Raw genomic sequence first — 57,254 nt, forward strand, 5'->3', positions numbered from 1 at the left:
ACGGCTGGGACGATCTGCTCAAGCCGGGTGTGCAGGTGGTCACCCCGAACCCGGGCAGCTCCGGGTCGGCGAAATGGAACCTGTTGGCGCCGTACGCGGTGAAGAGCGACGGCGGCCACGACAATCAGGCGGGGCTCGATTACATCGCCGAGCTGATCCGCGACCACGTCAGCGTCATCCCGAAATCGGGACGGGAAGCAACCACCGCATTCGAGCAGGGCCAGGGCGACGTCCTGATCAGCTATGAGAACGAGGCGATCATGCTCGAGCGGGCCAACGCGGACGCTACTGCCGAGGATCAGGTGGAGTACATCGTGCCCCGGCAGACGTTCAAGATCGAGAATCCGGTCGCCGTGGTCAACACCAGTACGCAGCCCGCCGCCGCCAGGGCCTTCGTCGAGTTCCTCTTCACCGACCGGGCGCAACGACTGTGGGCCGAGGAGGGCTTCCGTCCGGTCGTACCCTCCGTCGTCGCGTCGACGGCAGCGCTTTTCCCGGGACGGATCGACACACTGTGGACCATCGACGAACTCGGTGCGATCCTCGGTCGGGGTACGGCGGCCCAGAACGACGGCACCGACCTGACTGGGTGGCCGGCCGTGGACAACGCCCTGTTCGGATCCGACGGCGCCATCACGGAGATCTACGACTCGCGGGGGCGCCGGTGAGTACCGGGGTCACAGACAAGAGGGCCTCCGGTGGCTTCCTGGGGCGCGGGCGCACGTTCTCCGGCGTGAGTCCGCTCGGTATCGGGGTCGCTGCGCTGTGGCTCACCGTCATCGTGCTCCTGCCGCTGGCAGCGATCACCGTGGCATCGTTCGACGACGGCTGGAGCGGGTTCTGGGATGCGGTCACCGACCAGAATGCGGTCGACGCGTTGGCGATCACCGTCGCGGTGTCGGTCGTCGTCGCCCTGATCAACGTCATGTTCGGCACGATCATCGCCTGGGTGCTTGTCCGGGACGACTTCTGGGGCAAGGGTTTTGTCAACTCGATCATCGACCTTCCGTTCGCGTTGCCGACCATCGTCGCGAGCCTCGTGCTGTTGTCGCTGTACGGACCGAACAGTCCGATCGACATCCACCTGAACGCGACCAGACCGGCGTTGGTCATCGCACTGACGTTCGTGACGTTGCCGTTCGTGGTCCGCCAGGTGCAGCCGGTGCTCCTCGAACTCGACACCGACGTCGAGGAGGCGGCGACAGTCCTCGGCGCGAGCAACCTGACCACGTGGCGCAAGATCGTGTTGCCCGCGCTGCTCCCGGCGATCTTGACCGGGGCCGGGCTCGCGTTCACCCGAGCGATCGGCGAGTTCGGCTCGGTGGTCCTCATCGGCGGCAACATCCCCGGCGAGACGCAGGTCGCCTCGCAGTACATCCAGCAACAGATCGAGGTCGATGAGCCGGCGAGCGCGGCGGCCGTGTCGGTCGTGTTGTTGCTCATCGCATTCGTGGTGCTGCTCGTCCTGCGCGTCGTGGGCCGTCGTCAGAGCGCCCGAGAGGAGCAGGACCGGTGAAGGTCTCGCCGTGGACCCGCTACGGGTTGCGCGTCGTCGCGCTCGGCTATCTGTTCGTGCTGCTGGTCGTGCCGGTGACGCTGATCTTCTGGCGTTCGTTCGAGCACGGTCTCGGACAGTTCTGGGAATGGATCACCACGCCCGCCGCGATCGCGGCGCTGCAGCTGAGCCTCGTCATCGTCGCGATCGTGGTGCCGCTCAACGTCGTCTTCGGCATCGTGACCGCCCTGGCACTGGCGCGCGGCCGGTTCCCGGGCAAGGGAATCCTGCAGGCCGTCGTGGACCTGCCGTTCGCCGTGTCACCCGTCGTCGCGGGCGTGGCGCTGATCCTGTTGTGGGGTTACGGCGGGTGGTTCGGCGGTATCGAGGGCCTGGGTTTCAAGATCATCTTCGGTTTTCCGGGTCTCGTGCTGGCGACCCTGTTCGTCACGTTGCCCTTCGTCGTCCGCGAGGTCGAGCCGGTGCTCCGCGAGATCGGTACAGAACAGGAGCAGGCGGCGGCCACCCTCGGGGCGAACGGTTGGCAGATCTTTTCGCGGATCACGCTGCCGGCCATCCGGTGGGGGCTCACATATGGCATCGTGCTGACGGTCGCGCGTGCCCTCGGTGAGTACGGAGCCGTGACGATGGTGTCGTCGAACTTCCCCGGCATCTCGCAGACGCTGACCCTCCTGGTGAACTCCCGCTACACCGACGACTACAACGAGTTCGGCGCCTATGCGGCCGCGACCCTGCTGATGCTGGTGGCCATCGTGGTGCTGATCGCGATGTCACTGATCGAACGCCGGGCCCGCAACCGGTTGGCCGACGCGAGCGAAGAGGTCGGTACCGACACCGGTACCGACGAGCCCGCGCTCGCCGTGCCGCGCGGACCGGAGTCGATCGATCACGCACAGCAGATCCACATTCCGCACCACCGGCCAACGGGCAACCAGGAAGGCGCGTGACATGTCCATCTCGGTCATCGACGCGAACAAGCGCTACGGGGATTTCGCCGCCCTCGACAACGTCTCGATCGACATCCCGGAGGGGTCGCTGACGTCGTTGCTCGGGCCGTCGGGGTCGGGTAAATCCACGTTGCTGCGGGCCATCGCGGGGCTCGACACCCTCGATTCCGGGACGGTCATCATCAGCGGAAACGATGTCTCGCGTGCGTCACCGCAGAAGCGCGACATCGGGTTCGTCTTCCAGCACTACGCCGCCTTCAAACATCTGAATGTGCGCGACAACATCGCGTTCGGGCTCAAGATCCGCAAGCGTTCCAAGGCCGAGATCAATGCCAAGGTCGACGAACTGCTCGACGTCGTCGGGCTCACCGTGTTCCAGAAGCGGTTCCCGGCGCAGTTGTCCGGCGGACAGCGGCAGCGTATGGCACTGGCCCGGGCGTTGGCCGTCGACCCGCAGGTGTTGCTGCTCGACGAGCCGTTCGGCGCACTGGACGCGAAGGTGCGTGAAGACCTGCGTAAGTGGCTGCGTCGCCTGCACGACGAGGTGCACGTGACCACTGTTCTGGTCACCCACGACCAGCAGGAGGCGCTCGACGTCAGCGACCGGATCGCCGTGCTGAACAAGGGGCGCATCGAGCAGGTCGGTACCCCGGGCGATCTGTACGACCGACCGGCCAACGAGTTCGTGGCATCCTTCCTCGGCTCCACCGTCCGGCTGAACGGGGAGCTGGTCCGCCCGCACGACATCCGCATCGGCCGTAATCCCGAACTCGCGCTGCCGGCCGCGGATCAGTCGCTCGACACCGGCGTCATCAAGGCCACAGTCACGCGCGTGGTCCACCTCGGATTCGAGGTGCGGGTGGAGCTCGTCGCCGCGACCACCGGGGACGAGTTCCAGGCACAGATCACCCGTGGTGACGCCAACGCGCTCAATCTGCAACCGGGCGAGGCGATCTATGCCCGAGCGACCAAGGTTGCGGCGCTCAGCGACACCTGAGCTGAGCACGGCGGCGGCGCTGTCCCCGTCGAGTGGTGCACGCCGGGGCGTCGATCGTGCACGTCGGAGCGTTGAGTGTGCATGCCCGAGTGTTGAGTGTGCAAGGCCGGAATTGAACTGCGCACGGTGGACGGGATTTCGTCCACGGTGGACGGGCGAGTGCGCACGGTCGACGCGAAAGTGCGCACGGTCGACGGGGTTTCGTGCATGCTCGACGGGAAGGGAACAGGGGGACGGTGCGGTGGTGTGGCGGGACGGGGCGAGAGGCGCAGGTCAGCGGCTGGAGATCGACTGAGCGAAAGCGGTGGATCCAGCGGTCCGGCAATAGGAGTCGACGACGGCGTCGATCAAGGTGGGATGGGTTCCGATCGGGCCGGCGACGAGAGAGCCGGGCGCCAAACGGTCGAGGGCTGATTCGACGACCTCGGTCAACCGTCCGGCGGACAGGAAGTAGGGGCTCAGCGCGATGCGGTCGGCTCCTGCCTTGCGCAACCGGCGGATCGCGGCGTGCAGCGCGCTGCCGTCGGTACCCAGCCTGGTTGCGAAGACCACCTCGACGGGACGGTGCAGCAGCGTCGACAACTCGATGGCCCGCCGTCGAACCACCTTCTCCGCGACGGGATTCGACGACCCCACCGCGGTGACGACGGTGCCGTCATCGGGCCGGAGACCTGCTTCCCGCAACCGGTCGGCGAGCGCCTCGACGAGGCTGTGGCGGCCGACAACGTGGCCGGACCGCACCGGGTGACGGGCGTGTTCGGCGACGATGGCCGGCAGGTCGACGTCGCTGTGGTAACCCGGCGCGAGCAACAACGGCACGATGACGCACTCGCCGGCCATGGCGTCCAGGGCGTCACCGACCAACGGTTCGTCGAGATCGAGGAACGACAACCCGACGTCGACGCGGGGCAGCCGCGCCGACACCGCGGCGCGAACCCGGCGCGCGGTGTCGGCGAAGCGGGGATCACGACTGCCGTGGCCGACCAGCAGGAGTGGGGGAGTCACACCAGCTCTTTGAGATGCAACGGCGACACGGCGTCGCCGACCAGCCCGGCGCCCAACGTGTTACCGCCCTGCGGGTCGATGAGCAGGAAGCTGCCCGACTCCCGGTTCACCTGATAGTCGTCGGCCGCGATGGGCTCGGCGGTCTGGATGGAGATCCGACCGATCTGGTTGAGCTCCACCGTCTCCGGGGTATCGATCACCGACAGGTTCTGCTCATCGAACAGCACCTCGAGACCACCGACGATGGCCTGGGTGGTCTTGGTGCCGTGCTTGAGGAGTAGCCGGGCACCGGGACGCAGTGGCTTCTCGGCGAGCCAGCACACGGTCGCACTGAACTGCTGCACCGGCTCGGGGGCATCGGCGGCCGATGCGATGATGTCGCCGCGGGACACGTCGACATCCTCGGCGAGCAGCAGCGTCACGCTGCGTCCGGTGTGGGCGGTGGCGAGCTGACCATCGGCGGTGTCGATCTGACTGATCGTCGTGCGTGTACCCGAGGGCAGGATCACCACCTCGTCGCCCACCGACACGCGGCCGGCCGCGATCTGCCCGGCGTAGCCGCGGTAGTCGGGGAACTCCGTTGTGCGGGGCCGGATCACGTACTGCACCGGGAACCGCAGGCCCACCTCGCGGCGGTCGGTGACGTTCGGCACGGACTCGAGATGCTCGATGAGCGTAGGGCCGTCGTAGAACGGGGTCTTCTCGGAGCGGGTCGCGACGTTGTCGCCGTGCAGCGCCGACACCGGGATCGACGTCACCTGCTCGGCCGACCAGCCGAGAGTCCTTGTGATGTCTGCGAACTCGGCGGAGATCTCCGCGAAAACGGTGGCCGGGTCGTCGACGAGGTCGATCTTGTTGACGGCCAGCACGAGTTGCGGCACACCCAGCAGCGCCATCACCGCGGCGTGCCGCCGGGTCTGCGCCACGACGCCGTTGCGGGCGTCGACCAGCAGGATCACGAGCTGGGCGGTGGACGCACCCGAGACGGTGTTGCGGGTGTACTGCACGTGCCCGGGGGTGTCGGCGAGCACGAATGACCGTGCGGGCGTGGCGAAGTAGCGGTAGGCAACATCGATGGTGATGCCCTGTTCGCGCTCCGCGCGCAGGCCGTCGACGAGCAGCGACAGGTCGGGCCCCTGCAGGCCGCGATCCACCGATGCCTTCGTCACGGCGTCGATCTGGTCGGCGAGAACCGATTTCGTGTCGTAGAGCAGCCGGCCGACGAGGGTGGACTTGCCGTCGTCGACGCTGCCCGCGGTGGCGATGCGGAGCAGATCGGGGACGTGGGTCAGTGTTGCCATCAGAAATATCCTTCGCGCTTGCGGTCTTCCATCGCGGCCTCGGAGACTCGGTCGTCACCGCGGGTGGCGCCGCGCTCGGTCAGTCGGGATGCGGCGACCTCGGCGAGGACCGCCTCGTTGTCGGCGGCCTCGGACAGCACCGCGCCCGTCGACGACCCGTCGCCGACCGTGCGGTACCGGACCGAGAGTCGCTGCAGTTCTTCGCCGTCGCGGGGCCCACCCCAGACGCCGGGCGTCATCCACATGCCGTCGCGCTGGAACACGTCGCGTTCGTGCGCGTAGTAGATCGACGGCAGCAGTACCTGTTCGCGGGTGATGTAGCGCCACACGTCGAGTTCGGTCCAGTTCGACAGCGGGAACACGCGGACATGTTCGCCCGGGGCGTGGCGGCCGTTGTAAAGATTCCACAGTTCCGGCCGCTGTCGCTTCGGGTCCCATTGGCCGAAAGCATTGCGCAGCGAGAAGATCCGCTCCTTGGCGCGCGACCGCTCCTCGTCGCGGCGTCCACCGCCGAAGACCGCGTCGAAACGGTTCTCCGTGATCGCGTCGAGCAGCGGGATGGTCTGCAGCGGGTTGCGAACGCCGTCGGGGCGTTCGGTGAGCCGCCCGTCGGCGAGGTAGTCCTCGACCTTGGCGACATGCAGGCGCAGGTTGTACCGCTCGACGACCTGATCGCGGAACTCGAGGACCTCGGGCAGGTTGTGGCCGGTGTCCACATGCAACAGCGCGAACGGCAGGGGAGCAGGCCAGAAGGCCTTGAGCGCCACATGCAGCAGCAGGGTGGAGTCCTTGCCGCCAGAGAAGAGGATGACGGGACGTTCGAACTCGCCGGCGACCTCACGGAAGATGTGGATCGCCTCGGATTCGAGGGCGTCGAGGGTGGTGAAGTCGTCGACGGTCTCGAGGACGGCGTTGGCGGGGGTGTCGGCGATGGTCATGCGTGGAGCCCACATTCTGTCTTGGTGCGGCCGACCCAGCGGCCGCTGCGCGGATCGGATCCGGGTTCGGGTTTGGCGGTGCACGGTGCGCAGCCGATCGACGGGTAGCCCTCATCGACCAGTGGATTGACCAGCACACCGTTTGCGTCGATGTAGTCCTGCATCGTCTCGTCCGACCAGGCGGCGATCGGGTTGATCTTCACCAGCCCGAAACCCTCGTCGAAGGAGATGAGCGGCGCGTTGGCGCGCGTCGGTGCCTCCACACGGCGGATACCGGTCACCCAGGCGTCGTAGGACGCCAGACCGGCCTTGAGCGGGACGACCTTGCGCAGCCGACAGCATTCGCCGGGGTCGCGTGCGAAGAGGTTGCGGCCCAACAACTCGTCCTGTTCGGCGACGGTGTGCTCGGGCGTCAGATTCACGAGGTCGACCCCGTAGACCTGCTCGACGGCGTCGCGGGTGCCGATGGTCTCGGCGAAGTGATATCCGGTGTCGAGGAACAGGACCTTGACCGCGCCACCACCGAGCAGCTCACGGTAGACATGCTTGACCGCGAGATCCACCAGCGTGGCGTCTTGCATATTCGACGCGACGACGAAGTTGTCGCCGAAGGTTTCCGCGGTCCAGCGCAGCAGCTGCTCCGGGGTCGCGTCGGGTCCGAGATCGCGTGCGCCCTGCTCGGCGATCGCACGCAGTTCGTCGGTGCTGAAACGACGACCCGTCGCAGCGCCGGTGTCAGTGGACGCGCTCATCGCAGTGCCTCCTCGTCCGCACGAACGGCCCACTGCGCGAACCGTTCTCCTTCTTCCCGCTGATCCACGAAGTTGCGCACCACGCGGTCGATGTAGTCACCCAGTTCGGTCGAGGTGACCTTGTGCTGACGCAGCTTCCGGCCGAAGGCGGAGTCCTGGCCGAGGCTTCCGCCGAGGTGGACCTGGAAACCCTCGGTCTGACCGCCGTTGCCGTCCTCCACGAGCTGTCCCTTGAACCCGATGTCGGCGATCTGCGATCGTGCGCACGAGTTGGGGCAGCCGTTGATGTTGACGGTGATCGGCACGTCGAGGCGCGAGTTGATGTCGGCCAACCGCTCCTCGAGTTCGGGCACCAGCCGCTGTGACCGCTTGCGGGTTTCGGTGAACGAGAGCTTGCAGAACTCGATGCCGCTGCACGCCATCAGGTTCCGACGCCAGTTGGATGCGCGGGCACTCAGACCCAGCTTCGCGAGTTCGCCGATCAGCTGCTCGATCTTGTCGTCGGCCACGTCGAGTACGACCAGCTTCTGATACGGCGTGAACCGGATTCGGTCCGATCCCGCGCGTTCGGCGGCATCGGCGACCGCGGTCAGGATGGTGCCGGAGACGCGGCCGGCGATCGCGGCGAAACCTACCGAGTTCAACCCGTTCTTCAGTTTCTGCACGCCGACGTGGTCGCGCGGCGCGGTGAGCGGCTCGGGGGCCGGACCGTCGATGAGCTTGCGTTCGAGATACTCGTCCTCGAGGACCTGGCGGAACTTCTCGATGCCCCAGTCCTTGACGAGAAACTTGAGACGGGCCTTGGTGCGCAGTCGGCGGTAGCCGTAGTCGCGAAAGATGGCGAGCACGCCCTCCCACACGTCGGGCACCTCGTGCAGCGGGACCCACACACCGACGCGTTGGGCCAGCATCGGGTTCGTGGACAGGCCGCCGCCGACCCACAGGTCGAGGCCGGGCCCGTACTCGGGGTGGTTGACCCCGATGAACGCCACGTCGTTGATCTCGTGGGCGACATCCTGCAGACCCGAGATCGCGGTCTTGAACTTCCGCGGCAGGTTCGAGTATTTCGGATCACCGATGTAGCGGCGCACGATCTCGTCGATCGCGGGAGTCGGATCGAGCACCTCGTCGACGGCTTCACCGGCGAGCGGGGAACCGAGGACGACGCGGGGGCAGTCACCGCACGCCTCGGTGGTGTGCAGACCCACTCCTTCGAGACGATCCCAGATGGTGGGGACGTCCTCGATGCGAATCCAGTGGTACTGGACGTTCTCCCGGTCCGAGAGGTCGGCGGTGTCGCGGGCGAACTCGGTGGAGATCTCACCGATGGTGCGGAGCTGCGCGACGTTCAGTGCGCCGGCGTCGCAGCGCACCCGCATCATGAAGTGACTGTCCTCGAGGATGTCGATGTTCTCATCCCCGGTCCAGGTGCCGTCAAAGCCCTCTTTGCGCTGGGTGTAGAGGCCCCACCAGCGCATCCGGCCACGCAGATCCTGCTTGTCGATGGAATCGAACCCCTGCTTGGCGTAGATGTTCTCGATGCGGGCCCGAACGTTGAGGGGGTTGTCGTCCTTCTTGATCTGCTCGTTGGCGTTGAGCGGCTCGCGATAGCCGAGCTTCCACTGGCCCTCGGCCCGGCGCTTGGCGGGGCGAGCCTTGCGGGCGGGTCGCTCGCTACCACCCGCCGCCCGACGGCCCGGAGTGGCGGGTCGGTCGGAATCGGACGAGGGCACGGAAAGGTCGTCGGTGATTGACGTCATGAAGTCTCCTGAGCCGACGCGGGCGCGCGTCAGCGATCACGGTGCAGTGGGCTGGAAACGTGCCGGCATACCCGCCGGGGGCGGGAACTCCTCAGGGCCAAACCGTCATCTGGGGACGGCGGAGCACGTCGTCAGAGACGACAGAATGCGCTGCAGACGCGCTTGAAATCGATGTGGCGTCGCGCGGCGAGCCACACCCCTGGGGAAGTCACGCGGTACATAGTGCCATGCTTACCGTCGCCGCGTCTACTTGCGAATACTTTAATTCACGATGAGGCAAACTCGCCGGAAGGTTCCATCTGCCGCGGATATCGGCGCTCGTGCAGGCCGGGGAGGTGATGGTGTCCCATTCGTCCGGGCGCATGATGGAGGCGTGACATCGGTATCACCGGAGCAGGCCTCCGAGGCGCCCGAACCCGCCGTGCCCACCGATGTGCCGATCGGTGAGCAGATCCGGCAGGCGGCGCAGAGGTCTGCGACGAGCGCCTTCGGCCTGTACATCCACGTGCCGTTCTGCGCGACCCGCTGCGGTTACTGCGACTTCAACACCTACACGGCCGGTGAACTCGGGTCGGCGGCGTCGCCGCAGTCCTGGCATGTCGCGGTGGGTCGCGAACTCGATCGCGCGGCCGAGCTGGTGGGGCCGCGTGCCGTGTCCACGATCTTCGTCGGCGGCGGCACACCGTCGTTGCTCGGCGCCGACGGTCTCGGTCGGGTGCTCGACGACGTGCGGGCGCGGTTCGCGCTCGCCGACGATGCGGAGGTGACGACCGAGTCCAATCCGGAGTCGACATCGCCGGAATTCTTCGCCGGGATCCGGGAGGCGGGCTACACCCGGGTCTCGCTCGGGATGCAGTCGGCGGCGCCGCATGTGCTGGCGACTCTGGACCGCACGCACACCCCGGGCCGGGCCAAAGCGGCGGCGCGGGAGGCGTCGGAGGCGGGGTTCGACCACATCAACCTCGACCTCATCTACGGCACGCCGGGAGAGAGCGACGACGATCTGCACCGTTCCCTCGATGCCGTCCTCGACACGCCCGTCGATCATGTGTCGGCGTATGCGCTCATCGTCGAGGACGGGACGGCACTCGCGCGCCGCATCCGCCGTGGCGAGCTACCGGCCCCCGACGACGACGTACTCGCACGGCGCTATCAGATCCTCGACGCGCGGCTCCGCGCCGCCGGCCTCGAGTGGTACGAGGTGTCCAACTGGGCGCGCTCACCGGCCGCGCAGTGTCGGCACAACCTCGCCTACTGGTATTCCACCGACTGGTGGGGGATCGGGCCGGGTGCACACTCCCACGTGCACGGGGTGCGTTGGTGGAACGTGAAACACCCGGCCCGCCATGCCAACTCGTTGGAGGCCGGAGATCTGCCGATCGCCGGACACGAGATTCTCACCGACGTCGACCGGCACACCGAGACGGTGATGCTGCGACTGCGGTGCCGCGACGGACTGCCGGAGACCGAACTCGACGACGCCGAACGCGCGACCGCCGCGCGGTTCGTCGTCGATGGATTGCTGGCGGCGTCCGACGGCCGACTGGTCTTGACCGACCGGGGACGGCTCCTCGCCGACGGTGTCGTCCGCGACATCCTCACCGCGAGCTGACTTTCGCGGAGGTCGTGCCGGCCACGGTTCGTCGGAGGTCGTTGCCTGAACGCGTGCCGCAACTGCGAAACTGACACCTATGACTGCGCGGCGCAACGACGACCCGGCCGACGAACTCCCTTCGTTGGCCGGTGTCCCGGCGGACAAGTTCAAGCCACTGACGGCCCGGGGCGAACGCACCCGCGCGGCCCTGGTCACGGCAGCCCGCACGGTGTTCGAGCGCGACGGATTCGCCGACTCCCGGCTGACCGACATCACCGCCGAGGCGGCCTGCTCAATCGGCACCTTCTACACCTACTTCCAGAGCAAGGAAGAGATCCTCGATGCGGTGTTCGCACAGGCGCACGAGGACATGCTGCATCCGGGTTTCCCGCATGTCGCCTCCGACGACGACCCGGTCGCGGTACTCGAGGCCGCCAACCGCGCCTACTTCGAGGCCTACAAACGCAACGCGCGGCTGCGGCTGGTGCTCGAGCAGGTGACGGGAAACAGCCGCGAGTTCCGCGAGAGGCGCCGGCAGCGCAGCCTTGCCTTCGCCGAACGCAACGCCCGCCAGATCAGACGGTTGCAGGAGCGCGGGCTGGCCGACACCGACCTCGACGCCATGCAGGCGGCGCGAGCGCTCTCGGGAATGGTGTCACGGATGGCCTACCAGGCCTTCGCGCTCGGCGACGATGCCGACATGGATGAGCTGGTGTTCACCGCAACCAGGTTGTGGGCCAACGCCATCGGGTTACTTCCGAACACGGCGGTCACCCGCGGCCAGGGGTGACCCCCGACCGCGGGTGAGTCCGCTCGCCGGCTTCGCCGACGCCTCGTCGCGGCGAGCTTAGTTGAGGGTGCGTTCAAGTTCAAGGGTGTGGCCGACTGGCTCGACGCGCCGGGTGTGGCGGGATCTGAGAATATGCGCCGAAGTGATTGACATCACGAGGAATGTCCGGCCATAGTGGCTCCAGAACATGAACGTGAGCTCAAGTTCGGTCGGGACCCCTTTCCCAGAACACACCCCAGGAGTGATCCGTGGCCACACCTTCCGTGCGTTCCGCGCGAGACCGAAACCAACTCGACGAAGGGCAACGCACACATCGGCGCGCCCATCGCAAATTGCAGGCGGCCGGGCTGATCGGCAGTTCGATCGAGTGGTACGACTTCTTCGTCTACGGAACCGCCGCAGCCCTGGTTTTTCCGCACGTCTTCTTCCCGCACTCCTCGGCGCTGATGGCAACCCTGTTGTCGTTCAGCACCTTCTGGGCGGGCTTCGTCGCCCGCCCGCTCGGTGGACTCATCGCCGGCCACTACGGGGACAAGTACGGCCGCAAGCCCGCCGTCGTCGTCAGCCTGTTCCTGATGGGCGCAGCGACATTCGCGATCGGTTGCCTCCCGAGCGCCGCGGCCGTCGGTGTCGTGGCCCCGATCCTGCTGGTGCTGCTGCGGTTCCTGCAAGGCCTGGCATGCGGTGGACAATGGGGCGGAATCGTGTTGTTGCTCACCGAATCCGCGGACCCGAAGAGACGCGGCTTCTCCGGCACGTTCGGTCAGATGGGCGTCTCGTTCGGCGTGCTTCTCGGCAATCTCATCTTCCTCGGTACGAGTTCGGCGGTGACCAACGAGGCGTTCCTGTCGTGGGGATGGCGAATCCCGTTCTTGCTCAGCGCACTACTGTTCCCGGTCGTCTATTACATTCAGACCAAGGTCGAGGACAGCCCGGAGTTCTCCGAACTCCAGCAGGAGGCCGAACGGGGCCGGGAGGTCGTGGCGCAGGCGCCGCTCTGGGAGGCGATCAAGGGTCACTGGCGGACGATCCTGCTCGGCTGCGGTCTGCTCGCGGCGACCAACGCGCTGTTCTACATCTCGATCGCGGGTGTGCTGACCTATGCGACCACCGCTTTGGACATGAATCGCAACAGCCTGCTGGCGATGTCGATGATCTCCTGCCTCGTCACCGTGCCCGTCACCGCCGCGTCCGGCGCGATCTCCGACCGGATCGGACGCCGACCGCTGATCATCGTCGGTGGTCTGGCCATCGTGGCCTGGGCATTCCCATACTTCTGGCTGGTGAACACGGCCAATGTCGGGCTGTTCCTCGTGGCGGTGACGGTGGGTGGCATCTTCCAGTCCATGACCTACGGGCCCATCGCGGCGTTCATGGGTGAGCTGTTCGAGCCGAATGTGCGCTATTCGGGCGCGTCGCTGGCCTACCAGTTGGCAGCCATCACCGTCAGCGGCGCCACCCCGTTCATCATGACGGCGCTGATCGCCCGGACCGGCACGACGACCCTGGTCGCGCTGTTCGTCGCGCTGATGGGCCTGATCACGTGCGCGTCGGCGTGGCGTCTGCGCGAGACCAATCCCGCCGAGGTGCGCAACGATCCGCTGGCCCCGCCCGGGGCGCTGCAGCCGGTGTGACATGGGAGGAACGTTCGGCCGTCCCGGTCGTCGTCGGGGTGCGCACACCGTCCCGGTTCCCAGTGCTCAATACCGGGTCGGGCGAGGTCCACCCACCCCTAGCTTCGCTGGGGTCTCATGACACAGGGATGATCGAGACTGAAGAATGACCGTCTGTCCCTCGGAGGTGGAGTCGTTGCGAGTTCTGGTCGCCAACCGCGGGGAGATCGCGCTGCGGATCATCCGCACAGCCGACGAACTCGGCTTCGACACCGTCGCGGTCTACGCCGCCGACGACGCGGCTGCGGCACACGTCGACGCCGCGAGCACCGCCGTCGCACTGGACGGCTCGGGGCCCGCCGCCTATCTGAACCGCTCCGCGATCGTCGACGCGGCAGTGGCCACCGGCGCCGATCTCGTCCATCCGGGCTACGGATTCCTCAGCGAGGACCCCGAGTTCGCTTGGCGGTGCCGGGACGCCGGGCTGGCTTTCGTCGGTCCGGACGCGGCGTTGTTGCGGCTGTTCGGCGACAAGTCCTCCGCCCGTGCGGCCGCCGTGGCGGCGGGGATTGCGGTGCTCGACGCCACCGAGGGCGGCGTCGAGGAAGGAGACGTCGCCTCCTTCCTCGACGCCCATCCCGACGGGATCATGCTCAAGGCGGTCGCCGGCGGCGGTGGCCGGGGTATGCGGGCGGTGTACCACGTGGACGAAGTCCCGGTGGCCTATCGCAGCTGCGTCGCGGAGGCCGAAGCCGGCTTCGGCAACGGCGCGCTGTTCGCGGAGTCGTTGTGCTCCGGGGCCCGGCATGTCGAGGTGCAGGTGGTCGCGGCGCCCGACCGCGACGGATCGCCCCGCGCGCTCGCGGTTGGGGACCGGGACTGCAGCGTGCAACGCCGTCGCCAGAAGCTGATCGAGGTGGCGCCGGCCCCGCACCTCGACAACCTCCGGTCGGATCTGCACCGCGCGGCGGTCCGCCTGTGCGCGGACCACGCCTACCGGGGACTGGCCACTGTGGAGTTCCTCGTCACCGGTGACGATTTCGTCTTCCTCGAGGTCAACCCGCGGATTCAGGTCGAACACACCGTCACCGAGGAGGTCACCGGTGTCGACCTCGTCGAGGTGGGACTGCGCATCGCGCAGGGTGCCTCACTGGCCGAACTCCCACTGCCACACGGTGTCGCGGCGTCGTCCGGGGAGGTCACGGGGGCGCCGTCGCCGGCACGTGGCATCGCGATCCAGGCCCGGGTGAACACCGAGACGGTGACGGCCGACGGCACGACCGTCCCGGCAACCGGGACGCTCACCACGTTCTCCCCACCCACCGGTCCCGGTGTCCGCGTCGACACCCACGGCCGACCCGCGACGGTGATCGGGTCTCGCTACGACAGTCTGCTGGCCAAGGTCATCACCCACACGCGCAGTGCCGATTTCGCGGCCGCCTGCCGGAAGGCGGAGACCGCACTCGCCGAGTTCGTCGTCGAGGGCGTGCACACGAACATCGCTCTGCTGCGAGCGGTGCTGTCCGATGATCGGCTCACCGGAGCGCCGGTCAGCACCTCCTACCTCGACGAGCACCTTGCCGATCTGCTCTCGACCGCGGCGGCACTGGTGCCGAACGGATCCGCGCACGGCGACGACGATCCGAGTGCGCCGACCGATTCCGACGTGGATGTGCGCATCGACGACGGCGAGGAGGTGATCCGTGCGGGACTGACCGGCGTCGTGGTCGAGGTGTCGACGGCCGGGAGTGTGGTGCCCGCGGGTGCGCCGCTGCTGGTCCTCGAGGCGATGAAGATGCAGCACGTCCTCGCGGCGGAACGCTCCTCGATCGTGGTGCGCAGCCTGGTCGAGGTGGGCGCACCGGTGAACGCGGGCGATCCGTTGGCCGTCGTGTGCCCCGGTGACGGAATCGAGTCCGATGCCGCGGTAGGCGATGTCGACCCCGAGTACATCCGAGCAGACCTCTCCGAGGTGCTGTCACGGCAGGCGAAGACGCTCGACGCCGCGCGGCCGGAGGCGGTCGCGCGACGCCATCGCATCGGCCGCAGGACCGCGCGGGAGAACATCGATGATCTCGTCGACGACGGGAGCCTCACCGAGTACGGCGCACTCGCGGTGGCGGCGCAGCGCACTCGTCGCAGCGAGCAGGATCTCATCGACAACACACCCGCCGACGGGTTGATCGCCGGTGTCGCCACCGTCGACGCCGACGTGTTCGGGTCGGATGCCGCCACGACCGGCGTCATCTCCTACGACTACACCGTGTTGGCCGGTACGCAGGGAATGCGCAACCACGTCAAGACCGACCGGATCCTGGAGGTGGTGCGGCGCAAGCGGATACCGCTGGTGTTGTTCGCCGAAGGCGGCGGTGGCCGACCGGGCGACACCGACGCCAACGGCGCCGCCGGCCTGGAACTGAACACCTTCCGGGCGATGGCGGGCCTGCAGGGAGTCGTGCCGACCGTCGCGATCGTCTCGGGTCGTTGTTTCGCCGGCAACGCGGCCCTGGCCGGTGTGTGTGACGTCCTGATCGCGACCCCCGACGCCACCGTCGGCATGGGCGGACCGGCGATGATCGAGGGCGGGGGGCTCGGGCGGCACCGGCCCGAGGAGGTCGGGCCGATCGGCGTCCAGGTGCCCAACGGCGTCGTGCACCTCGTCGCCGACGACGAGGCAGCCGCCGTCCGGCTCGCGCGACAATACCTGTCCTACTTCCGGGGAGATCTCGTCGACTGGACGGCCCCGGACGCCCGCCGAGCACGACATGTGGTGCCGGAGAACCGGCTACGGGCCTTCGATGTGCGCGATGCGGTGGCCGCGATCGCCGACGTCGACTCGGTCCTCGAACTGCGGCGCGGCTACGGCACCGGGATGGTGACCGCGCTGATCCGTGTCGAGGGTGCGGCGTTCGGGGTGCTCGCCAACTCCAGCCTGCACCTCGGCGGCGCGATCGACGCGGAGGCGGCCGACAAGGCGGCCGACTTCCTGACGATGTGTGAGGCGCATCGGATGCCGGTGCTCACGCTCTGCGACACACCGGGATTCATGGTAGGGCCCGAGTCCGAGGAGCAGGCCACCGTCCGCAGGTTCGGCAAGATGTTCGTCGCCGGCGCCCGCCTCACGGTGCCGTTCGGGATGATCATCCTGCGCAAGGCCTACGGACTCGGCGCGATGGCCATGGGCGGCGGTTCCTTCCACGCTCCGGAGTTCACCGTGGCCTGGCCGACCGGCGAAATCGGTCCGATGGGTCTCGAGGGTTCGGTACGGCTCGGCTACCGCAAGGAACTCGAGGCCATCGACGATGCGGCACAACGCGACGCGCTGTTCCGTGACCTCGTGGCGCAGGCCTACGACAAGGGCAAGGCGCTGCATGCGGGGACCACCTTCGAACTCGACGACGTCATCGACCCCGCTCGGACCCGCGACTGGATACGGCAACTCAGGCGCGGCCCCCAAGTAGGACCTCGGTGGCTGCGCGAGTGACGTTCTGTCGGCGGTGCCGCGCCTGAGAGTTCCTCTGCCGGTCACATGGCGAGGACGAGTTTCCCGGTGTTCGCGCCGTCGAACAGCATGTTGAGCGTGGTGCCGAACGCCTCGATACCGCCGGTCTCGATCTGCTCGCGGGTGATGAGGTCGCCACGCCGAATCCAGTTGCCCAACGCGGCCTGCGCCTCGGGGAAGCGCTTGAGATAGTCGAAGATGATGAAGCCCGTCATCGAAGACCGGTTGACCAGCAGGGAGAGGTATCGCGACGGGCCGGGTGGCGGTGTGGTGGCGTTGTAGCCGGAGATGGCGCCGCACAACACGACCCGGGCGTGGGTGCGCAACACGGCGAGCGCCGAGTTGAGGATGTCGCCGCCGACGTTGTCGAAGTAGACGTCGATGCCCTCGGGTGCGGCCTCGTGCAGGGCCCGTCCCACCGAGCCCGCGCGGTAGTCGATGGTCGCGTCGAAGCCGAGTTCCTCGGTGAGCCATGAGCATTTCTCGGGGCCGCCGGCGATGCCGATGACCCGACACCCCATCAGCGAAGCGATCTGGCCGGCGATGGAACCGACCGCACCCGCCGCACCCGAGATCAACACGGTGTCGCCGGGTTTCGTGCGTCCGACGTCGGTGATCCCGAAGTATGCGGTCATGCCGGGAAAGCCCAGCGCACCAAGCCATGTCGGTGCCGGTGCCAGATCGGTGTCGACGAGCGTGACGAGCCGGCCGTCCGACAGCGCGTACTCGCAGGCACCGAACATCCCGGCGACGGTCGCGCCCACCGGGTAGCTGTCGTGCTGCGACGCACAGACCGTGCCCACCGCGTGGGCGCGCATCACCTCGCCGATCCCGACCGGCGGGATGTAGGACGGCACGTCGTTGAGCCAGCCACGCATCGCCGGGTCGAGCGACACGTACTGAATCCGCACCACGAACTCCCCGGTGCCCGGTTCCGGGATCGGTTCGGTGGTGATCTCCCAGGTGGTGTCGTCGATCCGGCCGACCGGGCGCTTGGCCAGTCGGAGCTGTCGGTTCTGCGCGGTCATGCGGTGGCCTCCTGTGTTTCGGTGCGATCGATTGCGTGTTCGAGGATCCCTGGGTACCGACGGTCGTTCAGGATTCGGCGACGATGCGTCCGAGCGAGTCCGCGACCATCACCGGCTTGTCGGAGCCTTCGAGTTCCAGCACCTGGCGGGTGGTCACCTGAATACCACCGGGAACCGGGTCGGCGGCCACCACGGTCAAACGCATGCGGACGCGCGATCCCACCGGGACCGGGGCGGGGAAGCGGACCTTGTCGTAGCCGTAGTTGAGCGCGTGGGCGAAACCGTCGAAGGCGAGCAGCTGTCCGGACAGGTAGGGGCCGAGCGACAGGCTCAGCAGTCCGTGCGCGATGGTCCCGCCCAGCGGGCTCGCGGCCGCCCGGACCGGGTCGATGTGAATCCACTGGTGGTCGTCGGTGGCGTCGGCGAAGGCGTCCACCCGTGCCTGGGAGACCTCGTACCACGGGGTCGGGCCGAGTTCCCGGCCGACGAGTGCGGCGAGGTCGTCGGCGGTGGTCGGGCGGGCGGGAACGATCGTCGTGTCCATGGGTCTCCCTATCGATCGGATGCGCTCCGGGCGCGTGTCGGGTTTCGGCACATATCCCCAGTTGAATATGAACCCGGCTTCAACTATACATGGTGTGAGAGCTGGATCACCTCACACTACTGAATCACGGCGAAGTCCCCGGCCACCGGCCGCGGCTGAGAGTGGCAGTGGCGGTGAGGCTTTCAGTCAAACGATCCCGTCGACGCGGGGTGCGCCGCGCAGCGGTGACCGCGGAAAGGAGTCCAGACGACATGACCTCGCTCGACCTGACGGGGAGGGTCGCGATCGTGGCCGGCGCCTCACGGGGCATCGGGCTCGCCGCGGCGCGAGCGCTGGCCGAAGCGGGTGCCGATGTGGTTCTCACCTCACGCAAGCAGGACGCGGCCGACGCCGCGGCCGCCGAGATCGGAGGGAGCGCGCTGGGCATTGCGGCCCATTCCGCCGACGAGGACCAGGCCCGGCGCTGCCTCGAGCGAACCCTCGAGCGGTTCGGTCGGCTCGACATCCTCGTCAACAACGCCGGGACCAACCCCGCGTATGGTCCGCTCATCGCCCAAGACCACGGCCGCTTCGTCAAGACGATGGACGTGAACCTCTGGGCGCCATTGATGTGGACCGGACTGGCGACCGAGATGTGGCTGCGCGACCACGGGGGCACCGTGATCAACACCGCCTCGATCGGCGGGTTGTCCCATGAGGCGAACATCGGCCTCTACAACACGTCGAAGGCCGCCCTCATCTACCTGACCACCCAACTCGCCCTGGAACTCTCACCGACCATCCGCGTCAACGCCGTCGCGCCCGGGGTCGTCCGCACCCGGCTGGCGGAGGCGCTGTGGAAGGACCACGAGGCGCAGGTCGCCGCCGCCACGGCCCTGGCGCGCATCGGTGAACCCGTCGACATCGCGAACGCGGTGGTGTTCCTCGCCTCGGACGCGTCGTCGTGGATGACCGGCGAGATCCTGGTGGTCGACGGCGGTCAACGGCACGGCGACGTCCGTCCCTTCCGCCTCGCCCCTGAAAGGACTGATCCATGATCGCACGATGCGATGCGACACAGGAGGATTCATGACCGACGATGACGCTGTCAGCGCGGATCTGGCGGGCCGCGTGCGAAGACTGCTGGGCGACAACGACCCGGCGACCACATCGGCGAAGCAGTTCCTGGGGGCCCGGTTCGACGCCGGCCTCGCCTGGGTCCATTTCCCGGTCGGCCATGGCGGACTGGGCCTGCCCCAGACCGCGCAGTCGGTGGTCGACGACGCCCTCGACGCCGCGGGTGCACCGGGACCGGCGCGGAGCCGCAACGGCATCGGGCTGGGCATGGCGGCGCCGACCATCGCGGCGCTGGGGACCGAGGACCAGCGCACCCGGTTTCTGCGGCCGCTCTACACCGGAGAGCACATCTACTGCCAGTTGTTCAGCGAACCCGGCGCGGGCTCTGACCTCGCGGCGCTCGCCACCCGCGCGGTCCGCGACGGCGACGACTGGGTGGTCAACGGGCAGAAGGTGTGGACATCGGGCGCCCACAACGCGCAGCGTGCGATCCTCGTCGCGCGCACTGACCCGGATGTGCCCAAACACGCCGGCCTGACGTATTTCATCGTCGACATGAGCGATCCGGGCATCGACATCCGGCCGCTGCGACAGATCACCGGGGAGGCGGAGTTCAACGAGGTCTTCCTCACCGACGTGCGTGTGCCCGACGCCAACCGGATCGGTGAAATCGGCAACGGTTGGCGCGTGGCCACCACCACCCTGAACAACGAACGCCTCGCCATCGGGTCGGGTGCGCCCCGCGAGGGCGGCATGATCGGCAAGGTCGCCGCACTCTGGCGGCAGCGGCCGGACATCCGGGACCCCGCGGTGCACGACCGGCTCATGCAGCTGTGGGTCGACGCCGAGGTGACCCGGCTGACCGGCGAACGGCTGCGGCAGCAGTTGGCCGCGGGACAGCCGGGACCGGAGGGCTCGGCGATGAAACTGGCCTTCGCCCGTCAGGCCCAGGAGATCTCGGGTTTCGAACTCGAGCTCGTCGGCGAGGAGGGGCTGCGCTACGACGACTGGACGCTGCGGCGTCCGGAGTCGGTGGACTTCACCGGACGCGAACCCGGATATCGCTATCTGCGCGCCAAGGGCAATTCGATCGAGGGCGGCACCTCGGAGATCCTCCGCAACGTCGTCGCCGAACGTGTGCTCGGCCTGCCGGCCGAACACCGTGTGGACACCAAGATCCCCTGGAAGGAGTTGCGCGGATGAGTGGTTCGCCCGACCTGCTCTACACCGACACCGAGATCGCGCTGCGCGAGTCCGTGCGGCGCCTGCTGCGCGATCGGCTGCCGCTCGAGACCGTGGCCCGGGCCTACGACGCCGCGCCCCCGGATTTCGGCGACGTCTGGAGGACGATGGCCGGCGAGCTCGGCGTCGCGGGCCTGCTGATCCCCGAATCGCTCGGCGGTGCCGGCGCTTCGGCGCGGGAGGCGGCCGTCGTCGCAGAGGAGGTCGGTCGTGCGGTGGCGCCCGTCCCGTTCCTGACCAGCGCGGTCCTCGCGACGACGGCCCTGCTGCACGCGGGGGAGAGTACGACCCTGACTCACCTGGCCGAGGGCGCGACGACCGCGGCGCTGGCCGTGCCGCTGTCGACCGCACCCGACACCACGCCGACCGGCGTGACCGCCGCCGGCGGGGTGCTGCGCGGACGGGTCACCTCCGTCGCCGGTGCGGCCGAGTCCGGGGTCCTGGTGGTGCCCGCGATCGGTGTCGACGGCCTCGAACTGTATCTCGTCGACTCGGCTGCGCCGGGTCTGACCATCACCCCTGTCCTGGCCCTCGACATGACCCGTCCCCTCGCCGACATCACCATCGACGGCGTCGCGGGCCGACGCGTGGATTGTCCCGACGCGGCCGCCGCGGTGGCCGCCGCATTGACCGTCGGTGCGGCCGTCCTCGCCGCCGAACAGGCCGGGGTCGCAGCGTGGTGTCTGGACACCACGCTCGCCTACGTCAAACAACGCAGGCAGTTCGGTCGCGAGATCGGGTCGTACCAGGCCATCAAGCATCGCCTCGCCGACCTGTGGCTGCAGGTCGGCTCGGCCACCGCGGCGGCCCGCTACGCCGCCGACACCGCCGCCCGCGACGACGCGGACGCGCCGGTCGCCGCGGCCATCGCGGCGTCCTACTGCGGTGACGCCGCCGTCAAGGCCGCCGAGGAATGCATCCAGTTGCACGGCGGAATCGGCATGACCTGGGAGTACCCCGCCCACCTGTACCTCAAGCGGGCCAAGAGCGATCAACTCGCACTCGGCACCGGTGCCCGTCATCGGCGCATCCTCGCCGACCTGATCGATCTGCCCACCACCTGAGGAGGAGAAACCACATGAAAGCGTGGCGAGTCAACGAACTCGGCGAAGGCCGGGACGTGCTGTCGCTGGAAGAGGTCGACGATCCGGTCGCGGGCACCGGCCAGGTCCTGGTGAAGGTGCTGGCCGCTCCGGCGAACTTCCCCGATGTGCTCCTGTGCCGGGGCGAGTACCAGATCAAGCCGCCGCTGCCGTTCACCCCGGGCGTGGAACTGTGCGGAGTGGTGGTCGCGACCGGGGACGGTGTCACCCGGGCGGCGGTGGGCGACCGTGTCGTCGGCACCCCGGTGCTGCCGGGCGGTTCGTTCGCCGAGTTCGCGGTGATGGACCAGGCCAACGTGTTCGCCGCGCCCGCATCGCTCGACGACGCGGAGGCGGCGGCGCTGACGATCGGCTATCAGACGGCCTGGTTCGCCCTGCACCGTCGCACCCGCCTGGCAGCGGGAGACCACCTGCTCGTCCACGCCGCCGCGGGCGGCGTCGGCAGCGCCGCCGTACAACTCGGCAAGGCCGCCGGCGCCACGGTCGTCGGCGTCGTCGGTGGTCCCGAGAAAGTCCGGTACGCAACCGAACTCGGCGCCGACCTGGTCATCGACCGGCATACCGAGGATTTCGTCGCGGCGGTCAGGGAGTTCACCGGCGGGCACGGCGCCGACATCGTGTTCGACCCGGTCGGCGGTGAGGCCTACGCCGGCTCCACGAAATGCATCGCGTTCGAGGGCCGCATCGTCGTGGTCGGATTCGCCGGCGGCACGATCCCGCATCCCGGACTCAACCACGCCCTCATCAAGAACTACTCGATCGTCGGATTGCACTGGGGCCTCTACCAGTCGAAGAACCCGGCGGTGATCGACGACTGTCACCGCGAACTGACCCGCCTCGCCGACGAGGGTCTGCTGCGCCCGCTGATCGGTGAGCGACTCGGCTTCGCCGACGTCGCGGACGGGATCGGCCGGCTCGGCGACGGTTCGACGGTCGGCCGCCTCGTCTTCGCACCCTGACCACTCGACACCGACCCCGAACCGGTCAGGGACGTGACGGCGGACCGGGCCGCGGCGGCGGCACGGTCCACCCGGTACTGAGCGGGCCCCGACGATGTGCACCCCCACCCACGACGGGGGTGCGGCGCGGTGTCGGGGTGTCGGCCGAGGCGAGCTGATCCTCCACGGTGGCGGTGCCCGGCCCGAGCTCGAACGAATCGAGGTCGAGCATCCGGGCGTGGATGATGTGCCGATTACGCAGCGCCGACCGGACCGCGCGATGCAGGCCATCCTCGAGGTAGAGATCCCCGCGCCACCGCACCACATGGGAGAAGAGGTCACCGTAGAAGGTGGAGTCCTCGCTGAGCAGTTTGTCGAGGGCCAGCACCGTCGTCACCGTCGTCAGCTCGTCGAGCCGGAACTGGCGGGGCGGGATCTTCGCCCAGCCACGCGCCGACAGACCGTGCTCGGGGTAGGGCCTGCCCTCTCGCACACCCTTGAAGATCATCCGGCACTTCCTGAGCATCGACCGCCCGGTGGCGCACCGGCGACCTCGGGCGCGACCCCGGGTCGAGCGAGATACGCGCAACGGTTCGTAAGATGGACGTCACCTACTGTATTGCAGAGTCCGCGGATCGGGAGGTGTCACGTGTCCACTACCGACGATCGACGATTCGAGATCCTGCGCGCCATCGTGACCGACTTCGTGGACACCCAGGAGCCGATCGGGTCCAAGGCGCTGGTGGAACGGCATCAGCTCGGCGTCTCGAGCGCCACCGTGCGCAACGACATGGCGGTGCTGGAGGCGGAGGGATACATCGCCCAACCGCACACCAGTTCCGGGCGGGTGCCGACGGACAAGGGCTACCGGATGTTCGTCGACCGCATCAGCGAGATCAAGCCGCTGTCGGCCGCCGAGCGGCGGGCGATCCTGTCCGTGCTCGACTCCGGTGTCGACCTCGACGACGTGCTGCGGCGCTCGGTGAAACTGCTGGCCCAGCTGACCCGGCAGGTCGCGGTCATCCAGTATCCGGTGCTGTCCACGGCCACCGTCCGTCACCTCGAGGTCGTCTCTTTGTCCCCGTCGCGTCTGCTGCTGGTGGTGATCACCGACACCGGACGGGTCGAGCAGCGCATGGTGGCCCTCGGCGAGGACCTCGCCGAGGAGGACTACGTCCGGCTACGCGACATGTTCTCCGCGGCACTGCACGGTAAGCGCCTGGAAGCGGCGTCGGCGGCGGTCGCCGAACTGGCCAACGAGGCGCCCGACGACATCCGCGACGCCGTCATCAACGTCGCGACGGTCCTGGTGGAGACCCTCGTCGAACGTGGCGACGACCGGCTGGTGCTCGGCGGGACCTCGAACCTCGCACGGTCGGCGGCCGACTTCGCACCGGTGGCCGGCGGGATGGACTCGGTCCTCGACGCGCTCGAGGAACAGGTCGTGGTGCTCAAACTGCTCGCCACCACCCAGCGGATGGGACGGGTCACCGTGCAGATCGGAGAGGAGACCCGCACCGAGAACCTGCGTGGCACCTCGGTGGTGTCGACAGGGTACGGTGCTTCGGGCACGGTGTTCGGCAGCGTCGGCGTGGTGGGTCCCACACGCATGGACTATCCGGGAACAATCGCGTCCGTCGCAGCCGTTGCCAAGTACGTTGGTGAGGTCTTGGCCGATCGATGACCAGCGCGACCGCGTAATGCGGCGACGCGCCGACGGGGCCGGCGACGACCAGCGCCGGGCAGAGCAAGTGTGAGACGACAGGACCGAGACGACCGTGGCACGTGACTACTACGGAATCCTGGGTGTGGCCAAGGGAGCCACCGACCAGGAGATCAAGCGCGCCTACCGCAAGAAGGCGCGTGAACTGCACCCCGATGTGAATCCAGGGCAGGAAGAGCAGTTCAAGGAGGTGAGCACCGCCTACGAGGTGCTCTCCGACCCGGAGAAGCGACGCATCGTCGACGCGGGCGGTGACCCGCTGGCCGGCGCCGGCGCGGGTGGGTTCACCGGTGGCTTCGGCGGCGGCGGGCTCGGCGATGTCTTCGAGGCGTTCTTCGGTTCCGGTGGTGGCTTCGGCGGCGGTGGTTTCGGTTCCGGCCGCGGCCCTCGCAGCCGGGTGCAGCCCGGGGAACCGGCCCTCGTCGCCGTCGAGCTCGACCTCGAGGAATGCGCCGCCGGGGTGGCCAAGGAGATCACCGTGGACACCGCGATCCTGTGCGACCTGTGCAAGGGCGCCGGGACCAACGGCAAGTCGAAGACCATCACCTGCGACACCTGCAAGGGTGCCGGGGAGATCCAGGCCGTGCAGCGCTCCTTCCTCGGTCAGGTGATGACCGTTCGGGAATGCCCGACCTGCCACGGCGTGGGCGAGGTGATCCCCGACCCGTGCCACAAATGCGGTGGTGACGGTCGGGTCCGTTCGCGCCGGACCATGACCGTGAAGATCCCGGCCGGTATCGAGAGTGGCATGCGGGTGCGGTTGTCCGGCCAGGGCGAGGTCGGCCCCGGCGGTGGCCCGGCCGGCGACCTCTACGTCGAGGTCAGCGAACATCAGCACGACGTCTTCATCCGCGACAAGGACGACCTGCACTGCACCATCCGGGTGCCGATCGCCGACGCGGCGCTGGGGACCGAACTCGAGGTCGACACGATCCTCGACGGGACCGCACGCATCACCATCGCGCCGGGCACCCAGCCCGGGCACGTGGTCACCGTCCGGGGCCAGGGCATGCCGCATCTGAACACCGGGATGCGGGGCACCCTGCACGCCCATCTCGACGTGGTGGTGCCGACCAAACTCGATTCCGCACAGACCGAGGCACTCAAGGCGTTCCGCGCCGCCTCCGACACCCACGCCGAGGTCGTGTCCTCGGCGGGTGGTGCGGCGTCCGGCGGCCTGTTCTCGCGGCTGCGCAACGCGTTCGCGGGACGCTGATGTCGGTGCCGGTGCTGTCGGGGGCGCCTGCGTGAGCCCACCCCTGTTCTGGGTCGACGAGGTACCGCGGGCCGGCGCCGAGGTCACGCTCACCGGCGCCGAGGGACGGCATGCCGTCACCGTCACCCGCCTCACCACCGGCGAGACGTTGACCGTCGGGGACGGACGCGGCTCGATTGCCCACTGCGAGGTCACCGCGATCACCGGCAAGGACACCCTGATCGCGCGGGCACACACCTTCGCGTTCACCGACCCGCCGTGGCCGCGGGTCACCGTCGTGCAGGCGCTGCCGAAGTCGGAGCGCTCCGAACTCGCCGTCGACCTGGCCACCGAGGCCGGCGCCGACCGGATCGTGCCGTGGCAGGCCGCCCGGTGTGTGGCGCGCTGGGCGGGGAAGGCCGACAAGGGAGTCGCGAAGTGGTGTGCGGCCGCGTCGGCCGCCGCGAAGCAGAGCCGACGCGCCTGGATCCCGGAGATCACCCCGTTGGCGACCACCACCGAGGTGCGGGCACGCTGCAGCGACGTCATCGCCGCGGGCGGTGTCGTCGCGGTGCTGCACGAGGAGGGTGCGACACCGATCCGTGAGCTGTCGTTCACCGACACGCCCGAGGTCGTCCTCGTGATCGGCCCGGAAGGCGGCCTCGACGACACCGAGATCGCCGACCTGACCGCACTGGGCGCCACCTCGGTCATCCTGGGACCGGAGGTGTTGCGGACCTCGACCGCCGCCGCGGTCGCACTCGGCGCTCTGGGGGCGCTCACCGACCGGTGGGCCGTCCGGTGAGGACACCGCCGTGGTGAAGAAATCCGCCGTACATCGCACCAAGGTCGAATATGGCAACGCTCCATCGCAATTCGGCCACGTCTACCATTCCGTCGAGGCGGCGCCGGCCGAGATCCGGCCGATCGTGCTGATCCACGGCGGCTACTGGTCCACGGAGTTCGCCCTGACCATCCAGACCGCCATCGCCCGCCAATTCGCCGACCGCGGTGCACTGGTGTGGAACATCGAATACCGCCGCGTCGGCGAGGAGGGCGGCGGCTGGCCGTCGACGGGGCGAGATGTGCTCGCCGCGCTGCGGGCCCTCGACGGCCCGGTGCGCGACGCGGTGCCCACCGATATCGCCGACCGGATCAACTGGGGGTCGGTCGCCGTCGTCGGTCATTCGGCCGGGGGACAGCTGGCCGTGTGGTCGGTGGCGCAGTTGCGGGCCCGCACCGCGTCGTGTGCCATCACCACGGTGATCGCGCAGTCCGCGGCGCTCGACATCGAGGCGGGCGCGGACCGACCGTCGATCCGCCGACTGCTCGGCCGTCCGATCGACGAGATCCCGCACCGTTACCGCGACGCGTCGCCGATCCGTCAGGAGCCATTCGACGCGCACGTCGTCGCGCTGCACGCCGCCGACGACACCGCCATCCCCGTCGAGTCGAGCCGACGGTACGTGCGGACGGTCACCGAGTACGGCCAGTCCGCTGAACTCGTGGTGGTACCCGGGGAGGGGCACGATGCGTTCGTCGACCCGCGCAGTGCATGTTCGCGCCAGACCGTCCGCTTGCTCGGCATCTGAGCGCTGACCGTGCCCGCGACGAATCACTCCCGCTGATCACGGGTTCGAGCGCGATAGACTTGCAGAACACGGCGCCACCGGCGCCGACGACGACCCGCGAGGAGTGATTTCATACGTGAGTGACGACAACCCCGACGTGAGCACGCCGACGAGCAGGACTCCAGCGGGCCGATCCGTCACCGCCAACGTGGAAATCTCCCCCGAGGTGGTTTTCGGGCTGCTCGGCACCAGCGACGTGAATCTCCGGACCCTCGAACAGCTCCTGCCGGCCGACATCCATGTGCGGGGCAATCAGGTCACGCTCACCGGTACGCCCGCCGACGTCGCCGCATCGGAACGGGTGATCGCCGAACTCGTCGACCTCGTCGGGCGCGGCACCCCGCTGACTCCCGACCTGGTGCGCCACAGCGTCTCGATGCTGTCGGAGGGCACCGCGGAGTCGCCCGCCGACGTGCTGTCGCTGGACATCATCTCCCGGCGCGGCAAGACCATCCGGCCCAAGACGCTGAACCAGAAGCGCTACGTCGACGCGATCGACAACCACACCATCGTTTTCGGACTCGGCCCCGCCGGAACCGGCAAGACCTACCTGGCGATGGCCAAGGCCGTGCAGGCCCTGCAGTCGAAGTCGGTGAACCGGATAATCCTGACCCGCCCGGCCGTCGAGGCCGGTGAGCGTCTCGGGTTCCTGCCTGGCACCCTGAGCGAGAAGATCGACCCCTACCTGCGGCCGCTCTACGACGCGCTCCACGACATGCTCGACCCCGAATCGATCCCGAAGCTGATGGCCGCCGGGGTCATCGAGGTGGCGCCGCTGGCGTATATGCGGGGTAGGGCGCAACCGGTGTCGACCCGGGTGCTGACCCCCGAGGGTTTCCGGCCCATCGGTGACCTCGAGGTGGGCGATGAGGTCATCGGGTCGAACGGTGCGCCGACCGAAGTGCTCGGTGTGTATCCGCAGGGCTTCAAGGACATCGTTCGCGTGACCACGCAGGACGGTGCCTCCACCCTGTGCTCGACCGACCATCTGTGGTCGGTGTACACGCGAGCCGATCGCCGTCGGGGCAAAGGCCCGCGGGTGCTCACGGCGAAGGAGATGATCGGCAACCTGCGTGCCGCGCACCATCACCGCTACGAGCTTCCGCTGCTCAGTTCGCCGGTGGCCTTCGACGACCGGCCGGTACCCCTCGATCCGTATGCGCTCGGACTGATGCTCGGCGACGGGTCCATCGCCGGGAGGACCACACCGTCGTTCACAACCCGCGATCCGGAACTCGTCGATGCGCTCGAGACCAGATTCGTCCCGACGGATTACCTGCTCAATTCGGCGGACGTGCGCCTCGCCGTCCTGCAGGGCGTGCTCGACACCGACGGCGGCACGGTGGCGCAGGCGGGCCGCACCTGCCGAGTCCACTACCGGACCGTGTCCGAACGTCTGCGCGACGACGTGACGTTCCTCGTGCAGTCGCTCGGCGGGGTTGTCTCCCGAGGCGACTCGGGGATGCTCGACATCGAACTTCCCGACGGGCTGCCGCCGTTCCGACTGGGCCGCAAGATCGAGAAGTACTCGGCCCCCGCATTCAAGCACCCGAAGCGCTACATCGACAGCATCGACGAGGTCGGAACCGAAGAGGCAGTCTGCATCCGGGTGGCGGCCGAGGACTCGCTGTACGTCACCGAGGACTTCCTGCTGACCCACAACACGCTCAATGACGCGTTCATCATTCTCGACGAGGCGCAGAACACCACCGGCGAGCAGATGAAGATGTTCCTCACCCGTCTGGGGTTCGGATCGAAGGTGGTCGTGACCGGCGACGTCACGCAGGTCGATCTCCCGGGCGGAGCGCAGAGCGGTCTGATGGCCGCGACCCGTATCCTCGAGGGCATCGACGACATCAACTTCTCCCGCCTGACCAGTCAGGACGTCGTGCGCCACAGACTGGTCGCGCATATCGTCGACGCCTACGGGCGCGCGGAGGAGAGCGAGCGCGATGCCGGTCGGCTCCGCGACGCCGACCGACTGCCGGGCAACCGCGCCGCACGGCGTGCGGCCTCACACGGACGGCGCTCATGAGCATCGAACTGGCCAACGAATCCGGCGTCGAGGTCCCGGCCGAACTCATCATCGACGCGGCCCGCTTCGCGGTGGTGGCGATGGACGTCCACCCGGCCGCCGAACTCTCGGTGCTGTGTGTCGACGAGGACGCGATGGCCGACATGCACGTGCAGTGGATGGACCTGCCCGGACCGACCGACGTCATGAGTTTCCCGATGGACGAACTGGTCCCGGGCGGCCGACCCGATGCGGCCGAGCCCGGTCCGGCGATCCTCGGGGACATCGTGTTGTGTCCGGAGTTCGCAGCCAAGCAGGCGAAGGAGGCGCGCCGCTCGTTCGAACACGAACTCGCGATGCTAACCATCCACGGGGTGCTGCACCTGCTGGGCTACGACCATGCCGAACCGGACGAGGAGAAGGAGATGTTCGGGCTGCAGAACCGGATCCTCGAGGACTTCTACGCGCAGCGTCATCGTCGGGCCCAGGACAAGCGTCAGTCCGATCGGGACACCCGCCTGCTGACGAATATCGGATTCACCGAGTCCTCCCCGCCGGAGAACGCCGCGACCGAGGACGATTGATCGTGCCCGACGACGTGTGGTTCGTCGTTGCCGCGACGGTACTCATCGTGTTCGGCGGACTCTTCGCCGCGGTCGACGCGGCCCTGACCACGGTGTCGATGGCCCGGGTCGAGGACATGGTCAAGGAACAGCGGCCGGGTGCGCTCCGCCTCGCGAACGTGCTCGGCGCCCGCGGCACCTATGTCGGTCTCGCCGTGCTGATGCGCGTGGTGTGTGAGACGGCGTCCGTGGCGCTCGCGGCGCTCGTGGCCACCGACCTGTTCGGGGTGGGTTGGGGTCTGCTCGCAACGATCTTCGGCATGGCCGTGGTGTCCTACATCGCGATCGGGGTGGGGCCGCGCACCCTGGGCCGTCAACACGCCTACACCATCGGGCTGGCATCGGCGATCTTCCTGCAGGGCATCGGCATCCTGCTCAAACCGCTGACCCGGTTGCTCATCCTGCTCGGTAACGCCGTCACGCCCGGCAAGGGATTCCGCAACGGTCCGTTCGCCACCGAGGTCGAACTGCGTGAGGTCGTGGACTTGGCGGAGGCGAGCGGTGTGGTGGCCGCCGACGAACGCCGGATGATCCAGTCGGTGTTCGATCTCGGCGACACCAACGCCCGCGAGGTGATGGTCCCGCGGCCGGAGATGATCTGGATCGAGGCGGACAAGACCGCGGCGCAGGCGATGAATCTCGCGGTGCGATCCGGCCATTCGCGCATCCCGGTGATCGGGGAGAACCCCGACGACATCGTCGGCGTGGTCTACCTGAAGGATCTCGTCGCGGGCGGCGGCTCGATGTCGGCGCCGGTGAGCGACTTCATGCGCGACGCCGAGTTCATCCCGGACTCCAAGCCACTGGACAGGGTGCTGGCCGACATGCAGCGCACCCGAAACCACATGGCTCTGCTCGTCGACGAGTACGGCGGCATCGCCGGTCTGGTCACCATCGAGGACGTCCTCGAGGAGATCGTCGGCGAGATCAGCGACGAGTACGACGTCGACGAGGTGGCCCCGGTCGAGGACCTCGGCGACGGCCGCTACCGGGTGTCGGCGCGGCTGTCGGTCGAGGATCTTGGGGAACTCTTCGGACTCGACATCGACGACGACGAGGTGGACACCGTTGGCGGGCTGCTTGGTCTCGAACTCGGCCGTGTCCCTTTGCCGGGGGCCCAGGTGGACTCGCACGGCCTGCGGCTCGTCGCCGAGGGCGGGCCGAACCGGCGGGGGCGCCAACGCATCATCACGGTGCTCGTCGACCGGCTCGACGCGCCCGAGGACGAGGCCCTCGGCGACGACCCGCACGGCGACGACGCGCACGGCGACGACGCGCACGGCGACAGCGACGATGCGCGCGGCGATCGCGGACGCCGGGACGGCGGACACCGCAAGGATGCTCATCGGAAGAACGGACACCGCAAGGACCGTCGCTCTGACCGTCCCGGCGATACGGAATACTCCATGTCGACTCAGCCATCGACCCGGAGCGAGGACCGCACGTGACCACACCGCCCGACGGGCCCCCGGAACTGTCCGACGAGGACACCAAGCTCGTCGTGCTGGCCAGAGGTGCGCTCGCCCGTGCCGAGACCTCCACGTCCGCCGCCGTGCGTGACGGCGACGGGCGGACCTATGCCGGAGCCCCGGTGGCGGCACAGACGTTGTCGCTGACCGGCCTGCAGGTCGCGGTCGCCACCGCGTTGTCGAGCGGCGCCCGGTCGTTCGAGGCGGCCGTCCTGGTCAACGGTTCCCTCGACGATCCCGGTCTGGCCACCCTCGCCGAGTTCGGTGCCGGCGCCTACGCCGTGCTCACCGACGGCTCCGGCCACCCCGTCGGACGTCAGGACGTCGGGTGATGACAGAGTTTCGTTCCGGTTTCATCTGTTTCGTGGGCCGGCCCAACACCGGCAAGTCGACGCTGACCAATGCGCTGGTGGGGGAGAAGATCGCGATCACCTCCAACCGGCCGCAGACCACCCGCCACACCATCCGCGGCATCGTCAACCGCGACGACGCGCAGTTGATCCTCGTCGACACACCGGGACTGCACCGTCCGCGCACCCTGCTGGGCCAGCGGCTCAACGACCTGGTCCGCGACACCTACGCCGAGGTCGACGTCATCGGGGTGTGCGTGCCCGCCGACGAGGCGATCGGGCCGGGTGACCGCTGGATCGTGTCGCAGGTGCGCGAGATGGCCCCCAATACCACCGTGGTCGGCATCGTCACCAAGATCGACCGGGTCACCTCCGACAAGGTCGCCGCGCAACTCGTCGCGCTCGCCGAACTGCTCGGACCGACCTCAGAGGTGGTCCCGGTGTCGGCGAAGTCGGGCAAACAGCTCGACGTCCTGACCGACGTGCTGGTCGGACTGATGGAACCCGGGCCGGCCTTCTACCCGGAGGGCGAACTCACCGACGAACCCGAAGAAGTGCTGATGGCGGAGTTCATCCGCGAAGCGGCGCTCGAAGGTGTCCGTGATGAGCTGCCGCACTCGCTGGCGGTCGTCATCGAGGAGATCATTCCGCGCGACGACGAGAACGCGGACGGCGACGGACCGTCGATGGTCGACGTACACGCCATCCTCTACGTAGAGCGCGACAGTCAGAAGGGCATCGTGATCGGCCACCGCGGCTCCCGGCTCAAGGAGGTCGGGACCGTCGCCCGCGGCCAGATCGAGAAGCTGCTCGGCACCAAGGTCTACCTCGACCTGCACGTCAAGGTGGCCAAGGACTGGCAGCGCGACCCGAAGCAGTTGGGGCGGATGGGTTTCTGACCGGTCCGATACTCGCTCAGACCACTCGGGTCACCGGGCTGCATGTCGTAGTCGGGTGCTGTCGGTACCGGGTGGAAGAATGTGACGGTGAGGTTCTACCGGGATGAGGCCGTGGTGCTTCGCCAGCACAAGCTGGGCGAGGCCGATCGCATCATCACGCTGCTCACCGAGGAGCACGGTCTGGTGCGGGCGGTCGCCAAGGGCGTCCGCCGGACCCGGTCGAAATTCGGCGCCCGGCTCGAACCCTTCGCCCACATCGACGTCCACCTCTACCCCGGCCGCAATCTCGACGTGGTGACCCAGGTGCACACCCTGCACGCGTTCGCCGACGCCATAGTCGCCGACTACGGCCGCTACACCACCGCATGTGCGGTGCTCGAGACGGCCGAACGGCTCGCCGGTGAGGAACGTGCGCCCGCGGCGCAGCTGCACCGGCTCACGGTCGGGGCGTTGTCGGCGCTGGCCGCCCAGCGACGACCGAACGAACTCATCCTCGACGCCTATCTGTTGCGCGCGATGCACTGCGCCGGATGGATGCCCACGCTGGACGAATGCGCCCGATGTGGTGGTTCCGGACCGCATCGGGCGTTCCACGTCGCGGCGGGCGGGGCGGTCTGCACCCACTGCCGCCCACCCGGCTCGGCAACGCCGTCGCCCGGGGTCCTCGATCTGATGGACGCGCTGTTCCGCGGTCAGTGGGAACACACCGTCGGCATCAGTGCGTCGCTGCAGCGGCAGGCCAGCGGATTGACCGCGGCGCATCTGCAGTGGCATCTCGAGCGCCAGTTGCGAACCCTGCCGCTCATCGAACGTGAGGCACCTCATAGGCTGGTGGACACGGCGTGAGAGGAGACGGCTGATGGCGTTACGACCCGGTTCCCGTTCCGGGAAGCGACCGGCGTCGCCGGCACCGACCGTCGTCCGCCCTCCCGACCCGCACCCCAGCGGGGCCCGCCCGCCGAAACTGCAGCCCGAATTGATTCCCCGACACGTCGCCCTGGTGATGGACGGCAACGGACGGTGGGCGCAAGAGCGCGGCCTGCCCCGGACCGAAGGCCACAAACGCGGCGAGGCGGTCCTCATGGACGCCGTCTGCGGCTGCATCGAACTCGGCGTGACCTGGCTGTCGGCCTACGCGTTCTCCACCGAGAACTGGTCGCGCAGCCCCGACGAGGTCAAGTTCCTGATGGGCTTCAACCGCGACGTGATCCGGCGCCGGCGCGACGAGATGAACGAGATGGGGGTCCGGGTGCGGTGGGCCGGCCGGCGGCCACGGTTGTGGCGCAGCGTGATCCGTGAGCTCGAAGTGGCCGAGGAACTGACCAGGAACAACACCGTCATGACGCTCACGATGTGTGTCAACTACGGTGGCCGCGCCGAGATCGCCGACGCGGCAAAGGAAATCGCACGACGAGCGGCCGCGGGAGAGATCGACCCGGAGCGCATCACCGAGGCGTCCTTCGCCCGCTACCTCGACGAACCCGACATGCCCGACGTGGATCTGTTCCTGCGTCCCTCGGGTGAGCAACGGATCTCGAACTTCCTGCTGTGGCAGTCCGCCTACGCCGAGATGGTCTATCAGGAGAAGCTTTTTCCCGACTTCGACCGGCGTGACCTGTGGGCCGCCTGCGTCGAGTATGCGTCGCGGGATCGCCGGTTCGGCGGAGTGCAGCCCGCATGAGCGAGTCCACCGACGGCTCCCACACGCTGATGGCGCGCGTCGCCGAACTCGCCGACGAGATCGGTGTGGTCGGCGAGGCCGACGCCGAGTCGGTGGTCGTGCAGGTGGGACCCACCCGCGCGTCGTTGCGGGCGGTGACCTTGGCGCCTGGCTTGGAGGTGCTGACCATCACGCAGCTGGTCGCGGTCAACCTGCCCAACACCGACGATCTGCGCGATGACGTCGAATCCTGTGACGCCCAACTGAGTTTCGGTGCGCTGCGGCGGTCCGACCCGGCCGGCATCACCACCGATGTGCTTCTGTACTACACGTTTCCCGCGGGTTCCCTCGACGACATGCCCTTGCTGACGGTGATGCACATCGTGTTGTCGGCCGGGGCCGACGCGGCCGCCCGGCTAATCGGCACCTGATCGGGCACCGGCACGGCAGTCGGGGCAGAAGCCGAACACCTCGACGGTGTGGTTGATATCGGTGAACCCATGTTCGGCGGCCACCTTGGCGGCCCACTGCTCGACCGGATCGGCCTGCACCTCGATGGTGGTGCCGCACCGTCGGCACACCAAATGGTGATGGTGACCCGACGAGCAGTCCCGGTAGCGGGTCTCCCCGGACCCGTCCCACAGGATGTCGATCTGGCCGGACTGGCTCATCGCCTGCAGGTTGCGGTACACCGTGGTCAGACCGATCGACTCGCCGCGGGCCTTGAGCCGGTCGTGCAGTTCCTGTGCGGAGACGAAGTCGTCGCCCTCGGCGAGCGCCTCGGCGATGGCCGCCCGCTGTCGCGTCGACCGCTGTCCGGTCGCCGGTCGGTCGGCGTGGTGGGTGGTCACCGGCTACCGACCTCGCGCTCGGCAGCGGTGACCGATGCCGAGCGCGGTTCCATCGCGTGCGTGAGCGCGTCGGTGACGATGTGGGCGAGATGGTCGTCGACGAGTTCGTACATGATCTCGCGGCCGTTGCGCTGACCGCGGACCACGCCGGCGTCCTTGAGTACCCGCAGGTGCTGGCTCACCAACGGCTGGCTCAGTTGCAGCGATCCGACGAGTTCGTGGACGCACCGAGGGGCCTCGAGCAGGGCCAGGACGATCGCGATACGTGTGGGCGAGGCCAGCGCGCGCAGCAGGTCGCTCGCAGCCTCACGTGCCTGCTGATCGCTGACGTGGTCGGCCGGTCGGTCCACCTCGGCACCTCCGTTCGGCTCGGCGGGACACTGTCAGTCTAACGGAAATCGTTTTCAATCTGCTCCGGCCACCTCTCGGGACCGCCGGTCTCGTGTCAGCCGTCGGACCGGTGGCGATCCTCCTTTGTGGGGACGCCGTCGGGTCCATCGGTCGACAGCGCATAGGTCGCGATAGCGAAGCCGATGGCGGAGGCGTTCACCGCGAGGAGACCGGTGTTGACGTTCGCGACGTTGTCGTCGGGTCCGTGATAGTTGGGGTCGAAGGCCGTCCCGGTGTGGCCGCCCCACAGGTCTGCCTCGGCAGCAGACTTCTCTCGGTCTGATCCGGTCGTGAGCCCACCCACGGGGACGCCGATCTCCGCGAACGGCGCGTGGTCCGAGCGGCCGTCGAAGGCGGCGGGCTGCACCGGGACTCCACGGGACGCGAAGAACGCCGTGAACAGGTGCTCGATGCCGGCCGAGCCCGGTGGGCCGGCCCGCCCTCCCAGGCGTGCCGAGCCATCGCCGTCGTAGGTGAAATATCCGCCGTTGGGAGAGGCGAGCATGTCGAAGTTGAGGTAAAGCGCCACCGCGTCGCGCTCGGCGGGATCGAGCGAGTCGACGTAGCTCCTCGACCCCACCAGTCCGTCCTCTTCGGCACCCCAGAACGCAAACCGTACGGCGTGGGCGGCGCGCGGTGTCGATCCCAGCCGCAACGCGGTTTCCAGGAGAGCGGCTGTTCCGGTCGCGTTGTCATTGATCCCTGGCCCAGCGCGGACTCCGTCGAGGTGGGCCCCGGCGACCACCACATCGTCGGTGTCCCCGGTTCGGGTTTGTGCGATGACGCTGTGGGAGACGATCGGAGTGGTGGAGGCCGTCACCGACAGACTGACCGACGAGGCTCCGCCGACAGTGGCCCCGGAGTCTCGCGCGATCCCGACCACGGGGATCGAAGGGCGGTCGTCGACGCCCAGGGTGGCGCCGTTCAACGGACCCGCGGTGTTGTTCACCACGATCACCGCCACCGCGCCTGCCTCCTGTGCACGGTGCGCCTTGTCGGCGAACGTGCAGGTGCCACGGGTGATCACGGCGATCGAATCGCTCACCGCAGACGGATAGTCGGAGTCGGCACAACCATGCCCGGAGATCTCGACCGGCGTCGCGGTGAGCGTCTCGCCGCCGGTCCCGGCCGAGTAGCGCAGCACCTGCGAATCGACCCTGCCGCCGTCGGCGCCGAGTTGGACGGGACCGGAGTCGAAACGGGGAAACTCGAACTGCGGTGTCGATACCAGGTAGCCGGCGGCACGCAATCGGTCGGCGACATAGGCGAGGGAGGCGTCGTATCCGGACGTGCCGGCGGCGCGGTTGCCGCCGTCCGCGTCGGCGACCTGCTGCAGGGCGCGGATATGCGCCATCACATTGTCGACCGTGACCGCGTGGGCCAGGTCGTCGGGTGTGAGCGGTTCCACCGGCCGGATCGGTGGGCGTGCCATCGACGCCGACGATGGGCTCCCGGGTGGCGGTTCGTCATCGCCGGCGCAGCCGGTCGCGGCCATCGCGACTGCCATCAGCAGCACGAGGAGCCGACGGGCCGAACGTCCTCGCTCGGCTGCGCGGTGCGGTCCGGGCACGCGCCCCAGCGTAGTCAGTGCGAGTGAGGGTGACGATTCTTCGGCCGACACCCCCTGCGGCTACTCTGTATGGGTTGCCGGTTCGTCGCCGGACCAGCACCTGACCTGTCCCAACGTCCGTGGAGAGCGATTCATCGTGGCCGCCGCCCCGTCCAAAGTCGAAGCCGTCGTCAACCTCGCCAAGCGTCGAGGTCTGGTCTACCCGTGCGGCGAGATCTACGGCGGGACCCGTTCCGCCTGGGACTACGGTCCGCTGGGCGTGGAGCTCAAGGACAGCATCAAGCGGCAATGGTGGCGCACCATGGTCACCGGCCGCGACGACGTCGTCGGGCTCGACTCGTCGGTCATCCTGCCGCGGCAGGTGTGGGAGGCGTCGGGCCACGTCGAAGTGTTCACCGATCCGCTGGTGGAGTCGCTCTACACGCACAAGCGCTATCGGGCCGATCACCTCATCGAGGCCTACGAGGCCAAGCACGGGCGCCCACCGGCCAACGGGCTCGCCGACATCAACGACCCCGAGACCGGGCAGCCCGGTAAGTGGACCGAGCCGAAGGCGTTCTCCGGTCTGATGAAGACATTCCTCGGGCCGGTCGACGACGAGGAGGGCCTGCACTACCTGCGCCCGGAGACCGCGCAGGGCATCTTCGTCAACTTCAAGAACGTGATGACCACCGCGCGCAAGAAGCCGCCGTTCGGCATCGCCCAGATCGGCAAGAGCTTCCGCAACGAGATCACCCCGGGCAACTTCATCTTCCGCACTCGTGAGTTCGAGCAGATGGAGATGGAGTTCTTCGTCAAGCCGGGGGAGGACGAGCAGTGGCATCAGTACTGGATCGACGAGCGGTACAACTGGTATGTCGGACTCGGTATCAACCCGGAGAACCTGCGTCTCTTCGATCACCCCGAGGACAAGCTGTCGCACTATTCGAAACGCACCGTCGACATCGAGTACAACTTCGGCTTCCACGGCAACCCATGGGGTGAACTCGAGGGTGTGGCCAACCGCACCGACTTCGATCTGTCCACCCACTCCAAGCACTCCGGTGAGGATCTGTCCTTCTTCGATCAGGCCTCGGGGGAGCGCTACACCCCGTACGTGATCGAGCCGGCCGCCGGGCTCACCCGCTCGTTCATGGCCTTCCTCTGCGACGCCTACACCGAGGAGGAGGTGCCCAACGCCAAGGGCGGCACTGACACCCGCACCGTCTTGCGTCTCGACCGGCGGCTCGCCCCGGTGAAGGTGGCGGTCCTGCCGCTGTCGCGGAACGAGAAGCTGTCGCCGAAGGCCAAGGACCTCGCCGCCGAACTGCGCAAGCACTGGAGCGTCGAGTTCGACGACGCGCAGGGCATCGGCCGGCGGTATCGCCGTCAGGACGAGATCGGCACCCCGTTCTGCGTCACCATCGACTTCGACACGCTCGACGACCAGGCCGTCACGGTGCGCGAGCGCGACACCATGAGCCAGGAACGGGTCGCGCTCGACAAGGTTGTCGAATACCTCGGCGGCAAGCTGCTCGGCGCCTGACCGGGGCGAGTTCGCGCTCCGTCGTCGCTGCGTGCGACCTGCGGATTTCTGTCATAGTTGAGTTTGGAGTTTTGTCGTGCGGTTCGGACACGGGGTTCGGCGGGCGCGACGAGGAGAGTGAGTGCAGCAGTGACCGTCAGTGGCAAGGTCGTCCATTACGACGCGAATCGGGGATTCGGATTCCTCGCCCCGGAGTCGGGCGGCGCCGACGTCTTCCTGCACATCAACGACATCGACATCGATGAGGACGCGCTCAAGCCGGGCGCGAAGGTCGAGTTCGACATCGAGGAGACCGACCGCGGGACCAAGGCGGTCAACGTCGCGGTGACCGAGGCCGCTCCCGGCGACGATGCGCCGGCCGCGCGGGCTCATCGTCGCGACGACCGTCGCGACGACCGTCGCGATGGTCACGACCACGGCCGGTCGCACGACCGGGGTGATCGCGGTGACCGGGGTGACCGGTCCCGCCGGCCGCGCGGGGGTCACGGCGGCGGCGGCGCGCTCGACTCGTCGTCGTTCACCGAGGAACTCACCGAACTGCTGCTGGATTCGGCCGACGACCTCACCGCCGCCCAGATCGTCGCCGTCCGAGCGCGCATCACCGACTTCGCGGTCGCCCGGGGATGGGTGCTTGACTAGCGCACCGCCCACCGGCCGGTCGGCCGCGATCCCGGCGACGGCGTACTACGGGGATGAGGCCGTCGAACGGTTCGTGCCGGAGGCCGCCAAGGTGGCGAGCCTGCCGGGTACTCGCACCGATCACCGCAGCGACTACGCCCGGGACCGGGCGCGCGTCCTGCATTCGGCGGCGCTGCGCCGCCTGGCCGACAAGACCCAGGTCGTCGGCCCCCGCGAAGGCGACACGCCACGCACCCGTCTGACGCATTCGCTGGAGGTCGGACAGATCGGTCGAGGCATAGCGATCGGTCTGGGCTGTGAGCCCGACCTCGTGGAACTCGCCGGCCTGGCCCACGACATCGGGCATCCGCCCTACGGTCACAACGGTGAGCGGGCGCTGAACGAGGTCGCCGCCGACATCGGCGGTTTCGAGGGCAACGCGCAGAACCTGCGGATCCTCACCCGGCTCGAACCCAAGCTGCTCGATGCGCAGGGACGTAGCGCCGGCCTGAACCTGACGCGCGCCTCGCTCGACGCGACGCTCAAATACCCGTGGATGCGGCGGCCGCCGAAGGTCAAGTTCGGCGCCTACGACGACGACGCCGCCGCGCTGGCGTGGGTGCGCCGTGGTGCACCGGGCGACCGTCAGTGCATCGAGGCGCAGGTGATGGACTGGTCCGACGACGTGGCCTACTCTGTGCACGACCTCGAGGACGGGGTGATCGCCAACCGCATCGACCTGCGGACCCTGGGTGACCCCACCGATCAGATCGCGCTCGCCGAGATCGGGGTGCGGGAGTTCCCCGAACTCGAACCGGAACCTCTCATCGAGGCGGCAAACCGGTTGTCGCGCATGGAGATCGTCCGTGAGGTGGGTGTCTTCGACGGCAGCCTGGACGCGTCGGTGAAACTCAAGCGGCTCACCAGCGAGCTCATCGGCCGGTTCGCATCGGCCGCCATCACCGGCACCCGCAAAGCGGAGGGGGATCGTTCGCTGTCCCGCTACGACGCCAACCTCACAGTGGACCCGCGCGTCGCCTCGGAGGTTGCCATCCTCAAGACTCTGGCGCTGCGATTCATCTTCTCCAACGAGCGGCACAAGGCCAACCAGCAGCGACAGCGCGAACGTATCCACCGCGTCGCGGTCTGGCTGACCGCGGCGGCGCCCGGCGGGTTGGACCCGATCTTCGTCCCGCAATGGCACGACGCCCCCGACGACGGTGCCCGGCTGCGGATCATCGTCGACCAGATCGCGTCGATGACCGAGGGCCGCCTCGAACGCTCCGACAAGCAGAACTCGGGAGCACAGGCGCACCTGGGATAGGCGACGCGAGTCGGCCCGCGCAGTCACTACACTGGTCGGCGTGCCAGGCCGAATCCCCGATCGCGACATCACGGCGATCCGTGAGCAGACGCGTATCGAGGAGATCGTCGGCGACTACGTGGCGTTGCGCCGCGCCGGGGCGGACAGCCTGAAGGGGCTGTGCCCGTTCCACGACGAGAAGACACCGTCGTTCCACGTCCGTCCCAACCACGGACACTTCCACTGCTTCGGCTGCGGCGAAGGCGGCGACGTCTACAGCTTCCTGCAGAAGCAGGAACACATCACCTTCGTCGAGGCGGTCGAGCAGCTCGCCGACCGCATCGGCTATCAGATCCACTACGAGGGCGGCGGCACCGCGATCGTCCGCGATCGCGGCACCCGTGCCCGGCTGGTCGCCGCCAACGCGGCCGCCCAGAAGTTCTACGCCGAGCGGTTGCAGTCCCCCGAGGCGCAGACGGCGCGTGACTACCTCACCGAACGCGACTTCGACGCCGCCGCGGCGAGCGCCTTCGGCTGCGGCTACGCCCCGGCCGGCTGGGACACCATGACGAAAACCCTGCTGTCGCAAGGATTCGAGTTCCGCGAACTCGAGGCGGCAGGACTGTCGAAACAGGGACGCAAGGGGCCCATCGACCGGTTCCATCGACGTCTGCTGTGGCCGATCCGCAATCTCGGTGGCGACATCATCGGGTTCGGCGCCCGCAAACTGTTCGACGACGACAACCTCGGCAAGTACATGAACACGCCGGAGACCATGCTGTACAAGAAGTCTCAGGTGTTGTTCGGCCTCGACCACGCCAAGAAGAACATCGCCAAGGGCCATCAGGTGGTGATCGTCGAGGGCTACACCGACGTCATGGCGATGCACCTGGCGGGGGTGAACACCGCGGTCGCGTCGTGCGGCACCGCCTTCGGCGAGGAACACCTGGCGTTGATCCGCCGACTGATGATGGACGACTCCTACTTCCGGGGGGAGGTCATCTACACCTTCGACGGCGACGAGGCCGGACGGGCCGCGGCGCTCAAGGCCTTCGAGGGGGAGCAGAGCATCGCCGGTCAGACCTTCGTGGCGGTGGCCCCCGACGGCATGGACCCGTGCGAGCTGCGCCAGCACCACGGCGACGCGGCCGTGCGGGATCTGATCGCGCGCCGGGTGCCGATGTTCGAGTTCGCCATCAAGGCCCTGCTGGGCGGCCACGACCTCGACACCGCGGAGGGCCGCGTCCACGCCCTGCGCGAGACGGTTCCGGTCGTCGGGCGGATCAAGGACGTCGCGTTGCGCGACGAATACGCGCGTCAGCTGGCCGGCTGGGTCGGTTGGGAGGACGTGGGACAGGTGCTGTCGCGGGTGCGCGAGGAAGGCGCACGGTTCGCGCGCGCCACCGGCGCCGCCGCGGCGGCCGACGGCCGTCAGGCCACCCCGATGCGCCGGCAACGGCCGGAGGCATCGTCGGCACCCCCGACCGCCCGACCGATCCCCACCGATCCGCGGCTCTGGCCGCAGCGCGAGGCGCTCAAGGCGGCATTGCAGTACCCGGCCATCGCCGGCACCGTCTACGACTCGCTGCCGGTGCAGTGCTTCACCGAACCGGCCTACGCCACCATCCGGACCGCGATGAGCTCACTGGGCGGCACGTCGTCGGGGATGGGCGGCGCCGAATGGGTCGACGCGGTGCACAACACCGTCGACGACCCGGTGGTCGGGCCGCTGGTGACCGAACTCGCTGTGGAGTCGATGCCGGTGAGCGAGAACAACATCCCGCGCTACATCGCCAGCGTGCTGGCTCGCCTGCAGGAGGTCTGGGTGGGCTCGCAGATCGCCGACATCAAGTCACGACTGCGGCGGATGTCGCCCGGGGAGGACCCCGACGGCTACAACGCGGTGTTCGGCGATCTGGTGGCGTTGGAGGCCTACCGCCGCAGCCTGCTCGAGCAGGCCGTCGATCCCGGCGTCGACGTCGGCTGACACCAGGGTTCGGACCGGTTCAGGCGGCCGTGGGGAAACGGGTGCCGGGGCGCAGTTCCTCCGGGTACAGCGGCCGGTGTGGGTCGTCGGCGTTGTAGACGCAGCCCCCGGCATAGGTGTGTGCTCCGTTGCAGCGGTCCGGCACCGGACGTGGCCGACCCCAGATGTGGATACCGTTTGCACTCATATCGCCCTCCCTCGATGCTTCGGCGATTACCGAAAAGTATGGGGCGATACCTGTCCGTTCGGGCAGTGAGCGCGGGGTTTCAGGCGTCCGGTGGGCTGTGATTCTGCTCATACCCGGTCGGCCAGGCGTCGATGAACGCCGACGGAGTCCACTCGGGCCATTGTGTGGGAGGGGTCGGGACGCCGTTGAAGAACCGCGCCAAGACCCGGGTGCGGCGTCCTCGATTGTCGTACACCGTGGCTTGATCGGCGGCCCGGATGGCCTGCACTGCGAGCGGCCAGACCCGCTGATAGCGCTGTCGGATCTTGTCGACCGGCACCGCGTGACCTCCACCGGCGACCCGCAGCCGCACGCGTTCGACCGCGTATGCCTCGGGCACCACGACGACGTGGAGAATGACGCGGAACCCATGATCATGCGCGGCGTCGATCAGATCGAGCTTGGACGGATGCGAGAAGACCGTCTCGGCGATGAACGAACGCCCCAGTCTGATCAGGGTGGTCCGGGTGGCCGCGGCCACGTCGGCGGCCTCGTACGAGTGCGCCTCGGGATCGTCGGGCCAGCGTTGCCGGGCGATCTCATCGGCGTTGACGAACGGGGTCCCGAGGATGGGTATCAGATGTCGGTCGACCAGTGTGGTCTTGCCCGCGCCGTTGCATCCGATGACGAGATCCACACGGGGACTCACGATTCGAGGACGACCGTCGTCCCATCCGGCCGATACTCGACCATCCGGCCCTGCTCGTCGATGGCGACCGACGACAATCCCTGCGCGGCTCGCGCCTCAACGTGGTCGACCTCCGCGAGACGCTCGTCGAGCAGCGCGTCGACCTCGGCGTCGAACACGACGCCTTCCTCCTCGGTCAGGGAATCGATCGGCAAATGGCCGGCGAGGGCGGCCTCCACGCGGCGACGGGCCGTGCTCGTGCGAATCGACACGCCCTGACCCACGCGCGCCCAATGCTCGAGTTGCTGCCGGGCGGAGCGCTGCTCGCGTGCTCCCTCGGCGCCGGCCGCATTCACCAGAGCGGCGGAGAATCGGGTCACCTTGTCGGCTGTTGCTTCCGCCATCGTCAACTCCCTGGACCAGCTGTTGCAGTCTGCTACAAAGTCAACTGTAGCAGTCTGCAACAGAATCGTGCGTCCGCCGCGACATTGCCGAGCGGGTCACCTCGAGAGAGGTTACCGGCGCTAGAATTCCTCGAGTAATCCTCGCGTGGTCCGATCCGGGCTCGAGGCGGCGACAGGGGACGGTCATGTTCTCCGAAAGCGACGGCTACGACCGCTTCATGGGTCGCTGGAGTCGACGGCTCGCACCGCCGATGGTGGCATTCGCCGGCGTCGGCGAGGGCTGTGCGGTTCTCGATGTGGGGTGTGGCACCGGCGCGCTCACATTCGCGGCCGCCGAGATCGGGTCGGTGACCGTCACCGGTGTGGACCCGGCCGAGGCCTATGTGGACACTGCCCGACGGTGCGTGCGCGGGCGTTCGGTGAGTTTTGACGTGGGAAGTGCGCTATCGCTGCCGTATGCCGACGCCGCCTTCGACGCGACGTTGTCGATGCTGGTGATGAACTTCCTGGCCGACCCGGCCGCGGCCGTGCGGGAGATGATCCGCGTCACCAGGGCCAAAGGTGTTGTGGCGGCGGCAGTGTGGGACTACGGCGAGGGCATGGAAATGCTCCGGGTGTTCTGGGACGAGGCCGTCGCGGTGATCCCCGCCGCCGCATCCCGGGACGAACGAGCCATGCCGCTGTGTCGCTCCGGCGAACTGGGCGAACTCTGGCGTGCGGAGGGGCTGAGCGAGGTCGAGGAGCGCGCGCTGACGATCGATCTCGACTTCGGATCGTTCGACGACTACTGGGAACCGTTCACATTCGGTCAGGGACCGGCCGGCTCCTTCGTGGCGTCGTTGTCCGAACCCGAACGGCGTGCCCTGCAAGCGCGGTTGCGTGACCGCTTGCTGGTTGGCGGTCCGGACCATTCCTTCGCGCTCCGAGCGCGTGCCTGGGCAGTGCGCGGCGTCGTCGCTCCCTGAGTCGCCCCCGTCGAGCGTGCGCGCGATCCCGTCCACCGTGCGCAGTTTGGCGCCGATCGTGCGCACGGTGGACGGGGAACTGCGCACGGTCGACGGAGTGGGTGAGTGGGGCGGGTGGGGCTCGAACCCACGACCAGCGGATTATGAGTCCGCGGCTCTAACCGACTGAGCTACCGCCCCCTGATGGACAACGCATGTCCGCGGGTGCACATTACCGCACCGGCACAGGCGTTCGAATGGGCGGCGCCTGCATTCGCGCCGCTACACTGCAGGGAAATCAGACGTCGACGAGGGTGAGGAGCGCATGACCGGGGCCGACGGGGAGAGTGGGGACCGTGATCTCCCGGAAAGCCTCGTGGATGTCGCCGGTCGTCGCATTCGGGACTCGATTCTCTCCGGCGGCCTGAAGCCGGGGGAGAAGATCATCGAGGAGAACCTGTGCGCGGACCTGGGCATCAGTCGCGCCCCGGTGCGTGAGGCGTTGCGACTGCTTGCCCAGCAAGGTCTCGTCGAACACCAGCCGCGGCGGGGTACCCGCGTGGCCGATTGGTCGCCGCAGGACATCATCCAGTTGTTCGGCCTGCGGCAGGTTCTCGAACGCTATGCCATCGAGTCGGCGCTGCCGCTGTCGGACCCCGCCGTGCAGCTGGCTCCCGTGCGCGCCGCCGTCGAGGAGATGAAGAAGGCGACCGACGACCTCGGCAAGGATGACGCGCATCGCCGTTTCCACGCGGCCGTCGTCGGACTCGCGGGCAATCGCCAGCTGGACATCACCCTGGCGCCGATCCTGCTCAAGCTCCAGTTGCCGATGGCGGTGAACCTGCGCACCGAGACGGCCGATCACCACGGCCCCGACGATGGGGTCAAGCGGCATCTCGCGATCCTCGAGGCGTTGGAGACCAATGACCCGGTCGCCGCGGTCGCCGCGATGCGCGATCACGGACACCTGCAGTACCTCGATCTCGCGGTCGCTCCCGACGGAGGTGTGTCGGCGCCGGCCGGGGGTAGTGAGCGCTAACACAACCGACACATAGTTGATCCGCAGGCGCCATAATTCTGTCGACAATCGACGGTATGGACTTTGTGATTCGGACGGAATCCGGACCTTCGATCGGCCCGTCGGTGGCCGAGATCCTCGAGAGTCATGTGAGCGGAAGCGGGTCGCCGACGCGGACCGCGCGGTCGGTCGCCGACGCCATCGAGGCGCGCGGCGACGACGGGACGTGGTTGTCCACGGTGCCGCGCGAGCAACTGCTGGCGGCGGCGGCCGAACTCGAAAGCCGGCCGGGTGCGCGTGGACTACCGCTCTACGGGGTCCCGTTCGGCGTGAAGGACAGCATCGATGTCGCCGGCGTGCCGACCACGCTGTCGTGTCCGGACTATGCCTACATCGCCGAGCACACCGCGCCGGCCGTGCAGCGGTTGCTCGATGCTGGTGCACTCTATGTGGGCAAGACCAATCTCGACCAGTTCGCCACCGGATTGAACGGCACCCGTACCCCGTACACGATCCCGCGCAGCGTCTACGGCAACGAGATGATCTCGGGCGGTTCGAGTTCCGGATCGGCGCTCGCCGTCGCCCTGGGTCAGGTGCCGTTCGCGGTCGCCACCGACACCGCGGGATCGGGCCGGGTGCCGGCCGCCCTGAACGGTGTCGTCGGCTACAAGCCGTCGCGCGGCCTGATCAGCACCGTCGGGCTGGTCCCCGCATGCAAGTCGCTGGACTGCATCACGATGATGGCCGGGTGCATCGATGACGTCGACCGGGTGATGGCCGTGATGGCCGGTCGCGACGACGACGACCCGTGGTCGCGGTCGCCGGGTCCGGCCTTCGCCGGCGGACCGGTCCGGGTGGGGCTGCCGCCGGTGGCCGAACTCGAGTTCTTCGGCGACGATGCGATGCGGGCGGCCCACCTCGCGTTCCGGAACCGACTGGCGCACGGCGGCTTTCCGGTCGACGTCGAGTTCCACGAGGTGTCGATGGCCCCGTTCTTCGCCGCCGGAGAACTGCTCTACGCCGGCCCCTGGGTCGCCGAACGTCTGGTCGTGTTCGGCGAGTTCCTCGCAGAACACCCGGACTCCATCCATCCGGTGGTGCGGGAGATCCTGCGCAGCGGCGAGAAGTACTCCGCCGTCGACGCCTTCGCCGCGCTGCAGGCGCTGCAGGAGTTGCGCGCCGAGGTCGGGCGCCTGTGGCGTGACATGGATGTGCTGGTGGTCCCGACGATCGGCCGGACGTTCACCGTCGACGAGGTTTTCCACCAACCGATCGAGGCCAACACGATGCTGGGCCACTACACGCATTTCGGGAACCTCCTCGACCTGCTCGGTGTCGCCGTGCCGCAGGGCCACACCGCCGATGGCCGCCCACACAGCGCGATGTTTCTGGGCAACGCGCTGTCCGACGACACCGTGCTGCAACTTGCCGCGGCGCTGCTCGACGAGCCGCGTGCATCCGCAGCGGCCGAAACCTCCGACCTGCACTCAGAAAGGCTCGTACCGTGACCGATCCGGTGAGCATTCCAGCTCTGCCCGAACCCATCGCGCTCGATCTCGCCCGCACGGCGCTCGTCATCATCGACATGCAACGGGACTTCCTGCTGCCCGGCGGGTTCGGGGAGACGCTGGGCAACGACGTCAGCCAGCTGCAGCGTGTGGTGAAGCCGCTCGCCGGGCTGCTGGCGGCGGCCCGTGACGCGGGGATGCTGGTGATCCACACCCGTGAGGGTCATCTTCCCGACCTCTCGGACTGTCCGCCGGCCAAGCTCAATCGCGGTGCGCCGTCGAAACGCATCGGCGACCCCGGCGCCTTCGGACGCATCCTGATCCGGGGCGAGTACGGGCACGACATCATCGATGAACTCGCCCCCGCCGACGGTGAGATCGTCATCGACAAGCCGGGCAAGGGTGCGTTCTACGCGACCGATCTCGCAAAGGTGTTGGCCGACAACGAGATCACTCAGCTCCTCGTCACCGGTGTCACGACGGAGGTCTGCGTGCACACCACCACCCGGGAGGCCAACGACCGGGGCTACGAGTGCGTCGTCGTATCCGACTGTGTCGGTTCCTACTTCCCCGAGTTCCAACGGGTGGGTCTGGAGATGATCGCCGCGCAGGGCGGCATCTTCGGCTGGACCGCCCCGAGCGGTGAGGTGATCGCCGCAATCTCTCGACACGCGGCAGCGTCGCCGTCCTCCGCATTGTCCTGATGATCTGCCACTTGATTTGCTGCCGAAAGGAACTCGCACATCATGAGCACTACCACCGAGCCCGCGCCGCCCACTGATCCAACCTCCTCGCCCGGTCCCACCACCGTGGCGTGGTGGACGCGCGGAGACACCAATGCGTTCTTCGGTCTGGGCTTCAACATCCTGGTCAACGTTCTCACCCTGACCGGTCTGATGATCGCCGTGGTCAACATCCCGGCCGGCGACGTCCTGGGAACCGTGCTGCCCGCGCTCGGAGTCGCGCTGATCCTCGGAAACGTCTACTACACCTTCCTCGCCCGCCGGCTGGCCAAACGCGAGGGCCGCAGCGACGTGACGGCGTTGCCGTACGGACCGAGCGTGCCGCACATGTTCATCGTCGTGTTCGTCGTGATGCTGCCGGTCTACCTGCAGTCCAACGACGCGATGCAGGCCTGGGAAGCCGGTCTGGCCTGGGCGTTCATGATCGGCGTGATCGTGATGATCGGAGCGTTCGTCGGCCCGTACGTCCGCAAACTCACCCCGCGGGCGGCCATGCTGGGCACCCTGGCCGGCATCTCCCTGACCTTCATCTCGATGCGGCCGGCCGCCCAGATGTGGGAGGTGGCGTGGATCGGCCTGCCGGTGCTCGCCATCATCCTCATCGGCTTCTTCACCGACGTGCGGTTGCCGGGCAACATCCCGGTGGGGCTGGCCGCGTTGCTGGTCGGTACCGCGATCGGCTGGATCGGCGGTTACATGTCGGTACCGGACCTGACCAACGCAGTCTCCGACATCGCTGTCGGCATCCCCGATCTGCGCGTCGACATGCTGCTGTCCGGTCTCGGAAACCTCGCACCGCTGCTCGGCACGGCGATCCCGCTCGGCGTCTACAACTTCACCGAGGCGATGAGCAACGTGGAGAGCGCCGCGGCGGCCGGCGACAACTACAACCTGCGCAGTGTGTTGCTCGCCGACGGTGCCGGCGCCTGCATCGGCGCCGGATTCGGTTCGCCGTTCCCGCCGGCCGTCTACATCGGTCACCCGGGCTGGAAGGACGCCGGCGGTCGCGCCAGCTACTCGCTGGCCAGCGGCGTGGTGATCGGGATCCTGTGCTTCATCGGGCTGTTCGGCGTGCTCGACGCTCTGCTGCCGGTTCCCGCGATCGTGCCGATCCTGCTCTATATCGGTCTGCTCATCGGTGCACAGGCCTTCCAGGCGGTGCCGAGACTACATGCGGTGGCGGTGGTCGCGGCCATTCTGCCGAACCTTGCGCAGTGGGCGTCGGGGATGGTCGACAACGCGCTCAGTGCCGCCGGCACCACGGCCGGTGAGGTCGGCAACGACGCTCTCAACGGCGCAGGCGTCGTCTACGACGGACTGCAGACCCTCGGTGAGGGCGCCGTCCTGGTCGGTCTGGTGCTGGGCACCATCGTGACGTTCATCCTGGAGAAGAAGTTCCACTTCGCGGCGATCGCGTGCGGGGTCGGCGCGGTGCTCTCGTTCATCGGACTCATCCACGCGCCCGAGGTGCAATGGGCGGCCAACCCCGAGGTGGCGCTCGGCTACCTTCTCTTCGGCATCGTGTGCCTGGGCTACTGGTTCCTGCCGGGGGCGCGCACGCCGGTCACCGTCGACGAGGCGGACATCGTCGCCGGTCACTGAGGTAGCGCACCATGCGCTCGGACGCACCGGAGGACGAACGTACAGGCGTTTTGTTCTCCGGTGCGTCCATGCGCTAGAGTCACAACTCGGTTCGAGCGCATTCCCCCATAGCTCAATTGGCAGAGCATTCGACTGTTAATCGAACGGTTACTGGTTCGAGTCCAGTTGGGGGAGCAACACAAGCCCCCGTCACCTGCGCACGCAGGCGGACGGGGGCTTTCTGTGTTTCTGCTTTCGGTGTTCTGCCGTGGCCGGACCCGGTCACGCTCGACTCGCGGTGAGGTCGACGATCACGCCGGTGGGAGACCAGCGCAGCATGCCGTGCTCGAAGGTCTGCATGATGTTGTCGGTTCCCTCGACGGGACGTTCATCCGACGTCGGAAGGCCGAGCGACCCGGTTTCCCAACCCATCGCGGCATAGCGCATGCCGATCTTGCCGTGGACCAGGAATCCGGCACCGGCCCACCGTTCGGCACGAACAGCACACCGCCTTCGAAGGCCTGGTTGGCCCCCACGCGAACACCTGATGACGCAGGATCGGGAACCCGCATTCGCCCGACTCCCATCCGCGCGCCGTATACGCCTCGAAAAGGCCGCCGTGCGGGATGGCGTAGGCGGCGTTCGCCCCGTTGCGCCAGTAGATGTGGCCGTTGGTGAACGCGACCCACGCGCCGACCAGTCGGCCGTCCCGGATGATCTGGTTCTCGCCCCGGGTGATCCGGGTGCCGATCCAGCCGGCGGCGACCCGCGCCTCGGCGTCGATGAGGTTCGGCACCGGGTGTACGAAGGTGCGGCACCGTCGGAGGAACTCGGTCATCGGGAACCCGACGCCGTCGATGTCACCGGGGTCGTGGTGGTCACCGCCGCGGACACCGAAATCCTTGTGCCCGCACACGCCTTTCGGCAGAACGGGCCAGCCGCTGCGGCCGTTGTCGCCGGCGTACTCGAGCGGGAACCCGAACTGCCGCGAAGCGGCGGCCATCGCACGCGCCCCGCGCCACAGCATCGCGTCCTCGTCGAGTCCGTCGGACGCATCCCTCGACAGCCACCAGGCGAGCGACCACGCGGCGAACGACCCGGCGAAGCACAGGTGGAAGGCGATCCCGTTGGCGGCGGCGGCCGCCCACGGTGCCTCGGTCACCGGGACGTTGAGCACCGTATGGGCGTCGTCGACCTCGATGTTGTACGAGACGTTCGCACTGTTGCAGTAGCGGGCGAGTGCGATCGCGTCGCCGGTGCCGCCCTCCTGGGTGTGGACCACACCGTAGTCGGTGCGCCGGCGGACCCCGTCGGAGTTCCCGGTGCCGATCGTGTCCGGGCGGTAGCCGAAAATGGTGTTGGTGATGCCGTAGTCGACCATGGCCCCTCCTTGTGATCGAGGTGACAGTTTGCTTAAAAGACGGTGGACGTGGTGAGGCGCTCGTAGAGTGCCTCGGCGTCGCCGAACCGCGTGTCGTAGCGGTGGGGGTGGGCCGATCGCTGCACGGCCTGCGCATACCAACCGGGCGGATGCGCCGACGAGTTGTAGTCCAGCTGCACCAGTTGCGCGTAGAACAGCCGCGCCGCGGTGGCCGGATCCATCAGGTCGATGCCGTCGCCGCGGCCCCACCACTGTGGCTGCTGCTGAAACAGTCCGACACTCTTGCCATCCGAGCCGATCGCGTCGTAGGGCACCGTGAGGCTCCCCGGCACCGCACGGTTCGCGTAGTTCCGGATGTTCGTCTCCACCAGCGTCGTCGCCAGTGCGATCATGATGCCGCGCGACGTGACACCCATGCCGCGGCCGACGGCGATGATGATACGCGCGTAGTCGTCAGCGGACATACCTCCACGATCCTCCGATTCCGGTGACTGGGTGTTGGGTGTGCGACGGCCCGCCGCGTTCCGCGGAACGCACATGCGAGCACGCCATTCGATCGTCATATCCCGGACTGTCGCCTCACTCGCAGGCGACGCCGTCGTTGTCCCCGTCCAGACCCGGTCGGTAGCCGGGTTCCCCGACATGGAGCGGGGCGACTCCGGCGGCTCGGGCCGCCGAGCAGTTCGCGTAGTAGACGCCGCCATCACCGGTGTCCGGTTCGGTGGTCGTGATGGCCGGCGGCGCGGTGTCCTCCGGTGTCGACGTCGGTTGGTCGGCTGTCGTCGAGTCGACGGGGACGCCGCCGCACGCGGTGAGGATGCGGGTCATGGCGTCCTTTTCGGCCGGTGTCACCCACAAGCGATACAGGGCCTTCACCCCGATCTGGCGGGAGACATAGGTGCAGCGATAGGACCTGTTCGGCGGCAGCCAGGTCGCGGCGTCGCCGTCGCCCTTCTGCTGGTTCACCGATCCGTCGACGGCCTGCAGGTTGCGCGGGTCGTTGGCGAAGTTGCGGCGCTCGTCGACACCGAGCTGCTGGGCGCCCTTCTGCCAGGCGTCGGACAGGGCCACCAGGTGGTCGATCTGGACCGCCGCCGAGGTGTCCTCACCGCGGACGAAGGCGATGGTCGTGTCGGTGTAGGGATCCTGCAGGGTGCCGGAGAGCACCACGCACCCGTTGGAACCTGGTTTGAGTTCGATCGAGGTGAGGTCGCGACGAAGGATGTCGTTGCGGGTGTCGCAGCCGTTGTGGCCACCGTCGACGGTGACGTCGTCGGACCACGCCTGCCCGAACTGGTCACGCGAATACCCCGTCTTGGGTGCGCGCCCCTTCACCGCCAGGGTCGCCAGCTTCGCGAGCGCGGCGTTCGCGTCGCCCGGAGCCGGCTGCGTCGCCGAGGCGGTCGTGAACGGGGTCTTCGAGGTTGTCGTCGACGGCGACCCGGTCGTGCTCGTCGTCGACGGGGCCGCCGCCGCATCGTCGTCGGTGTCCGACCCGAGTGCGATGAGACCCAGCAGACCGGCCAGGGTCGCAACGGCGACGACGACGATCACCCAGGTCGTGCGCGAGATCCTCGGGTTCGCGCTCACGATGGGATGTCCGCGATCGCGCTGTCCATCGGGTGTCCGCGTCAGTGGATGTCGAGCCGCTCGAAGGCGACCAGGGACAGCGCCGCAAGGACCAGACCCAAGATGGCCAACGCCGCGAAGTCCGCGGCGCTGACACCGTCGACGAGTTGGTTGGCGCCCACCGCCCAGTAGAACGGGGACAGCCACCGGATGGTGTGCACCGCGTTGATGACCGGGGCCAGTGAGGAGATCAGGTAGGCCGCCGCGGCGACGCCGCTCGCGATTCCCAAGGCCAGTCCTCGGTGTCCGGTGAGCGCACCGACCAGAAGCGCGACGGCGCCGAAGTCGAAGGCCAGCAGCGTCAGCGCCACCGTCACCCCCACCAGGGCACCCCAGTTCGGCGTCAGTTGGAAACTCGGTCCGGCGAAACACACGACCAGCGACGCCACCGGCACCACCGTCGCCACCAGGGTCAGCACCACGACCTTGTGCCCGAGAATCACGCGTCGTGTGATGGGCTGCGTGGCGATCAGCCCGAGCTCACCGTCGGCGTCCTGCCCGGCGATGGCCGCGGCACCGTAGCCGATGGTCAGCAGCAGGGCGAGGAGCGGCCCGAAGTTGGCGTACATGTTGGCGCTCAGCCATCCCTCGGGTGAGGTGATCGATCCGCTGATACCGAACATCGCCGACATCGACGGGTTGTTCTCGATCATGGAGTTGATCGACGAGTCGTTCTTGAACGAGGGGTACATCGCCACGATGATGAACAGATAGGCGGCGGCGCCGACCGCGGTGCCGATCAGCATCCGGCGACGCAGCCGCAGGTCGAGGCGTTCGAGGTCGAAGGTCATCGCGCCGTTCCTTCGCTGCCGCCATCGGTTCCGGCGCGCTGGAGGTCCTCACCCTCATAGAGGCGCAGGAAAAGCTCGTCGAGTTCGGCGGGTCGGGCGGTGATCGAGACCGGTTCCAGCGCGGCGATCGCGGTCAATGCCGGTGCGACCGAACCGGTGTGGATCAGCGAGACATGTCGGGGCGTGGACGTTCGGATCGTCACCCCGGGTATCTGGGAGAGCGCGGACACGTCCACGTCGTGGTCGAAATCGAGTTCAATGCTTCCCGGAGCGGTCGCGCGCAAAGCATCGATGGTGTCGTCGACGACGATCCGTCCGGTCCTGATGATCACCACGCGGTGCGCGAGTCGTGCGACCTCGGCGAGGTCATGCGAGGACAGCAGGACGGTGCGGCCTTCGCCGACCGCCTCATGCATCATGGTCGCAAACGTGTCCTGCAACAGGGGATCGAGACCCGAGGTGGGTTCGTCGAGCACCAGCAGCCGCGGTTTGTGCATCAGCGCCGACACGATCCCCAGCTTCTGCTTGTTGCCCTTCGACAGTGTGTGGATCGGTGCGTCGAGTTCCACGCCGAGTCGGTCGACGAGTTCATCGCGTTGGGTCATGTCGCGCAGGCCGCGCATGTGGGCGAATCGCGCCAGGATGTCGGCACCGGTGAGCATCTCGGGAAAATGCAGTTCCCCCGGCAGGTATCCGACATCACGCAGGCGTTCGGCGTTCCTGGAGGATGCGTCGAGTCCGAACATGTGCGCCCGGCCCTTGTTCGGGCGGTAGAGACCCATCAGACACCGGATGGTCGTCGACTTGCCGGCACCGTTGGGACCGAGGAAGCCGCACACCTCACCCTCGTCGACGGTCATCGAGACGTCCATGACGCCGCGCTCGGGTGCAAAGGTCTTGGTGAGGTTCTCGATCAGGATCGGCGGCGCCGTCATCTCGTTGCTCCGTTTCGTGCGAGGTGCTCCCCACATGCACGGTAGACGCCCGGCGTCGGCCGAGTGCGGCACGGATCGCCGGATGTTCGGCAATCGCGACGCCGAAATCAGGCAGACGCGACAATTCTGAGAAGTCACTGAGAAAATTGACGCGGCCTCTTAAACTGGGGGCGCCTCGCGGTCGCCGGCGGGGCACCGGCAACATCGTTGGGAGCACGATGAACCGTCATCCCGGATCTGTCCGTCTAATGCTCGTCCGAGCGGCGCTCGTTCTCGCGGCGTCGCTGCTGACCGTGACCTTCTGGCCGGCCGCACCACCGGCATCGGCGGCGAGCATCGAGTCGCTCGCCCAGCGATATACGACGACGTTCTATCCGCTGTGGTTGACCCAGACCCAGTTCGATGTTGCGCCGCACAACCGGTTGATCGGGCCGGACACGATCTCTCCGCTGTATCAGGGAGTCGTGGCGATCAACGACGACACCCTCTATGGCAGTTCGCCCGTCGACACCTCTGCTGGGCCGGTCATGGTGACGGTGCCGCGAACACCGGTGAGCTATTCGGTGCTGCTGCTCGACGCCTACGGCAACGTTTATCCATCGGCCATCCCCTCGAAGCAGGCCGGGGTGGCGACGCCGACGACGCTGTACGCACTGACCGCGCCGGGCTATCGCGGTCCGGTCCCGGCCCGCGCGACGCGGGTCTCGCTGCCGCATCCGTTCATGATCCTCATTTTCCGTGCCGACCGATTCAGTAAGAACGTCGACCAGACGGCGCAGGCCGCGGTGTTCCGACAGTCCCTGCTGATGCAGACCTACAGCGCTTGGCAGGCCAACCCGGCCGGCGGAGCGACCGCGGTGCGATCCGTGGCGGAGTTCGCCCTGCCGGTCAAGACGATGGCCGACACGCTCGTGAACACCGCGCCGGTGGTGTTCCTCCAGCAACTGCAGCGGGCAGTCGGCAACAGCAGCCGCGTACCGCCGTTGAGCAGGGCCGACCGCGCCCTGTCCGACGCCTTCAACCGCGTGTTCGCCGGGGGTGGGGATCCGGCGGTGTGGCCGGCCGTGTCCGCGGGGGCGCGGGCGGCGCATGGCGCGTTGATCGCGAACTACCAGAACCACCGTGATCGCAACAACTGGATCCACTTCACCAACATGGGCAAGTGGGGCACCAACGTCCTCGACCGGGCCTCGCTCAACGAGTACATCCAGTTCGGCAACGGGATCTCGACCGCGGCCTACTACCACACGTTCCGCGACGGGACGGGGGCACCGTTGGACGGAGCCAACACGTATGTGCTCACCTTCCCGAAGAGCCAGATCCCCAAGGCATCCCGGTTCTGGTCGCTGACCGCGTACACGCCGAACGCGATCGAGATGATCCCCAACCCGATCAACAAGTACCTCGTCGCCGGTTACACACCCGGACTTCGGTACAACCCGAACGGCTCACTGTCGATCTACATTTCGCGGGTGAAGCCACCCGGCGTGCCCGAGGCGAATTGGTTGCCGGTGGGATTCCGGCCGTTCAACGTGATGCTGCGGTTCTACGGGGTGATCCCGGGCAGTTCCGTCGCCAACAACACCTATGTGCCACCGCCGGTGTGGCGGCGCTGAACTCGCACCGCATCCGACATCGGCCGGCGTCGATCAGCGCCGGTCGGTGTCGTCGGTCTCCTCGGGCGTGTCCCAGATTCCCGCGTTCTCGAGATGACGCATCAGTCGGGACGCGCCATCGGTGAACTGCCGGCGGGTCTGCTCCACGATCTCGGCGCGATCGCCCGCCCGATATGCGGCGATCAGCCTGGAGTGGCTGTCGATTGCGACCTCACCCCACTCGGGGTCGGTCGCGTAGAGCTGAGCGGGGGTGTATCGGGTGGCGCTCAGCAGGAACCACGAGAGTTTCCCGCTCGCGGCGATCAGGTTGTGCAGTCGGTGGAACTCGAACTCGGCGTCGGCGACCTTTGCCCCGTCTCCTGAGGCGAGCGAGGCCCGCAGTCGTTCATTGCACGACTCGAGTTCGTTGAGTTGGTGCGCGGTGATCGCGTCGGCGGTGCGCAGGGCGAGCTTCACGGCGATCTCGCCTTGCAGCCAGAACAGATCCTCGACATCGGTTCGGCTCATATCGGCGACGACGTACCCGCGGTGCGGGGCGAGGTTCACCATGCCCTCGCCACGCAGTGTCAACAATGCCTCACGTACCGGGGTGACGCTCACGCCGAGGATCTCCGCCGTCTCATCCATCCGGATGTGTTCTCCGGGGCGGATGGCCGCGGTCATGATCTGCTCGCGCAGATGCGCCGCCACCTCTTCGGAAAGCTGCGGCCGGCGCCGGAGCCGACGGTCGGGGCGTGCGGCGGGTCGCGCCGACGATGTCGCACTGCTACTCATCTGTGTCACCGTAAACGTTGAAGTGGTTGCGTCGGGCCCGTGCCATGCGGTTGGCCCGAGTGCGAGGACGGATGGTCCTCTCAAAATATATCTGATATGACATGCGGTGATCGTCGGCGTGTGGGCAATCGCTACATTGGTCGCATGCCCAAGACCCCGCGCTCGTCCGGATCGGCGCCGTCGGTCGACGACGATGCGGTCAAGCAGACCGTCGTCGCGGCGCCGGCGGACCACTCCGACGTGACACCACTTGATGGTGACCGATTCCTCGAGGTCAACCGAACCAACCGGGAGAAGTTCCGGGAGGAGGCCGAGCGCCGGGACGAACGGGAGGCGTCGCGTCGTGAACCGAAGGCCGGGCGGACGCGTCGTCGAATCCGGGTGTCTGCTCGCCGCTCGACCATTCTGCTGGCCGTGCTGTCGGCGCTGGTCGTGGTGCTCGCGACCACGACCGCCTACTTCGCCTACGCCGCCGCACAGGCCGGCAACAGGGCCGACGCGGCCGGGCCGTCGGAAACCACCCGCCAGGAAGTGATGGATCTCGGCCGGCAGTACGCGGCGCAGCTCGCGACCTACGACTCGGCCGACTACGCCGACCTCGATCGCCGCATCCGGGAAATCTCCACCCCGGAATTCGCCAAG

Annotated in this window: 56 protein-coding genes and 2 tRNA genes (1 of these 58 running past the window's edge); 36 read left to right on the forward strand and 22 right to left on the reverse strand. The window is 68.0% G+C overall.

The features are described 5' to 3' along the window. The 4 genes from GORHZ_RS09965 to GORHZ_RS09980 all read left to right on the forward strand — a co-directional run. A partial coding sequence (locus tag GORHZ_RS09965) for an extracellular solute-binding protein (protein ID WP_006332584.1) occupies positions 1-668 on the forward strand: 668 nt, incomplete at its 5' end. Then, entirely contained in the window at positions 665-1,516 is an 852-nt protein-coding gene (gene cysT / locus GORHZ_RS09970) for a sulfate ABC transporter permease subunit CysT (protein WP_006332586.1), read from the forward strand. The genes GORHZ_RS09965 and cysT, both read left to right, overlap by 4 nt. After that, complete coding sequence (gene cysW, locus GORHZ_RS09975; protein WP_006332587.1) at positions 1,513-2,463, forward strand: sulfate ABC transporter permease subunit CysW; 951 nt, start codon at positions 1,513-1,515, stop codon at positions 2,461-2,463. The genes cysT and cysW overlap by 4 nt, the downstream gene beginning before the upstream one ends. A 1-nt stretch (position 2,464) precedes the next feature. Continuing rightward, the gene (locus GORHZ_RS09980) at positions 2,465-3,460 is read left to right on the forward strand and encodes a sulfate/molybdate ABC transporter ATP-binding protein (RefSeq protein WP_006332589.1); all 996 of its coding nucleotides are present in this window, start codon (positions 2,465-2,467) and stop codon (positions 3,458-3,460) included. Between the two features lie 273 nt (positions 3,461-3,733). Here the strand turns inward: GORHZ_RS09980 and GORHZ_RS09985 are convergent, their stop codons facing one another. Genes GORHZ_RS09985 through GORHZ_RS10005 form a run of 5 tightly spaced genes read right to left on the reverse strand, consistent with a single transcriptional unit; the run spans position 3,734 to position 9,216 of the window. Then, entirely contained in the window at positions 3,734-4,465 is a 732-nt protein-coding gene (locus GORHZ_RS09985) for a sirohydrochlorin chelatase (protein ID WP_006332591.1), read from the reverse strand. After that, a complete protein-coding gene (locus GORHZ_RS09990) occupies positions 4,462-5,757 on the reverse strand; it encodes a sulfate adenylyltransferase subunit 1 (RefSeq protein WP_040531159.1) in 1,296 nt (431 codons plus the stop codon). The genes GORHZ_RS09985 and GORHZ_RS09990 overlap by 4 nt, the downstream gene beginning before the upstream one ends. Positions 5,758-5,765: 8 nt before the next feature. Beyond that, positions 5,766-6,719, reverse strand: a complete 954-nt coding sequence (gene cysD / locus GORHZ_RS09995) for a sulfate adenylyltransferase subunit CysD (protein ID WP_174347175.1) — start codon at positions 6,717-6,719, stop codon at positions 5,766-5,768. After that, entirely contained in the window at positions 6,701-7,456 is a 756-nt protein-coding gene (locus tag GORHZ_RS10000) for a phosphoadenylyl-sulfate reductase (protein ID WP_006332597.1), read from the reverse strand. Before GORHZ_RS10000 ends, cysD begins: the two co-directional genes overlap by 19 nt. Further along, positions 7,453-9,216, reverse strand: coding sequence for a nitrite/sulfite reductase (locus GORHZ_RS10005; RefSeq protein WP_006332599.1), 1,764 nt, complete (start codon positions 9,214-9,216; stop codon positions 7,453-7,455). The genes GORHZ_RS10000 and GORHZ_RS10005 overlap by 4 nt, the downstream gene beginning before the upstream one ends. A gap of 433 nt (positions 9,217-9,649) precedes the next feature. Here GORHZ_RS10005 and hemW point away from each other — a divergent pair, with 433 nt between their 5' ends. The 4 genes from hemW (at position 9,650) to GORHZ_RS10025 (ending at position 16,697) form a co-directional block, all read left to right on the forward strand. Continuing rightward, a complete protein-coding gene (gene hemW / locus GORHZ_RS10010) occupies positions 9,650-10,828 on the forward strand; it encodes a radical SAM family heme chaperone HemW (RefSeq protein WP_051998825.1) in 1,179 nt (392 codons plus the stop codon). A 79-nt stretch (positions 10,829-10,907) separates the two neighbouring features. Further along, positions 10,908-11,600, forward strand: coding sequence for a TetR/AcrR family transcriptional regulator (locus tag GORHZ_RS10015; RefSeq protein WP_006332603.1), 693 nt, complete (start codon positions 10,908-10,910; stop codon positions 11,598-11,600). 263 nt (positions 11,601-11,863) lie between these two features. Then, positions 11,864-13,234 carry an MFS transporter gene (locus tag GORHZ_RS10020; RefSeq protein WP_085948697.1) on the forward strand — a complete coding sequence of 457 codons (1,371 nt, stop codon included), beginning with the start codon at positions 11,864-11,866 and terminating at the stop codon, positions 13,232-13,234. Between the two features lie 145 nt (positions 13,235-13,379). Beyond that, positions 13,380-16,697: an acetyl-CoA carboxylase family protein gene (locus GORHZ_RS10025; protein WP_006332607.1), complete on the forward strand. Its 3,318-nt coding sequence runs from the start codon at positions 13,380-13,382 to the stop codon at positions 16,695-16,697. 41 nt (positions 16,698-16,738) lie between these two features. Here GORHZ_RS10025 and GORHZ_RS10030 read toward each other — a convergent pair whose 3' ends face one another. Next, complete coding sequence (locus GORHZ_RS10030; protein ID WP_006332609.1) at positions 16,739-17,743, reverse strand: NADP-dependent oxidoreductase; 1,005 nt, start codon at positions 17,741-17,743, stop codon at positions 16,739-16,741. A 67-nt stretch (positions 17,744-17,810) separates the two neighbouring features. Next, a complete protein-coding gene (locus GORHZ_RS10035) occupies positions 17,811-18,287 on the reverse strand; it encodes a MaoC family dehydratase (protein ID WP_006332611.1) in 477 nt (158 codons plus the stop codon). Between the two features lie 251 nt (positions 18,288-18,538). On the opposite strand from GORHZ_RS10035, the gene GORHZ_RS10040 reads away from it, so the two are divergent. The 4 genes from GORHZ_RS10040 to GORHZ_RS10055 are packed head-to-tail and all read left to right on the forward strand — an operon-like array spanning position 18,539 to position 22,647. Then, positions 18,539-19,324 (forward strand): SDR family oxidoreductase, encoded by a 786-nt coding sequence (locus tag GORHZ_RS10040; protein WP_006332613.1) that lies wholly within the window; start codon positions 18,539-18,541, stop codon positions 19,322-19,324. Between the two features lie 31 nt (positions 19,325-19,355). Further along, complete coding sequence (locus GORHZ_RS10045; protein WP_006332615.1) at positions 19,356-20,546, forward strand: acyl-CoA dehydrogenase family protein; 1,191 nt, start codon at positions 19,356-19,358, stop codon at positions 20,544-20,546. Continuing rightward, on the forward strand, positions 20,543-21,649 hold the full coding sequence (locus tag GORHZ_RS10050; protein ID WP_006332617.1) for an acyl-CoA dehydrogenase family protein: 1,107 nt from the start codon (positions 20,543-20,545) through the stop codon (positions 21,647-21,649). Before GORHZ_RS10045 ends, GORHZ_RS10050 begins: the two co-directional genes overlap by 4 nt. A 14-nt stretch (positions 21,650-21,663) precedes the next feature. Then, complete coding sequence (locus GORHZ_RS10055; protein WP_006332619.1) at positions 21,664-22,647, forward strand: NADPH:quinone oxidoreductase family protein; 984 nt, start codon at positions 21,664-21,666, stop codon at positions 22,645-22,647. 25 nt (positions 22,648-22,672) lie between these two features. Here the strand turns inward: GORHZ_RS10055 and GORHZ_RS10060 are convergent, their stop codons facing one another. Then, entirely contained in the window at positions 22,673-23,134 is a 462-nt protein-coding gene (locus GORHZ_RS10060; RefSeq protein WP_006332621.1) for a type II toxin-antitoxin system VapB family antitoxin, read from the reverse strand. 141 nt (positions 23,135-23,275) lie between these two features. On the opposite strand from GORHZ_RS10060, the gene hrcA reads away from it, so the two are divergent. From hrcA to GORHZ_RS10120, 12 genes are all read left to right on the forward strand, one after another. Continuing rightward, a complete protein-coding gene (hrcA, locus tag GORHZ_RS10065) occupies positions 23,276-24,310 on the forward strand; it encodes a heat-inducible transcriptional repressor HrcA (protein ID WP_006332623.1) in 1,035 nt (344 codons plus the stop codon). A gap of 94 nt (positions 24,311-24,404) precedes the next feature. After that, complete coding sequence (gene dnaJ, locus GORHZ_RS10070; protein WP_006332625.1) at positions 24,405-25,565, forward strand: molecular chaperone DnaJ; 1,161 nt, start codon at positions 24,405-24,407, stop codon at positions 25,563-25,565. 31 nt (positions 25,566-25,596) lie between these two features. Then, positions 25,597-26,349 (forward strand): 16S rRNA (uracil(1498)-N(3))-methyltransferase, encoded by a 753-nt coding sequence (locus GORHZ_RS10075; RefSeq protein WP_006332627.1) that lies wholly within the window; start codon positions 25,597-25,599, stop codon positions 26,347-26,349. Between the two features lie 10 nt (positions 26,350-26,359). Continuing rightward, on the forward strand, positions 26,360-27,136 hold the full coding sequence (locus tag GORHZ_RS10080) for an alpha/beta hydrolase family protein (RefSeq protein WP_006332629.1): 777 nt from the start codon (positions 26,360-26,362) through the stop codon (positions 27,134-27,136). Positions 27,137-27,251: 115 nt separating this feature from the next. Beyond that, on the forward strand, positions 27,252-29,210 hold the full coding sequence (locus GORHZ_RS10085) for a PhoH family protein (protein WP_006332631.1): 1,959 nt from the start codon (positions 27,252-27,254) through the stop codon (positions 29,208-29,210). After that, positions 29,207-29,773 (forward strand): rRNA maturation RNase YbeY, encoded by a 567-nt coding sequence (gene ybeY, locus GORHZ_RS10090; protein ID WP_006332633.1) that lies wholly within the window; start codon positions 29,207-29,209, stop codon positions 29,771-29,773. The genes GORHZ_RS10085 and ybeY overlap by 4 nt, the downstream gene beginning before the upstream one ends. A 2-nt stretch (positions 29,774-29,775) precedes the next feature. Continuing rightward, a complete protein-coding gene (locus GORHZ_RS10095; RefSeq protein WP_006332636.1) occupies positions 29,776-31,260 on the forward strand; it encodes a hemolysin family protein in 1,485 nt (494 codons plus the stop codon). After that, positions 31,257-31,613: a cytidine deaminase-like protein gene (locus GORHZ_RS10100; RefSeq protein ID WP_006332638.1), complete on the forward strand. Its 357-nt coding sequence runs from the start codon at positions 31,257-31,259 to the stop codon at positions 31,611-31,613. The genes GORHZ_RS10095 and GORHZ_RS10100 overlap by 4 nt, the downstream gene beginning before the upstream one ends. Further along, entirely contained in the window at positions 31,613-32,530 is a 918-nt protein-coding gene (era, locus tag GORHZ_RS10105) for a GTPase Era (protein ID WP_006332640.1), read from the forward strand. The genes GORHZ_RS10100 and era overlap by 1 nt, the downstream gene beginning before the upstream one ends. An 87-nt stretch (positions 32,531-32,617) precedes the next feature. Beyond that, positions 32,618-33,376 carry a DNA repair protein RecO gene (gene recO / locus GORHZ_RS10110; protein WP_040531165.1) on the forward strand — a complete coding sequence of 253 codons (759 nt, stop codon included), beginning with the start codon at positions 32,618-32,620 and terminating at the stop codon, positions 33,374-33,376. 13 nt (positions 33,377-33,389) lie between these two features. Beyond that, positions 33,390-34,211, forward strand: coding sequence for an isoprenyl transferase (locus tag GORHZ_RS10115; protein WP_006332643.1), 822 nt, complete (start codon positions 33,390-33,392; stop codon positions 34,209-34,211). Continuing rightward, positions 34,208-34,621, forward strand: a complete 414-nt coding sequence (locus tag GORHZ_RS10120) for a hypothetical protein (protein WP_006332645.1) — start codon at positions 34,208-34,210, stop codon at positions 34,619-34,621. Before GORHZ_RS10115 ends, GORHZ_RS10120 begins: the two co-directional genes overlap by 4 nt. On the opposite strand, the gene GORHZ_RS10125 is transcribed toward GORHZ_RS10120, so the two are convergent. From GORHZ_RS10125 to GORHZ_RS10135, 3 genes are all read right to left on the reverse strand, one after another. Then, the gene (locus tag GORHZ_RS10125) at positions 34,607-35,041 is read right to left on the reverse strand and encodes a Fur family transcriptional regulator (protein WP_006332647.1); all 435 of its coding nucleotides are present in this window, start codon (positions 35,039-35,041) and stop codon (positions 34,607-34,609) included. The genes GORHZ_RS10120 and GORHZ_RS10125 overlap by 15 nt on opposite strands. Next, positions 35,038-35,391, reverse strand: coding sequence for an ArsR/SmtB family transcription factor (locus GORHZ_RS10130; RefSeq protein ID WP_006332649.1), 354 nt, complete (start codon positions 35,389-35,391; stop codon positions 35,038-35,040). The genes GORHZ_RS10125 and GORHZ_RS10130 overlap by 4 nt, the downstream gene beginning before the upstream one ends. A 95-nt stretch (positions 35,392-35,486) precedes the next feature. Further along, on the reverse strand, positions 35,487-37,001 hold the full coding sequence (locus GORHZ_RS10135) for a M20/M25/M40 family metallo-hydrolase (RefSeq protein WP_306302417.1): 1,515 nt from the start codon (positions 36,999-37,001) through the stop codon (positions 35,487-35,489). A gap of 136 nt (positions 37,002-37,137) precedes the next feature. On the opposite strand from GORHZ_RS10135, the gene GORHZ_RS10140 reads away from it, so the two are divergent. From GORHZ_RS10140 to dnaG, 4 genes are all read left to right on the forward strand, one after another. After that, positions 37,138-38,526, forward strand: coding sequence for a glycine--tRNA ligase (locus GORHZ_RS10140; protein ID WP_006332653.1), 1,389 nt, complete (start codon positions 37,138-37,140; stop codon positions 38,524-38,526). A 129-nt stretch (positions 38,527-38,655) separates the two neighbouring features. After that, positions 38,656-39,165, forward strand: a complete 510-nt coding sequence (locus GORHZ_RS10145) for a cold-shock protein (protein WP_006332655.1) — start codon at positions 38,656-38,658, stop codon at positions 39,163-39,165. Next, the gene (locus tag GORHZ_RS10150; protein ID WP_006332657.1) at positions 39,158-40,468 is read left to right on the forward strand and encodes a deoxyguanosinetriphosphate triphosphohydrolase; all 1,311 of its coding nucleotides are present in this window, start codon (positions 39,158-39,160) and stop codon (positions 40,466-40,468) included. The genes GORHZ_RS10145 and GORHZ_RS10150 overlap by 8 nt, the downstream gene beginning before the upstream one ends. Before the next feature lie 40 nt (positions 40,469-40,508). Next, positions 40,509-42,434 (forward strand): DNA primase, encoded by a 1,926-nt coding sequence (gene dnaG / locus GORHZ_RS10155; protein WP_006332667.1) that lies wholly within the window; start codon positions 40,509-40,511, stop codon positions 42,432-42,434. 19 nt (positions 42,435-42,453) lie between these two features. On the opposite strand, the gene GORHZ_RS31240 is transcribed toward dnaG, so the two are convergent. The 3 genes from GORHZ_RS31240 to GORHZ_RS10165 form a co-directional block, all read right to left on the reverse strand. Continuing rightward, positions 42,454-42,621 carry a hypothetical protein gene (locus GORHZ_RS31240; RefSeq protein ID WP_169330665.1) on the reverse strand — a complete coding sequence of 56 codons (168 nt, stop codon included), beginning with the start codon at positions 42,619-42,621 and terminating at the stop codon, positions 42,454-42,456. A 79-nt stretch (positions 42,622-42,700) separates the two neighbouring features. Beyond that, complete coding sequence (locus tag GORHZ_RS10160) at positions 42,701-43,309, reverse strand: ATPase (RefSeq protein ID WP_006332668.1); 609 nt, start codon at positions 43,307-43,309, stop codon at positions 42,701-42,703. Next, positions 43,306-43,692, reverse strand: a complete 387-nt coding sequence (locus GORHZ_RS10165) for a TA system antitoxin ParD family protein (RefSeq protein WP_006332669.1) — start codon at positions 43,690-43,692, stop codon at positions 43,306-43,308. The genes GORHZ_RS10160 and GORHZ_RS10165 overlap by 4 nt, the downstream gene beginning before the upstream one ends. A gap of 185 nt (positions 43,693-43,877) precedes the next feature. Here GORHZ_RS10165 and GORHZ_RS10170 point away from each other — a divergent pair, with 185 nt between their 5' ends. After that, the gene (locus tag GORHZ_RS10170) at positions 43,878-44,657 is read left to right on the forward strand and encodes a class I SAM-dependent methyltransferase (RefSeq protein WP_006332670.1); all 780 of its coding nucleotides are present in this window, start codon (positions 43,878-43,880) and stop codon (positions 44,655-44,657) included. Positions 44,658-44,763: 106 nt separating this feature from the next. On the opposite strand, the gene GORHZ_RS10175 is transcribed toward GORHZ_RS10170, so the two are convergent. After that, positions 44,764-44,837: transfer RNA gene (locus GORHZ_RS10175), tRNA-Ile, on the reverse strand. 124 nt (positions 44,838-44,961) lie between these two features. On the opposite strand from GORHZ_RS10175, the gene GORHZ_RS10180 reads away from it, so the two are divergent. The 5 genes from GORHZ_RS10180 (at position 44,962) to GORHZ_RS10200 (ending at position 49,681) form a co-directional block, all read left to right on the forward strand. Next, positions 44,962-45,675 carry a GntR family transcriptional regulator gene (locus GORHZ_RS10180; RefSeq protein WP_006332671.1) on the forward strand — a complete coding sequence of 238 codons (714 nt, stop codon included), beginning with the start codon at positions 44,962-44,964 and terminating at the stop codon, positions 45,673-45,675. Between the two features lie 56 nt (positions 45,676-45,731). Continuing rightward, complete coding sequence (locus GORHZ_RS10185) at positions 45,732-47,162, forward strand: allophanate hydrolase (protein ID WP_006332672.1); 1,431 nt, start codon at positions 45,732-45,734, stop codon at positions 47,160-47,162. Beyond that, positions 47,159-47,866 carry a cysteine hydrolase family protein gene (locus tag GORHZ_RS10190; RefSeq protein WP_006332673.1) on the forward strand — a complete coding sequence of 236 codons (708 nt, stop codon included), beginning with the start codon at positions 47,159-47,161 and terminating at the stop codon, positions 47,864-47,866. The genes GORHZ_RS10185 and GORHZ_RS10190 overlap by 4 nt, the downstream gene beginning before the upstream one ends. 42 nt (positions 47,867-47,908) lie before the next feature. After that, a complete protein-coding gene (locus GORHZ_RS10195; RefSeq protein ID WP_006332680.1) occupies positions 47,909-49,507 on the forward strand; it encodes a SulP family inorganic anion transporter in 1,599 nt (532 codons plus the stop codon). A 101-nt stretch (positions 49,508-49,608) separates the two neighbouring features. Next, positions 49,609-49,681 (forward strand) — tRNA-Asn (locus tag GORHZ_RS10200). 87 nt (positions 49,682-49,768) lie between these two features. Here GORHZ_RS10200 and GORHZ_RS30800 read toward each other — a convergent pair. The 6 genes from GORHZ_RS30800 to GORHZ_RS10225 all read right to left on the reverse strand — a co-directional run bounded on the left by GORHZ_RS30800 (position 49,769) and on the right by GORHZ_RS10225 (position 54,222). Then, complete coding sequence (locus GORHZ_RS30800) at positions 49,769-49,933, reverse strand: LGFP repeat-containing protein (protein WP_006332682.1); 165 nt, start codon at positions 49,931-49,933, stop codon at positions 49,769-49,771. Further along, on the reverse strand, positions 49,875-50,867 hold the full coding sequence (locus GORHZ_RS29490) for a hypothetical protein (RefSeq protein WP_006332684.1): 993 nt from the start codon (positions 50,865-50,867) through the stop codon (positions 49,875-49,877). The genes GORHZ_RS30800 and GORHZ_RS29490 overlap by 59 nt, the downstream gene beginning before the upstream one ends. Before the next feature lie 32 nt (positions 50,868-50,899). Beyond that, positions 50,900-51,331 (reverse strand): hypothetical protein, encoded by a 432-nt coding sequence (locus tag GORHZ_RS10210; RefSeq protein WP_006332686.1) that lies wholly within the window; start codon positions 51,329-51,331, stop codon positions 50,900-50,902. A gap of 115 nt (positions 51,332-51,446) precedes the next feature. After that, complete coding sequence (locus GORHZ_RS10215) at positions 51,447-52,457, reverse strand: GmrSD restriction endonuclease domain-containing protein (protein ID WP_245551391.1); 1,011 nt, start codon at positions 52,455-52,457, stop codon at positions 51,447-51,449. Positions 52,458-52,498: 41 nt separating this feature from the next. Then, positions 52,499-53,287, reverse strand: coding sequence for an ABC transporter permease subunit (locus GORHZ_RS10220; protein WP_006332690.1), 789 nt, complete (start codon positions 53,285-53,287; stop codon positions 52,499-52,501). After that, entirely contained in the window at positions 53,284-54,222 is a 939-nt protein-coding gene (locus GORHZ_RS10225; RefSeq protein ID WP_006332692.1) for an ABC transporter ATP-binding protein, read from the reverse strand. The genes GORHZ_RS10220 and GORHZ_RS10225 overlap by 4 nt, the downstream gene beginning before the upstream one ends. Positions 54,223-54,440: 218 nt before the next feature. On the opposite strand from GORHZ_RS10225, the gene GORHZ_RS10230 reads away from it, so the two are divergent. Next, the gene (locus tag GORHZ_RS10230) at positions 54,441-55,838 is read left to right on the forward strand and encodes a DUF1214 domain-containing protein (protein WP_083877251.1); all 1,398 of its coding nucleotides are present in this window, start codon (positions 54,441-54,443) and stop codon (positions 55,836-55,838) included. Positions 55,839-55,871: 33 nt separating this feature from the next. Here GORHZ_RS10230 and GORHZ_RS10235 read toward each other — a convergent pair whose 3' ends face one another. Continuing rightward, positions 55,872-56,612, reverse strand: coding sequence for a GntR family transcriptional regulator (locus tag GORHZ_RS10235; protein ID WP_083877252.1), 741 nt, complete (start codon positions 56,610-56,612; stop codon positions 55,872-55,874). Positions 56,613-56,756: 144 nt separating this feature from the next. Here GORHZ_RS10235 and GORHZ_RS10240 point away from each other — a divergent pair, with 144 nt between their 5' ends. Further along, positions 56,757-57,254, forward strand: the 5' portion of a protein-coding gene (locus tag GORHZ_RS10240; RefSeq protein ID WP_006332698.1) for an Rv1363c family protein. Its footprint extends 258 nt past the window's final position; the window shows 498 of its 756 coding nt (coding positions 1-498); its start codon is at positions 56,757-56,759; its stop codon lies off the right edge, out of view.

It is taken from the genome of Gordonia rhizosphera NBRC 16068 (assembly GCF_000298195.1).
Taxonomy (GTDB): Bacteria; Actinomycetota; Actinomycetes; order Mycobacteriales; family Mycobacteriaceae; genus Gordonia; species Gordonia rhizosphera.

Coding starts and splice junctions, on each gene's coding strand:
- GORHZ_RS09980 (WP_006332589.1), top strand. CDS start 2,465: ATGTCCATCTCGGTCATCGACGCGAACAAGCGCTACGGGGATTTCGCC.
- cysD (WP_174347175.1), bottom strand. CDS start 6,719: ATGTGGGCTCCACGCATGACCATCGCCGACACCCCCGCCAACGCCGTC.
- GORHZ_RS10000 (WP_006332597.1), bottom strand. CDS start 7,456: ATGAGCGCGTCCACTGACACCGGCGCTGCGACGGGTCGTCGTTTCAGC.
- GORHZ_RS10005 (WP_006332599.1), bottom strand. CDS start 9,216: ATGACGTCAATCACCGACGACCTTTCCGTGCCCTCGTCCGATTCCGAC.
- GORHZ_RS10015 (WP_006332603.1), top strand. CDS start 10,908: ATGACTGCGCGGCGCAACGACGACCCGGCCGACGAACTCCCTTCGTTG.
- GORHZ_RS10025 (WP_006332607.1), top strand. CDS start 13,380: ATGACCGTCTGTCCCTCGGAGGTGGAGTCGTTGCGAGTTCTGGTCGCC.
- GORHZ_RS10030 (WP_006332609.1), bottom strand. CDS start 17,743: ATGACCGCGCAGAACCGACAGCTCCGACTGGCCAAGCGCCCGGTCGGC.
- GORHZ_RS10035 (WP_006332611.1), bottom strand. CDS start 18,287: ATGGACACGACGATCGTTCCCGCCCGCCCGACCACCGCCGACGACCTC.
- GORHZ_RS10040 (WP_006332613.1), top strand. CDS start 18,539: ATGACCTCGCTCGACCTGACGGGGAGGGTCGCGATCGTGGCCGGCGCC.
- GORHZ_RS10045 (WP_006332615.1), top strand. CDS start 19,356: ATGACCGACGATGACGCTGTCAGCGCGGATCTGGCGGGCCGCGTGCGA.
- GORHZ_RS10050 (WP_006332617.1), top strand. CDS start 20,543: ATGAGTGGTTCGCCCGACCTGCTCTACACCGACACCGAGATCGCGCTG.
- GORHZ_RS10055 (WP_006332619.1), top strand. CDS start 21,664: ATGAAAGCGTGGCGAGTCAACGAACTCGGCGAAGGCCGGGACGTGCTG.
- GORHZ_RS10060 (WP_006332621.1), bottom strand. CDS start 23,134: ATGATCTTCAAGGGTGTGCGAGAGGGCAGGCCCTACCCCGAGCACGGT.
- ybeY (WP_006332633.1), top strand. CDS start 29,207: ATGAGCATCGAACTGGCCAACGAATCCGGCGTCGAGGTCCCGGCCGAA.
- era (WP_006332640.1), top strand. CDS start 31,613: ATGACAGAGTTTCGTTCCGGTTTCATCTGTTTCGTGGGCCGGCCCAAC.
- GORHZ_RS10115 (WP_006332643.1), top strand. CDS start 33,390: ATGGCGTTACGACCCGGTTCCCGTTCCGGGAAGCGACCGGCGTCGCCG.
- GORHZ_RS10120 (WP_006332645.1), top strand. CDS start 34,208: ATGAGCGAGTCCACCGACGGCTCCCACACGCTGATGGCGCGCGTCGCC.
- GORHZ_RS31240 (WP_169330665.1), bottom strand. CDS start 42,621: ATGAGTGCAAACGGTATCCACATCTGGGGTCGGCCACGTCCGGTGCCG.
- GORHZ_RS10165 (WP_006332669.1), bottom strand. CDS start 43,692: ATGGCGGAAGCAACAGCCGACAAGGTGACCCGATTCTCCGCCGCTCTG.
- GORHZ_RS10170 (WP_006332670.1), top strand. CDS start 43,878: ATGTTCTCCGAAAGCGACGGCTACGACCGCTTCATGGGTCGCTGGAGT.
- GORHZ_RS10180 (WP_006332671.1), top strand. CDS start 44,962: ATGACCGGGGCCGACGGGGAGAGTGGGGACCGTGATCTCCCGGAAAGC.
- GORHZ_RS10185 (WP_006332672.1), top strand. CDS start 45,732: ATGGACTTTGTGATTCGGACGGAATCCGGACCTTCGATCGGCCCGTCG.
- GORHZ_RS10195 (WP_006332680.1), top strand. CDS start 47,909: ATGAGCACTACCACCGAGCCCGCGCCGCCCACTGATCCAACCTCCTCG.
- GORHZ_RS30800 (WP_006332682.1), bottom strand. CDS start 49,933: ATGCGCTATGCCGCGATGGGTTGGGAAACCGGGTCGCTCGGCCTTCCG.
- GORHZ_RS29490 (WP_006332684.1), bottom strand. CDS start 50,867: ATGGTCGACTACGGCATCACCAACACCATTTTCGGCTACCGCCCGGAC.
- GORHZ_RS10210 (WP_006332686.1), bottom strand. CDS start 51,331: ATGTCCGCTGACGACTACGCGCGTATCATCATCGCCGTCGGCCGCGGC.
- GORHZ_RS10220 (WP_006332690.1), bottom strand. CDS start 53,287: ATGACCTTCGACCTCGAACGCCTCGACCTGCGGCTGCGTCGCCGGATG.
- GORHZ_RS10225 (WP_006332692.1), bottom strand. CDS start 54,222: ATGACGGCGCCGCCGATCCTGATCGAGAACCTCACCAAGACCTTTGCA.
- GORHZ_RS10230 (WP_083877251.1), top strand. CDS start 54,441: ATGAACCGTCATCCCGGATCTGTCCGTCTAATGCTCGTCCGAGCGGCG.
- GORHZ_RS10235 (WP_083877252.1), bottom strand. CDS start 56,612: ATGAGTAGCAGTGCGACATCGTCGGCGCGACCCGCCGCACGCCCCGAC.